General features: G+C 45.7%; 29 protein-coding genes. 11 read left to right on the top strand and 18 right to left on the bottom strand.

The window, feature by feature from the left end; translation table 11 throughout:
* Positions 1–333 precede the first annotated feature (333 nt).
* The 3 genes from RLO19_RS19845 to RLO19_RS19835 form a co-directional block, all read right to left on the bottom strand.
* Positions 334–564, bottom strand: coding sequence for a hypothetical protein (locus RLO19_RS19845; RefSeq protein WP_446359171.1), 231 nt, complete (start codon positions 562–564; stop codon positions 334–336).
* Between the two features lie 332 nt (positions 565–896).
* On the bottom strand, positions 897–1,190 hold the full coding sequence (locus tag RLO19_RS19840; protein WP_446359170.1) for a hypothetical protein: 294 nt from the start codon (positions 1,188–1,190) through the stop codon (positions 897–899).
* Positions 1,191–1,379: 189 nt separating this feature from the next.
* Complete coding sequence (locus tag RLO19_RS19835) at positions 1,380–1,982, bottom strand: thioredoxin family protein (RefSeq protein ID WP_446359169.1); 603 nt, start codon at positions 1,980–1,982, stop codon at positions 1,380–1,382.
* Between the two features lie 71 nt (positions 1,983–2,053).
* On the opposite strand from RLO19_RS19835, the gene RLO19_RS19830 reads away from it, so the two are divergent.
* On the top strand, positions 2,054–2,458 hold the full coding sequence (locus RLO19_RS19830) for an NIL domain-containing protein (protein WP_446338485.1): 405 nt from the start codon (positions 2,054–2,056) through the stop codon (positions 2,456–2,458).
* A gap of 50 nt (positions 2,459–2,508) precedes the next feature.
* On the opposite strand, the gene RLO19_RS19825 is transcribed toward RLO19_RS19830, so the two are convergent.
* The 4 genes from RLO19_RS19825 to RLO19_RS19810 form a co-directional block, all read right to left on the bottom strand.
* Positions 2,509–3,096, bottom strand: a complete 588-nt coding sequence (locus tag RLO19_RS19825) for a hypothetical protein (RefSeq protein ID WP_446359168.1) — start codon at positions 3,094–3,096, stop codon at positions 2,509–2,511.
* Between the two features lie 191 nt (positions 3,097–3,287).
* Positions 3,288–4,091 carry a bifunctional hydroxymethylpyrimidine kinase/phosphomethylpyrimidine kinase gene (gene thiD, locus RLO19_RS19820; RefSeq protein ID WP_446359167.1) on the bottom strand — a complete coding sequence of 268 codons (804 nt, stop codon included), beginning with the start codon at positions 4,089–4,091 and terminating at the stop codon, positions 3,288–3,290.
* Between the two features lie 121 nt (positions 4,092–4,212).
* Entirely contained in the window at positions 4,213–5,484 is a 1,272-nt protein-coding gene (gene ftsZ, locus RLO19_RS19815) for a cell division protein FtsZ (RefSeq protein WP_446359166.1), read from the bottom strand.
* A gap of 190 nt (positions 5,485–5,674) precedes the next feature.
* Positions 5,675–6,517 carry a cell division protein FtsQ/DivIB gene (locus RLO19_RS19810; RefSeq protein ID WP_446359165.1) on the bottom strand — a complete coding sequence of 281 codons (843 nt, stop codon included), beginning with the start codon at positions 6,515–6,517 and terminating at the stop codon, positions 5,675–5,677.
* A 441-nt stretch (positions 6,518–6,958) separates the two neighbouring features.
* On the opposite strand from RLO19_RS19810, the gene RLO19_RS19805 reads away from it, so the two are divergent.
* The 3 genes from RLO19_RS19805 to ctpC all read left to right on the top strand — a co-directional run bounded on the left by RLO19_RS19805 (position 6,959) and on the right by ctpC (position 15,127).
* Positions 6,959–8,293, top strand: a complete 1,335-nt coding sequence (locus RLO19_RS19805; protein WP_446359164.1) for a P-loop NTPase fold protein — start codon at positions 6,959–6,961, stop codon at positions 8,291–8,293.
* A gap of 461 nt (positions 8,294–8,754) precedes the next feature.
* Positions 8,755–13,602, top strand: a complete 4,848-nt coding sequence (locus RLO19_RS19800) for a WD40 domain-containing protein (RefSeq protein WP_446359163.1) — start codon at positions 8,755–8,757, stop codon at positions 13,600–13,602.
* 232 nt (positions 13,603–13,834) lie between these two features.
* Positions 13,835–15,127: a carboxyl-terminal processing protease CtpC gene (gene ctpC / locus RLO19_RS19795; RefSeq protein ID WP_446359162.1), complete on the top strand. Its 1,293-nt coding sequence runs from the start codon at positions 13,835–13,837 to the stop codon at positions 15,125–15,127.
* 3 nt (positions 15,128–15,130) lie between these two features.
* Here ctpC and RLO19_RS19790 read toward each other — a convergent pair whose 3' ends face one another.
* The 4 genes from RLO19_RS19790 to RLO19_RS19775 form a co-directional block, all read right to left on the bottom strand.
* Positions 15,131–15,310: a hypothetical protein gene (locus RLO19_RS19790; protein WP_446359161.1), complete on the bottom strand. Its 180-nt coding sequence runs from the start codon at positions 15,308–15,310 to the stop codon at positions 15,131–15,133.
* A gap of 207 nt (positions 15,311–15,517) precedes the next feature.
* Positions 15,518–16,411, bottom strand: a complete 894-nt coding sequence (locus tag RLO19_RS19785) for a prohibitin family protein (protein WP_446359160.1) — start codon at positions 16,409–16,411, stop codon at positions 15,518–15,520.
* A 314-nt stretch (positions 16,412–16,725) separates the two neighbouring features.
* Complete coding sequence (locus RLO19_RS19780) at positions 16,726–22,026, bottom strand: AAA family ATPase (protein WP_446359159.1); 5,301 nt, start codon at positions 22,024–22,026, stop codon at positions 16,726–16,728.
* A gap of 219 nt (positions 22,027–22,245) precedes the next feature.
* Positions 22,246–24,306, bottom strand: coding sequence for an elongation factor G (locus RLO19_RS19775; RefSeq protein WP_446359158.1), 2,061 nt, complete (start codon positions 24,304–24,306; stop codon positions 22,246–22,248).
* 394 nt (positions 24,307–24,700) lie between these two features.
* On the opposite strand from RLO19_RS19775, the gene RLO19_RS19770 reads away from it, so the two are divergent.
* Together RLO19_RS19770 and RLO19_RS19765 are read left to right on the top strand one after the other, a co-directional pair.
* Positions 24,701–25,681, top strand: coding sequence for a tetratricopeptide repeat protein (locus RLO19_RS19770; protein ID WP_446359157.1), 981 nt, complete (start codon positions 24,701–24,703; stop codon positions 25,679–25,681).
* A 508-nt stretch (positions 25,682–26,189) separates the two neighbouring features.
* Positions 26,190–27,662, top strand: coding sequence for an alpha-amylase (locus RLO19_RS19765; RefSeq protein WP_446359156.1), 1,473 nt, complete (start codon positions 26,190–26,192; stop codon positions 27,660–27,662).
* A 259-nt stretch (positions 27,663–27,921) separates the two neighbouring features.
* Here the strand turns inward: RLO19_RS19765 and RLO19_RS19760 are convergent, their stop codons facing one another.
* Complete coding sequence (locus RLO19_RS19760; RefSeq protein WP_446359155.1) at positions 27,922–28,554, bottom strand: hypothetical protein; 633 nt, start codon at positions 28,552–28,554, stop codon at positions 27,922–27,924.
* 570 nt (positions 28,555–29,124) lie between these two features.
* Here RLO19_RS19760 and RLO19_RS19755 point away from each other — a divergent pair.
* Positions 29,125–29,724, top strand: a complete 600-nt coding sequence (locus RLO19_RS19755) for a DJ-1/PfpI family protein (RefSeq protein WP_446359154.1) — start codon at positions 29,125–29,127, stop codon at positions 29,722–29,724.
* Between the two features lie 150 nt (positions 29,725–29,874).
* Here RLO19_RS19755 and RLO19_RS19750 read toward each other — a convergent pair whose 3' ends face one another.
* Positions 29,875–30,852 (bottom strand): AEC family transporter, encoded by a 978-nt coding sequence (locus RLO19_RS19750; protein ID WP_446359172.1) that lies wholly within the window; start codon positions 30,850–30,852, stop codon positions 29,875–29,877.
* Between the two features lie 138 nt (positions 30,853–30,990).
* On the opposite strand from RLO19_RS19750, the gene RLO19_RS19745 reads away from it, so the two are divergent.
* Positions 30,991–31,890 carry a M15 family metallopeptidase gene (locus tag RLO19_RS19745; RefSeq protein ID WP_446359153.1) on the top strand — a complete coding sequence of 300 codons (900 nt, stop codon included), beginning with the start codon at positions 30,991–30,993 and terminating at the stop codon, positions 31,888–31,890.
* A gap of 62 nt (positions 31,891–31,952) precedes the next feature.
* A complete protein-coding gene (locus RLO19_RS19740; RefSeq protein WP_446359152.1) occupies positions 31,953–32,636 on the top strand; it encodes an ATP-dependent Zn protease in 684 nt (227 codons plus the stop codon).
* A gap of 332 nt (positions 32,637–32,968) precedes the next feature.
* Here RLO19_RS19740 and RLO19_RS19735 read toward each other — a convergent pair whose 3' ends face one another.
* From RLO19_RS19735 to RLO19_RS19720, 4 genes are all read right to left on the bottom strand, one after another.
* The gene (locus tag RLO19_RS19735) at positions 32,969–33,958 is read right to left on the bottom strand and encodes a GGDEF domain-containing protein (protein ID WP_446359151.1); all 990 of its coding nucleotides are present in this window, start codon (positions 33,956–33,958) and stop codon (positions 32,969–32,971) included.
* 431 nt (positions 33,959–34,389) lie between these two features.
* Complete coding sequence (locus RLO19_RS19730; RefSeq protein ID WP_446359150.1) at positions 34,390–35,103, bottom strand: PEP-CTERM sorting domain-containing protein; 714 nt, start codon at positions 35,101–35,103, stop codon at positions 34,390–34,392.
* Positions 35,104–35,538: 435 nt separating this feature from the next.
* On the bottom strand, positions 35,539–36,294 hold the full coding sequence (locus RLO19_RS19725; protein ID WP_446359149.1) for a PEP-CTERM sorting domain-containing protein: 756 nt from the start codon (positions 36,292–36,294) through the stop codon (positions 35,539–35,541).
* A gap of 545 nt (positions 36,295–36,839) precedes the next feature.
* Entirely contained in the window at positions 36,840–38,201 is a 1,362-nt protein-coding gene (locus tag RLO19_RS19720; protein ID WP_446359148.1) for an AAA-like domain-containing protein, read from the bottom strand.
* Positions 38,202–38,936: 735 nt separating this feature from the next.
* Between RLO19_RS19720 and RLO19_RS19715 the strand changes: the two genes are divergently transcribed.
* Positions 38,937–39,299, top strand: a complete 363-nt coding sequence (locus RLO19_RS19715; protein WP_446359147.1) for a response regulator transcription factor — start codon at positions 38,937–38,939, stop codon at positions 39,297–39,299.
* Positions 39,300–39,429: 130 nt separating this feature from the next.
* Entirely contained in the window at positions 39,430–40,293 is an 864-nt protein-coding gene (locus RLO19_RS19710; protein ID WP_446359146.1) for a DUF4388 domain-containing protein, read from the top strand.
* Positions 40,294–40,479: 186 nt separating this feature from the next.
* On the opposite strand, the gene RLO19_RS19705 is transcribed toward RLO19_RS19710, so the two are convergent.
* A complete protein-coding gene (locus RLO19_RS19705) occupies positions 40,480–41,040 on the bottom strand; it encodes a DUF2062 domain-containing protein (RefSeq protein ID WP_446359145.1) in 561 nt (186 codons plus the stop codon).
* Between the last annotated feature and the right edge of the window lie 160 nt (positions 41,041–41,200).

Raw genomic sequence — 41,200 nt, 5'->3', positions numbered from 1 at the left:
CCCCTTTATCAATGGATAATTAATAATTGATAATTGACAATTGATTAATTGGGTCTAAGACCTCTTCGTTTACGAAGAAATTAAAAAAAATTTTCCTTAATTTCAATCCTCTTCTTTTAAGGAGAGGTCATTATCCATTGTCAATTTGTGAAAATCTAGTCCGCGCAGGCGGACTTTGTTTGTGTAGCAGCGATTTCAATCGCCTCCTCTTGCATGGGGTTTCCAAGGCGGATTTGGTATTAAGGGGTGAAAAACCTGACTCCCTACTCAAATGACTTATTCATAGGCACAATAAAAGTTAAAAGCGGAGAGCGTCATTCGTCACAACTAGAGTCAAGATGAAATATTTCGGCTAATTAGGTTAACCGTGTAGTTTAGACTAACCAGGAGCAGGAGTAGAATTGCTACTTTTATCGACATCGGAGCAAAAAACAAGCAAAATACCAGACAAATTAAGGCAGTAAGTACAGCAGCAACTCGTTCTATTTCTTCAGTGACTTTAATGCTAAGGTAGACAGCGATTAAGGCAATCGATAAGGTGATTAACCAAAGTATTAGCGTCATAAAACTATAGAAGAAATAACTCAAGGATATGCCTCATACAAACTCTTATGGCAGCACGACGGAAATCGTTACAGTTTCCGCGATTTCCACTTTCTGCTTTCTGCCTTTTTGTACGATGCCTATCTTGACTTTACCATCTTTACCTTAACATCTAGACCAGCGTTTTTAGGAATCGAACTCACCTGACTAATCGTAACATTAACGACAAAAAAAATATTAGTTTTACAGGGTGACATTGTAACAAAAGAGACAAAACTATTTCTTTTCGGACTTATTACTTGTAACTTCTTAACTTTTAAGAGCGGCTAACTAGGGTTACACAGACTGACACTCTAGGGCACCATGGACATCCATCCCATTACCTTTTTACCTCTTCGGAAAAGTACAGAGTCAGCCAATCCTAAGTAATGGGCTACGAGTAATAGCAAAAAAGATTGACTCATAACCTGATCGAGAAGGTGAGGACAATCGTCAAAGTCTAAACACAGTACTGTAGAACGATTCCAGAGTTCTCGAAATAACTTACAATTTTTGGGTAGAAAAGATATGAGAGAACGGAATCGGCTGAGTGCCGCCTTCTCAAAGTCAGCGCTGGTGTAATTGGCTGGAGAGTGTTGATCTGCCATTTTTATCCTCCTACTAGCCTAGTAGCTCTCCCATATCCAAGATAATGGAGCGAAGCCTATCCTTCCAAAGCTCTGTAAAAAAAACTTTACTTAACAGGGTGGACTAGGGAAGAGACTGTATTTGCTACTGTTCCCCGACGTAGCCTGCTACAATCTCTACATGGCTCTTTTGAGGTCTTCAGTCAAAAACTACTCTTTCACTTGACTCCCATGACTGCGAGGGTCATCTGGGGATGTCTTTGACGATGACACAGGCGCTTTAAATGTAGAGACTTGTCCATCGCCTTGAGTATAGGGTAATGGTAAATTAGCGACCAAGGCTTCTAAGTTCGCCTCCAAAACCGGGCGAGGTTGTTCCCCAATCGTTTGGGCAATGGTTTCGCCTTGGGTGTCTAAAAAAACAAAATGGGGGATACCATCGACTCGATAGTTAAGAATTTCTGGTAACCACTTGCTGTTATCCACATTCAGCATCACAAAATTAACCGAGTCAGTGTACTGTTGTTTCAATTCCCCTAAGTCCTGCGCCATGGCTTGACAACTGGTACACCAGTTAGCATAGAACTCCATGAAGGTGGGCTTGCCATTGCTCAGTGCGACTTCTAGGGGCGTAGATTCCTCAGCTTGGGCGTCAAGAGAAGCCGAACCCGTCTGTGTTTGTAATCCTAAGAATAGAGCAACGCCAAGAATGATGGCGACTAGGGCAATTATAAAATTTCTCAGTCGAGAGCTGAGATTTGCTTTAGGTGTTTGGGGAGATGGAGATCCGGAGTCGGGGGAATTCGCGGTCATATTTAAGGGCAATTTAACCTACAACTGATCAATTTTTATCAAAACGATCCTTTCCATAGGCTAACAAGACCATGAAAAAACGGCTAACTCTAACCTTTCCCAAACGCACCGTTCAAATGCCAGTAACCTACCGACTGGCAAAGGATTTCAATGTCGCCGCCAATATTATCCGCGCCCAAGTCGCACCCAATCAAATCGGTAAACTGGTGGTGGAACTCTCAGGAGATATTGATCAGCTCGATGCTGCCATTGAGTGGATGCGATCGCACGATATTAATGTATCCCTGGTTGACCGTGAAATTATGATTGATGAAACGAGCTGTGTTGATTGTGGGTTGTGTACAGGTGTGTGTCCCACAGAAGCCTTAACCCTCAATCCCGATACCTTTCGACTTAACTTTACGCGATCGCGTTGTATTGTCTGTGAGCAGTGTATCCCAACTTGTCCGGTTCAGGCAATTTCTACTAATCTGTAGTTATTGGTTCATGGTTCATTGGTGATTCAAGGACATTTGACCCATGATAATTAGCGATTGTTCTTTAACAAAGGTCGCACAATCAGAAAACCTGTACCAAATGCGGTGAGTACAATCAGCACGATAGCTAAAATTAAAACCCAGCCATTGACCTCTCTATAGCTCTCAGAAGCGGATGTACGACGGGAACGAGACTCTTGCTGTTCAATCACCAACGTTTCTCTGTAAGGCGATGAAGGGGCTTCCAAGTTATGAGGGGGTGGAACATCAACCCCTACCCTAGAGGGGGCTGATTTAGGGATTGACGGGGTGGGACGAGGTTCTGAGGGAATCGACTGGCGTCGAGGCATTGGGGCGCCAGTGACGGGTGTCAATGAATCCACAACCTGCTGAAGATGTTGGCTCGATTGCAGGACTTTTTCCACTTCTTGGCGCAGTTTTTGGTTTTGTTTGACCAACTGCTGATTTTGACCATTGAGGGAATCCAACATAGCTTGAGCGGCTTGTAACTCAGCCGCCAGTTCCCGGTATACAGAGATTGGCACCGAAGGGCAATAATTATTGGCAGAGGTTGAGGGGGTATAACGATCAGTTGGCGGATTTTGCATAGAAGGATTAATTGGGGAATTAGAATTCATGGGTCTTGCCAAGCCTCTGTAGAGTCATCAGAGTTTTGATTTTATCGAGGAATAGTCGTAACCTATTTCTGATCAACTCCTAGCTCCATAACTGTGGCATTAATTATACGACGCCTATCTTACAATATTCGCCTCTTTAGGCAATGAGTAAACGCTATTTAACCTTAACCCTACTCCCTTGCCCTTTCCGGTCATAAACGGGGCAATACAGCGAAAAAATGCCCCACAGGTCCATATCCTTGACCAATATCGAGAGCGTATTGGAGTGCTGTTGTCACATACTCCTTTGCCAATTGCACGGCGGTGAGTGGGTTTTTCCCCATCGCCAAATTCGCCGCGATCGCACTACTGAGTGTACAGCCTGTACCGTGATTATTCTTTGTCTCAATCCAGGTTGTTTTCAGGGTGTACAACTGGGTTCCATCAAACCAGACATCGACCCCACATAGATTACCCGTCATCCCACCGCCCTTAACCAAGACAGCTTTTGCTCCCAGTTGATAAATACGTTGGGCAGCCCTTCCCATATCATCCAGAGTATGAATGTCCAAACCGCTGAGTAATTGAGCCTCATAACGGTTTGGTGTGACTATTGTTGCCAAAGGAATCAAACCCTCTCGCAAAGACATTACCGCCTGATCATCAATCAATTGGTCTCCTGTGCGGGATACCATCACCGGATCAACCACCAACGGGTCAAGATTTAAACCCTGAACCTGGGAAACCACAGCATTAATAATCTCAGCGTTGAGTAACATTCCCGTTTTGGTCGCCTGAGTACCGATATCACGCACCACCGCCTCAATTTGGGCAACGACGGCGGCGACAGGCATTGCATCCACGCGGTTGACCCCTTGAGTATTCTGGGCGGTGACACAAGTCAAGGCACTCGTTCCATGAACACAGTGAAAAGCAAAGGTTTTCAAATCTGCCTGAATTCCCGCCCCACCTCCGCTATCCGATCCGGCTATTGTCAGCGCTACTGGTACTTGCATGTTTTGACCTTTGACTGAAACCCTTGGGCTCTCGCATTCGCGACGAAAATTGAACTGTAGAACCGAAAAATCTGGGCGCAAATGCGAGAGCCCCTACAGCCGGTGAAAAATGCATGATTTGTTAGCTTCTGGGAAAACGACGCCGTTGCAAAAATTCGGGAATATCTAGCCCCGGTCGGTTTTTTGGTTCGGGTGCGGGGGGGGTGGGTGGATTCGGTTTCGGTGTGATCGGCCGCGTATAACGGGGAATTTCTTTGACAGGTGGGGGCGGTGGCGCTTCACCACTAAAGCCCGTGGCAATCACCGTAATTCTAATCTCACCTTGAAGCCTGTCATCAATCACAGCACCAAAAATAATATTGGCGTTAGGATCAACCACTTCGTAGATTGTTTCTGCCGCGGCATTAACTTCGTGTAACGTCAGATCACTACCACCTGTAATATTAAAGACCACCCCTCTAGCGCCTTCTACTGAAGACTCCAGTAGGGGCGAGGAAATCGCCGCCACAGCCGCTTCTCTAGCGCGGGATTTACCTGAACCCACACCAATTCCCATTAACGCCGAACCTGCGTCTGCCATAACAGCTCGCACGTCAGCAAAATCGACATTCACTAACCCCGGAACGGTGATAATGTCTGAGATTCCCTGCACACCCTGACGCAGGATATCATCAGCCACTCTAAAGGCATCTTGAACCGGTGTTTGTTCAGAAATCACCGACAAGAGCTTATTATTGGGAATCACGATTAGAGTATCGACGCGGCTTTGCAGTGCCGCAATTCCTTCCTCTGCTTGAGAAGTACGGCGGCGTCCCTCAAAGGTGAAGGGACGAGTCACAACGCCCACTGTTAAAGCGCCGAGTTCTTTCGCAATCTCTGCCACAATTGGCGCCGCCCCCGTTCCTGTACCACCGCCCATCCCGGCTGTGATGAAAACTAAATCTGACTCGGCTAAGGCTTGGGCAATTTCATCGCGAGATTCTTCCGCCGCTTTTTGACCAATGGCTGGATTTCCGCCTGCACCGAGTCCCCTTGTCAATTTCTGACCCACCTGCAAGCGTTTGGCGGCGGAGTTTTGGGAGAGGGCTTGAGAATCGGTATTAATCGACCAAAACTCGATCCCAGCCACCTCACTGGCAATCATTCGGTTGACCGCGTTTCCGCCTCCACCACCAACACCAACAACTTTAATTTTGGCAACACTACCTGGCAAAATGTTGTCACTCCTCGTGTCTTCCCTGGGAATCCCCTTGGAATCATAATCATGGGGTTGACCAAACTGCAACCCAGAGTTACTGAAGGGATGGGTATTTTCCACTCCAACTGAAAGATCGGTATTCAGTGTGATAGGAGAGCTTTGATGGACAAGCCCTAGTTTACTATTAAGCGTCATTGCAATAGGTCAGGGTTGATAATCAACTTTATCAGTTATATGTAGCAATCTGAGTCAACTATAGGGTAAGTCGATCGAAAAACCAACGAACACCCCTGTTTGTGGTTAAGACTCTTGAAGGGTACTCTCCTCAAGAGTTGCCAAAATTGGCATAGCTGAATTCTCTTTTATACCACTCTTCCCGCCACGGTTAGTCATGATCAGGTTCAGATGTCTCACTTGGCATCCTCATCTGAATCACCGGACGGTCTGGGTTTTTGAGATCAATATAGGCGATTTGGCTTTGTTGAAGATGAGTGGGTAACTGTCGCATACGATCCAAGACTGCCAGTTGCTCCGCCAACTGGGAACTACCCGATCCTAAGTGAACATTTCCTAACTCGGTTTTCAAGATTAAATTAGCTGGGTTTCGCCAATCAATTTCCAGGACTTTGACGGGAGAATGGTGGATGACCTGATACACTTGCGACCAGTAAGGACGATAGTATTCATTTTGACCCCTTACTTGCAGCGTGGGCAACTCCACATTGGCTTTGAGAGAATGATAGCTACTTTGGGGCATCCAGACACCCCGTTCATCCAAAAAGCCCGGTTCTGAGGTCACCTGAGTTTGCCCCTGTGCAGCTAAAGCTATCCCCTGTGCGATCGCAACGGGCTGGCGCTCTTGCACTTGAATGGTCAATCCTGGGGGTATGAGTTGACGGGTTACTGTCGCTGTTGCAATGGGTGCGGCGCCCTCAAGCACCTCCGCGATCGCTTGGGGTTCCACGCGCAATAGGGACTGAGGATAGGATAAGGGGAGCAGGGAACGAATTGCTTGAGTTGAGAGAAATTCATTGCCCTCAATGTCAATCTGTTCCGGTTGGCGAATCACCCAGTCGGGCAAGGTAATCGCCCAAATCAAACCGCTAGCCATACCGCCAACCATGAGCGATCGCCACAGAGCCTGAAAAAATTTAATTCGGCGTGCGCGTCGTAAATGTTGTCGCCGATTACTGATTTGTGCTTGGGAAACTGATGCAATGTTTGCCATCTACTACCGCTAGAGGTTCCAAATATATCAATGCCACCATCCTACTTTCCCTTGCCAGGAGATTGACATTCTGCCCCACTAACCTTAACGGATGAGGAAATCTTTTCTTCCCTGGTTTCCTTTTCTTGCCGTTGTCATCAAACCGGGCGATGGCTGACCAAGCTGGTTGTGCTGATGCAAGTCGTTGCCATTTAACAGATCACACTATCATGGTGCAATCGTTATTGCAAGCCAGCTTGCTCAGGCGTTATCAAGGTATAAGTGAGACAGGGGGAGAAGATTTTCGAGGGGTCAGTTATTTTGGTGAGGTTTTCCTCACTACTCTAACTGGGGGATCACATCCGGGCTATTGACACTAAGGGGGGGTATTACCCCTACGCATAAGGGTTCAGTCAATGATTTACTCTCTACTTGAATCAGGTGACTTAAGAGTCTTGCTTTATGAAACTGCATCTACCTACTTTTTTCAAAGCCTGTAACCCAGCTAGAACTCTAGTTATGGGCAATCCAGAGGATCGTCAGTACTATATTAATTTTTCCTCCGTGCGGGGCGGCAAAATTATCGAAGCCTTAGGACGAACGATCGCGCGACTTTCACCGGATGAACCCACCTGCCAACTCTTTACTGGGCATATTGGCTGTGGCAAGTCTACCGAATTGTTTCGATTGAAGGCTCAGTTAGAGGAGCAACAATTTCACGTTGTCTATTTCGAGTCGTCTCAAGACTTAGACATGGCAGATGTTGATATTAGCGATATTTTGCTCAGCATCGCTCGGTCGGTGAGTGAAAACCTAGAAGCGATCGGGATTCATCTCCAACCCCGGTACTTTAACAAACTCTTCAACGAGATTAATGAATTCTTACAGACGCCTATCGATGTGGATGTAGCCGCTGAACTTTCCGTGGGCATTGCCAAAATTACGGCTAAAACTAAAGATAGCCCTCAATTGCGCGAACAGCTTAGACAGCACCTAGAGCCTCGCACTCAAGGTATTTTACAGGCGATTAATACCGAAATCATTGAACCTGCGATAAAAAAGCTTAAACAACGCGGGAAACAAGGGTTAGTTGTCATTGTAGACAATTTGGATCGGGTTGATCCCAGGCGGGTTCATGGGGATCGATTGCAGCCTGAATACCTGTTTATCGACCGAGGCTCTCAATTGCGACGTTTAGGGTGTCATCTGGTCTATACCATACCCTTAGCGTTGATGTTCTCTAACGAGTACGAAACCCTCAAGAATCGTTTGGGAGGGGGTGTCGCTCCCAAAGTGTTGCCCATGGTGCCGATCGGGTTTCGAGATGGTCGTGAGTTCCCCCAAGGTATGGCATTACTCCGACAACTCGTTTTAGCCCGTGCCTTTCCCACGGTTTCTCCGGAAGACCGCTTAAGTTTAATCTCAGAGGTTTTTGACAGTCCCGAAACCCTAGACCGCCTCTGTCGGATTAGTGGGGGTCACATCCGCAACTTATTGGGAGTGCTGTATAACTGCCTGCAACAAGAAGATCCACCCTTTTCTCGCGAATGCTTAGAAAGCGTAATTAAGGGATACCGTGACGATCTGGCGTTAGCGGTTGAAGATCCAGAATGGCAGTTACTCTTTCAGGTCGTTCAACAGCAGTTCATTCGAGGTGAAAAAGAGTATCAAACCTTGCTACGCAGCATGTTTGTCTATGAATACCGCGATGACTTGGGTCGCTGGTTTGGAGTCAACCCAGCTTTAGCCGAGACTGCCCGGTTTAAATCTGTCGCCGCCGTGAGCCAGAGCGCTTAGTGTCGGGGTCAAAGGGTGCAGGGGGAGTAGAGACGTTTCGCTGGAACGTCTAAGAGCGGGGGGAGCTGGGGGAGTTAACTCACGCACTATGCCCTATGCGCCAAGCGAAGGGTTAAAACTTCCCCAATCCCAAATCAGTGATCTAAATCACATTTAACATAAAATTTTGTCACGATTTTTATCAGTTGATCTCACTGTTTAATTGAATCAGAACTTGTTAAATTATCTGCGTCTAAGTTGTGATTTTATAAGTGGCTTGAGTGGCTAAATTAATAGTTTTTATATTATCAAAAATAGGATTTAATAAAAAATAAATACTGAAAATAGTCAAGCCGATCCAATTAAGCCAATAGAGGTATCATTGGTTTGTTTTCTGTTTTTTTTCGTCCGTAATTAATTTCCCTTGGTAAAACTATTTTCCTCAATGAGAACCAACTAGGAGTAGTCACATTTTGATAGGAATGAAGGAGCAAGAGAGAGCCGAAGAAATAGTCTTAGCCAATGAGCGTTCATTATCCACCCTCGCTCGGGCAATCACCTTGTCTGAAGGACAATTTGCCCTGATTTTAGTTCGCTGCAACTATCAGTGCTGCAAGCAACCCCTATGGCAGAAACTCCAAGGGCTGACGGGAATTCCCTTGAAACAGTTAGTGCTTCAAGAATCCAGTCAAACCTTATATACCGTTATCCTAGACGCGATCGCGCCAGAGGAGGTATCTGCCTTGCTCGTATTTGGTCTAGAATCCTTAACGGCAATTGATCCGGTCTTAATTTCCACAAATCAGGTACGAGACGAATTTCCTAAAAGTTTTACCTTTCCCATCGTTTTATGGGTCACGGATGAATTACTCCACAAATTAGCTCGATTTGCGCCCGATTTTAAAAGTTGGGCTGCCACCTCGATTAAATTTGAACTAGCAACAGCCGAATTGTTGCACTTATGGGAGCAAACGACAGAGGAACTTTTCACCACCCTTTTAGATAAAAGTGTCGGTGAATTTTTGTCCAATGAGGCACTCAAGTTGGCGCCAGGATGCCAGTGTCGTCAAGAACTCGAATCCGCCTTACGGGATTTGCAGGCGCGTGATGTGAGTCTAGAACCTGCCCACTATGCGACATGGCAATTTATTTTAGCTAGAGATGCCTTTCGCCATGACCTAATTGAAGTTGCCCTTGAGCAGTATCAACGGAGTCTAGACGTTTGGCAACAGATTCAGTGTGCTGTATCCGATGACATCCCTAAACAATCCTTAGAACGGATTGGCATATTGCTATGTCATCTAGGCTGGTGTTATTGTCGTCAAGCTCAATTACACCCCAATCACAAGTATAGAAGTTGGGAGAGAGCCAGAGAATTTTGGCAAGGGGGGATTGACGTCTTTACGACGGCGGGACGCTTGGATTGGGTTGCCCATTTAACCATTCAACTGGGTGAAGTCTTGCAAAATCTGCAAAATTGGGCAGATTTACAAGCGCTGGCACTTCAGTCTTTGGCGCAGTCTCAAACCCAAGACAACGCCGCTCAATTACCGCAAGCTTACGGTTTTTTAGCGGCTGTGGCATTAGAAGAATCCAACTGGGAGGATGCCAAAGTCTTCGCGCAAACGGCGTTAGACATTTTGGAGAATTCCCAATTATTTCAGCCTCAGCATCAGGGATGGTATTTACTCATCCGTGCCAAAGCCCAGCGTCAACTGGGTGAATCGACGGCTGCTATTGCGGATTTAGAGACAGCGTTAACGGTAGAGGGGTTACTCCCCAAAGCTCCCCATCAGTCTCCCCAGCTTTATCTCGACATTCTCCAAGAACTGCGATCGCTCTACTATGATCACCAGAAATACCTACGAGCCTTTGAACTCAAGCAAAAACAGCGCTCCTTAGAACAACAGTATGGCTTTTTTACCTTTCTCGGTGCCGCACCCTTACTTTCTGGACGAGCTGAGCAACAATTATCGCCCCTGGAAATAGCCGCCGCTGGGCGATTGCCTGATGTGAATCGACTCTTGGAACGCCTAAGCCGCAATGATCACAAACTAACCGTGATTCATGGCTCCTCTGGCGTTGGTAAAAGTTCTCTCATTCATGCGGGATTAGTCCCCGCCTTAGCCAGTCGCACGATTAGCGCCAGAGAGGTTATCCCCGTAGTGCAAAAAGTCTATCGTGATTGGCGGGGAGAGTTTTCTCGACAACTCACCCAGGGGTTAGGCTGCACCACTTATCCCTCATCAGATACCGCCTTAGCACCCCAATCGCTGACCCAACTGCCAACCAGTCTAGACCAGTTGCAGCAGGCGGCTGATGGCAATGTCCTGATCGTTCTGATTTTTGATCAGTTTGAAGAATTTTTTTTCGTCTGTACTGACTTAGAACAGCGACGCAAGTTCTATGAATTTTTGGAACATTGCCTCAATCTTCCCTTTGTTAAAGTTATTTTATCCCTGCGAGAAGATTACCTGCATTACCTCCTCGAATGCGAACGCTACACCAATTTGAGTGCCATCAACAACAATATTTTGGATCGGCAACTTCGTTATCACCTGGGTGATCTGTCCCCACAGGAAGCGAAGAATGTCATTTCTACCCTCGCTTCTGGGTCTCAGTTTAAGTTAGACGAAGCCCTAATTGATGCCCTGGTTCAGGATTTAGCCTCACCGACACAAAGCGTGCGACTGATTGAATTACAAGTGGTGGGTATGCAACTACAAGCGGAAAAAATTACCACCCTGGCGCAATACCAAGCCCTAGGCACGAATCCCAAGGCAACCTTAGTCGAACGCTGGCTCATCAGTGCCATTGCCGATTGTGGATCTGAGAACACAGATACGGTTTGGCATGTCTTATTTTCACTGACGGATGACCGAGGGACTCGTCCCCTGAAAACTCAAACCGAGTTGGAATCGGGGACAAAGGATTTGGATATGGGACAAACACCGTCCCCCTCTATTGCCAACTCCCTACCCCCACTTCCCCTAATTCTGGAGATTTTGGTCGGCGCCGGATTGTTATTTCGCCTACCCGATGAACCAGAGGATCGATATCAGCTTGTTCACGATTACTTAGTCGCACCAATCCGCCACCATTACAAAAAACGCCGCAAGCTCACTCTTGTGAAACGGCTACAGAACAGTCAGATGGAACTCTTACGAGTTCGCAAACAGCGACTGGGTGCCATCGCCGTCGGTATGGCGATGGCAGTTCTGGCAGTTACCGCTGGGGGTTTAGGATGGCGGGCTGAGGTGCAACGCCGACGTGCTGAGACTCTGACGTTTAATGCCCAATTGGGTGCGATTAGTGCGTTCTCAGAAGCTCTATTTGCTTCCGGAAAGGAATTTGATGCTCTGCTGGAAGGGCTAAGAGCTGCTAGACAGCTTAAGCACGTTGCTGTACAGGTTGAACCAGATACCCACCTGCAAGTGATTGCCGCCCTCTCCCAAGCCGTAGACTCGGTGACGGAGCGAAATCGTTTAGAAGGACATAGTGATATCGTCTGGGATGTGAGCTTTTCTCCTGATGGAGAAGTGATTGCCTCAGCCAGCCGCGATGGTAGGGTGAAATTATGGCGTCCTGATGGCACTTTGGTCACTACCCTGCAAGGGCATCAAGATAGCGTCACCAGTGTTTCGTTTAGTCCAGATAGCCAGCTCATTGCATCGAGTAGTTGGGATGGTAGGGTGAAATTATGGCGTCGTGATGGCACCCTCGTCCGCACTCTGAGCGGGCATAAGGATTATGTTTACAGCGTTACCTTTAGTCCCAATGGTAAACGCTTAGCCTCCACAGGTGCGGATGGTACGGTGCGACTGTGGCAAGTGGATGGTCAGTTAATCCGTACTATTTCGGCTCACAAAAACGGAGCGCAGTGGGTTGCTTTTAGTCCCAATGGTGAGATCCTGGCTTCAGCCGGAAGTGATCAAACCATCAAATTGTGGACAGAAGATGGTCAACTGTGGAAAACCATCACGGGACACCAGGGTAAGGTTAACAGCGTCGCTTTTAGTCCCGATGGTCAATTGATTGCCTCAGCTAGCGATGATCGCACCGTGAAACTGTGGAATACTCAGGGTAAGCTAATCAAAACCCTATCTCAGCCGGAACGCTGGGTGTTGAACGTGACATTTAGCGCCGACAGCCAGTTGATTGCAGCCGCAAGTGCCGATAATACGGTGAGACTGTGGAATCGCGAGGGGATGTTACTGAAAACTTTTAAAGGACACAGCGATAGAGTAACTGCTGTCAGTTTTAGTCCCACAAAACAGGCACAAGCAACCCCCGTTATTCTTGCCTCTGCCAGCTATGATAAAACCATCAAACTTTGGCAACTTCGTCAACAGTCTCAGTTAGTTTTACGAGGGCATGACGATGATGTGGTAGATGTTACTTTTTCTCCTGATGGAGAATTGATTGCGACGGCGAGTAACGATAAAACTGTCAAAGTTTGGAATCGCCTGGGTCAACTGCTTTCTACTTTAAACGGACATACTGAACGGATTTATAGCGTTAGTTTTAGTCCTGACGGTGAACGCATTGCTTCAGCTAGTCGAGATGGTACGATTCGGCTTTGGAATCGACAGGGACAATTCCTTAAGGTGTTAAATGGTCATCAGGATTGGGTCTTGGATGTTAGTTTTAGTCCTGATTCTCAACAGCTTGCCTCAGCGAGTCGGGATCAAACGGTTAAACTTTGGACAAGGGATGGAGTTTTGATTAAAACATTAAAGGGACATCAATCCCGCGTCAATGGGGTGAGTTTTAGTCCCGATGGTCAGCTATTGGCGTCTGCTAGTGATGACCAAACCGTAAAGTTGTGGACGGTACATGGAGAATTACTGAAAAGCTTAAAGGGTCATAGTAATTGGGTTTTAGATGTCAGCTTCTCCGCAGACTCCGAGTTATTAGCGTCAGCTAGTTATGACAATACGGTAAAAGTCTGGAATCGCCAGGGTAAACTGCAAACTACACTGAAAGGGTCTACTGATAGTGTGGCGCGGGTTCAGTTCAGTCCTAGGGGCAATATTCTCGCCACCACAAGTTGGGATAATCGGGTACAAATCTGGCGGCTGGATGACACTTTAGTGAAAACCTGGGAAGCTGAGGAGGGGCGGGTCACAAGTGTGAGTTGGAGTCCGGATGGTCAAGCCTTGGCTGTTGGCACTGAAGATAATATGGCAATTGTCTGGAATTTAGATTTAGAGAATCTGTTATCCAAAAGTTGTAATTGGCTGCGAGATTATCTCAATCATAATCCAGATGTGAAACAGAGTAATCGTGAGCTTTGTCAACCCATTGCTGGTGAGAATATCACCAAATGATTTATTGATACGATAAACCTTGAGGGGTATACAGTGTAGCGATTTAGTCCAGGCAACTAGGGAGGGATTTCCCAGCACCCATCGGCAGATAAAACTCAATAGCCGTTACATCCGGACGGCAAGCAAGCTAGGATGGATAACAAAGATGTGCAACAGGAGCGTGCTGGCATAGCCTGTGTTAGAGTGAGCGTAATTCCTTTGCAGTCGTTTTCCTCCAGCTTGTGAAAGGATTATGGTAATTACAAAACGTAGCCTCGTCGTTGGGGCGACCGCAGTAGTCTTAACAACGGTTGCAGTTACAGGGGCTGGTCTGCATTTATCTCAAAGTCAGGCTTTTTTTCAGGACAGCCCCAAAGAGTTAGTCGATGAAGTCTGGCAAATTATTGATCGCCAGTATGTGGATGCTACCTTCAATCAGGTGGATTGGCGAGCCGTTCGCCTTGAGTACTTAGAGCGCCCCTATGCTGACAAGCAAGAAGCTTACGAAGCCATTCGGGAAATGCTCAAGCAGCTCGATGATCCCTATACCCGATTTATGGACCCCGAAGAGTTCAAAAACATGCAAATTGATACTTCTGGGGAATTAACGGGTGTGGGGATTCAAATCGCCCAGGATGAAGAGACGAAAAAGTTAATGGTCATTTCGCCAATTGAGGATACGCCAGCGTTTAAGGCGGGTATTCTCGCCAGGGATATAATCCTCAAGATTGATGGTCAGAGTACCGAAGGGATGGATGTTAATGACGCCGTGCAACTGATTCGCGGGAAACCGGGTACTGATGTGACGCTAACTATTCAACGGGATGAGGAGGAAATCGACTATAAAATTACACGGGCGCGGATTGAAATTCATCCAGTACGCTATAGCTATCGGAGTACACCCACGGGTGGGATTGGTTATATTCGCCTGAATCAGTTTAGCGCGATCGCAGCACAGGAAATGCGAGAGGCAATTAAGGATTTAGAGACGCAGGAGGTTGATGGCTACGTCTTGGATTTACGCTCTAATCCGGGCGGATTACTCTACTCCAGCATTGAGATTGCCCGCATGTGGCTGGATAAAGGGAAGATTGTTTCTACGGTGAATCGTCAGGGTAGTTCAAATGAAGAGGTTGCTAGAAATCGATCCCTGACGGATAAACCTTTAGTTGTCCTAGTTGATGGTGGTTCAGCGAGTGCTAGTGAAATTCTTTCGGGTGCTTTGCAGGATAACCAACGAGCAACCTTGGTCGGAACTCAGACCTTTGGCAAAGGCTTGGTACAATCAGTACGCGGACTCGGAGATGGTTCGGGTTTAGCGGTGACTATTGCTAAGTATCTGACGCCCAGTGGTCGTGATATCAATAAGGAAGGGATTCCGCCGGATATTGTCATAGAACTGACTGAGGAACAGCGCAAGGAATTGCAGAAGGATCGGAGTAAAATTGGCACGCCAGACGATCCCCAATATGTCAAAGCTCTAGATGTTCTTAATCAGGCAATTGCCGATCAACCCAATAATAGGGCATCGGTTCAGGCTCGATAGGTACTATCTAGGTTGACATTTTCCCGCCCGAATTAGTCCAACTCGGTGTGCGATCGCGTCTTGTTGAGATTCAAAAGGTCCCCAGCGTTCTGATTCTTCCTCACCTTCGAGTTGAGTGCTCTTAACAATTTCGCATTGTCCATTTTTTTGCTTGACAATGTACCATTTTTGTGTGTCAGACATGGGGACTGAGAACGACAGAATGTGGATAAAAAACAAATAACCATTCACAAATTGACAATGGATAATGAACAATGGATAATGACCTCTCCTTAAAAGAAGAGGATTTAAATTAAGGAAAATCTTTTTTAATTTCTTCGTAAACGAAGAGGTCTTAGACCCAATTAATCAATTGTCAATTATCAATTATTAATTATCCATTGATAACGATCACGGACTTTGAGCCGAATCAAGCTGGAACATCACTGGCGCTTCCCCTGATTCACCGCCCATAATCACGACTTTAGCATTGTTGGAACTCGCCAGTTTTTCCATTGCTTCAATTTCCTTTAACCTGAGAAATTGCTGATTAAGAGCCTGAGAGATAAGCTTTTGAGCATCTGCTGTCCCTCTTGCTTCAATACGTTTGCGTTCTGCCTCTTGACGCTCTTTTTCTAAGGTAAATTTCATTTGCTGGCTTTCTTGCTCTGTAGCCAGCTTCTGCTGTACAGCCGCTTGCAGCGTTTCTGGCAATTTAACTTCTCTCAACAGAGCCTGATCAACCACAAAACCTAGGGGAGTCAACTGTTCACTGATCCGTTGACGAAGCTGATTGGCAACCTCTTGGCGTTTCGACGAGTAAATGGCTTCGGCTGGATAGCTAGCGGTTGTTTCCCGCACCAGGGAACGAAATCGGGAAATGATAATGTCCGTTTCCTCTGTGCCAATCGTTTTATACACATCGGCGGCTTTGTTAGGCTCTAGTCTGTACTGAAGAGAGACATCGATGTTAAACGCTAATCCTTCCTGGGATGTCGCTTCGATGGTTTCCTTGATATCTTGCAGTCGCGTGGAAAACTCTTCAACCTCAGCGAATGGGTTAACTAAATGCACACCCGGATTCAGGGGACGTTGAGAGACTTGTCCGAATAATTCGACTACACCAACATTCCCCGCTGGGATAATAATCAGAGTTCTGAAAACGGAGGCAATCACAGCAATGACGCCAACGAGTAATGCTACGGCTCGCACGGTTAAGCTTGTCCGTTTATCGGGAATTTTGGCACTCGTCAAAAAGACGAGGATTGCCACAAGGGTGGTTAAGAGTGAAGCAATAAATGACATAAGCGTTTTTAAGGAATGGTTTCGTCAGTTTCTCTGTATTGAACAGCCGTCACTGGCGAGTTTATACCGATCACTGAGGCTTCAGGTTTGAATTCTACGCAGAAGATCTATTTTGGTTATAAAAATTAATATACAAGACCTTTCACGGGAAGTCTCTTGCGCTAACGACAGTCGGGGCGGGTTTAGCCAGATTTGGGTGCAACCGAAAAGATAATCGTCAAACCCGCCCCTACAAACCTGCCCGGCTTCCAGACGTGCCATGGAGACGTGCCATGGAGACGTGCCATGGCACGTCTCTACATGGCTCCCCTAGCTTACTCCAAGGGATTGGTTCTGATCTGGATTTGACAGCGTTCGAGATAACTTTGGGCGGCGCGATCGCTAGAATGATAGTCTAGGCATTTTTGAAATAAATCGGCGGCTTCGGCAAAAGAACCGAAATGATACAACATCACGGCTTTTTCAAATGTCTCTTTTGTGACAAGTTTGGCGTCTCGGAGTTCAGGAGGATCGGCGGAAAATACTTCAAATAAACCCACGGCTTTGGCTTTGCCTTTGGCTTTCACTTGTTCGATAAAGCGAAAGTCATAGTCTAAGGGATTATTTAACCGCCCCAAGGTTTGATGGGTGATTAAAAACGAAATCCCGTAGATTTTGGTTAACCCTTCTACCCGCGCGGAAAGGTTCACTGCATCGCCAATCGCCGTTCCATCCATGCGCCCCAATCCGCCAACGGTTCCTAACATTAACAATCCCGTATGTAACCCAATACCAATCCGTAAGGGTTTCCGATTTCGTTGTTGTCGAATTTGATTATATTGATTTAAGGCTTCCAGCATAGCAATTCCGCCTTGAACCGCATCATCAGCCAAATTAGGAAACAATGCCATAATCGCATCACCAATATATTTATCGATAAATCCGCCATGGTTTTGAATTTGTGGTTCCATATAACTGAGATACTCGTTAATAAACGCAAAATTTTCCGCTGGCGTCATCTGTTCAGAAATTGTGGTAAAGTCCCGAATATCAGCGAATAAAACTGTCATTTCCCGTTCAACTTGATCCCCTATTTTGACATCAACAATGCTCGCTTTGTCTAAAAAGCTGAGAAACTGAGCCGGGATGAACCGCTCATAGGCGGAATTTAAGGTGGTGATATTGTCATAGAGTTTGGCATTTTCTAAGGAAATAGCCGCTTGGGTGGCGAGGGTTCGTAACAGTGCCATGCGCTGTTGGGTAAAGGCTCCGGTTGTTAGGTTATTTTCCAGATAGATAATCCCTTGGAGTCTGCCTTGATTAATTAACGGCGTGCAGGCGATAGATAAACACTGATACTGTTGAATATAGGGATCGTTGGTGAAGTTATCTTCACGAGTCGCATCATTTAACACCACTGTTTTGCAAGTGCGGGCGACATAATGGACAATTTTTGAGGAGAGCCGTTCAAACTGCTCCAGAGGAATCGATTGCAGTACGGGAATGTCCTGTAAATCAGCTTCTTTGGTGGCTTCCACAAGTAACCCATTGCTACTGGGTAAAATCAAGATACCCCGTTGCGCTCCAGCGTTTTCAACCAGAATATTCATTAAATTTGCCAGCAATTTATCTAAAACTATCTCGCTGGAAATCGCATTGGTTGATTTGACAGTTGTGGCTAAATCTAACAGTTCACCCTTCGTCGAGTCGCTGGTTGTGTAAGTATTCAATGTTTTTGAGATAGACAGTTGATCTGTTTGCGATCGCAACAATTTCGGGTATTTGGCTTCTAACACCTCAACTTTCCGCTTCGCCCCCCAAATTGTATATCCATAATGAGCATTTTTGAGATAGATTTGAGCAAATTCCGGCTTGCTTTCCCCTAGCCAAAATCGAGCAGCTAGTTCATTGGCTAAGGCTTCATTTTGAATAAACTTGTTTACTCGGGCAGATTCAATGGCACGATCGTACAACCGCATCGCTTCTATCTCATGTCCCGAAATCCGTGACATTTCGGCGGCGATTAACAGATATTTATGCAGGAAGTTTTCGGGACAATTATCCGCCCAATTTTTTAGTTGCTGTTGATTTCGCTCTAACTGCTGCCAATACTGTTTCTTTGTGTCCTCAGTTGCCTCTGGATAAAGGGATTTCAGAATTAAGGAATAGTAAAAATTATATTCAGCCCCTTGGAAATGACCTAACACAAAATCGATAAAATTGCCAGCCTCTAAAATCGCGGCGAAAGCCATCTCAAACTCCTCATAGAGATACAATAGTTGAGCTTTAAAAATACTAAACGTACACAGCCAAGCCCAACTATTGTTAGTGCGACAGGTTTCTAAATAGCCACATTCATTAAACTCGTCGTTGTGAAACTCTAGGTGACTCTGAGTCAGTCCCAACAAATTCAATAAAGCTAGGTGAAATCCCACCATGCCATCAATTGCCCACTGATTTTTTGTCTTTTGCAAAAACTGCAAATAATTGGGCAAAAGTTCCAGAATTTCTTCCAGATTTACCCCTTGATAAAACAAGTAACGCAACTGATGTTCTAAGGCATAGCCAGAGTGGCGTAATTCACCCGATGACAACCCCGCTTGATAGGCATCATCAAAAATCTGTTTGGCTAAATTTAGTGGCTTCACCCAATGATTTAAATGACCCGCCAAAACCAAACAAGCGGCACATTTTTGAAACGGACTGTTGAATCGCTCACTCAAGTTTACCGCCAAACAACCAAACTCATATCCTGATTGATAATCCCCTAAAACCGAACCCAAGATAATGCCATACGTCACATAACCTTTTGCCGATTCGGGAATATTGCCATAGCACAGAGAAATATTGACCATTTTAACCACAATAACAGGGTAGAGTTCCTGATTTGAAAAATAAGCAGGAGGGTCAATATTGATCAACAATTGCAATGCCATTTTATGTTCAGGACTCGTAATTTCGGGTTCTGATAACAATGAAGCAATCTCGCGATCGCCTAAGTTTTGTTTGGCTTGTTCAACTTCCACATCCAGCGCCGCTTTTAGCTTATTTTTGGGTAGATAAACTCCTAACAACGCCAAGGCTTGCCGTCCGGTTTCAATCGCCTCTGCGTATCGTGCCATCAGCGTGTATTGAATACTGAGCTGTTTATAAATTTCTCCTTTGTCTAATACCGATTTAACTTGATTCAGGGTATACTTTAGCAGGTTTTCTGATTTATCTAAATGACCGTTAAAATATTCAATTAAACTGCGTTCTTTATATAACTCCAAAACCAAATCATAGTGACTTAACCATGCTTCATCCGTTAACCCTTCCATTGCCACGACTAAATAGTCCCTAGCTGCCCCATAAGCGGTGGCATTTTTGGCTTGTTTTCCGGCTAACAGGTTTAACTTGACTAACTCTAACCGTTCGGCTTTATCAGTGATCAGCAACCGACCTGCATTCAATCGATCGACGATTTCAAAGAGTTTTTCGGTTCGTTCTTGGCTAGAAAGCTTTTCCAACAACAGCCGACCAATTCTCAAATTAAGTTCTTTTTTTTGATGGTCAGTAATTAACGAATAGGCAGCTTGTTGAATCCGATCATGTCCAAATTTATAGGACTGAATCAGCAAATTTTCATCGGCTTCGGATAAGGAAAAAATAAAGCCATGTTCTAGGGCGACTTTTAATAAGTCAAAAATATCTTGAGGCGATTTTTCCTCAACCCAGGTAAGCAGTCTTAAGTCAAACTCTGCACCACAACAAGCCGCTAGGGATAAAATCTGTTGGCTAGAGGAAGGTAGTTTTTTCAGTTTCCCCACCATTAGTTCTACCACGTTATCTGTAAACCCTGTTCGTTCAATCGCCGCCAAATCCCATTGCCAACGTCGCTGTTGCCGATTAAACTGTAGAAACTTCTCGCTGTATAATGTTTGCAAGAATTCATTCACAAAGAATGGATTACCTCCCGTTTTTTGCCAAACTAAACGGGCTAACTTGTGAAGCTGTGGCGGCGGATGCTGGAGGGTGTCGTGAATTAAACAACTGATTTGCTCGAAGGACAGGGGATTTAAGCAAATAGTCTGAATCCCGTTACCCTTAATTTGCTGGAGTTTTTGCAAGGAAATTGCCAAGGGATGACTGACGGAGACTTCATTATCTCGATAGGCTCCCAAGAGTAAAAGATAGTGGGTTTCACCGTCGATTAAAATTCGTTCCATCAGTTTTAAGGTTGCTAAATCCGCCCATTGGAGGTCATCCAAGAAAATGGTTAACGGATGCTTGACACTGCAAAACGTGCGGATAAAGTTGCTAAACACCAAATTGAAACGGTTTTGGGATTCGTTGACGCCTAATAGGGGAACAGGTGGTTGTTGACCGATAATGAGTTCGACTTCGGGAATAACATCAATAATAATTTGCCCATTTTTTCCCAACGCCTGCAATAGTTTTTCTCGCCAAACTTGCAATTGATCCTCGGTTTCTCCTAGTAATTGCTCAATCAACCGACGAAACGCCGTCACAATTGCCGAATAGGGAATAGTGCGTTGAAATTGGTCAAATTTCCCGGAAATAAAATAACCTCGACGGGCGGTAATTGGTTTATACAGTTCTTGAACTAAGGAGGATTTACCGATACCTGAATACCCAGTTACTAGCATCAATTCAACATTTTCTGTCGCACATACTCGTTCATAAGCCGCCAATAATGTGGCGATTTCGGCGTTTCGTCCGTAGAGTTTTTGGGGAATTTGAAAGCGCTCAGAGCTATCCTGTTGACCGAGAGGAAAAGAATCAATAGTCTGGGTTTCTGTTAATTGTTTTAGGCAGGTTTCTAAATCCGCTTTTAATCCATCAGCACTTTGATAGCGATCTTCAGCATTTTTCGCCATCAACTTGAGCACGATATCGGCAATTACGGGTGGAATTGGTTCGCCCTTTTCTGTCTCTTGATGGGATAGCGACGGTGGAGTTTTGGCGATATGACAATGGACTAATTCTAGGGGATCGGTACTAGCAAAGGGCAATTGACCCGTTAGCATTTCATGGAAGGTGACGCCCAAGGAATAAAAATCGGTGCGATAATCTAATCCCCGATTCATTCTCCCCGTTTGTTCTGGAGAGATATAAGCCAGGGTGCCTTCTAACACATTAGGATTTTTTAGGGTAGGATTTTCTCGACTCAGTTGGGTGGCAATGCCAAAGTCAATAATTTTTAGGGCTTGGGTTTCGGGATTAAAAACAATATTCGCGGGATTAATATCTTTGTGAATGATATGTTGAGCGTGAATTTGGGCTAAACTATTGGTAATCGCAATTGCCAGGACGAGAAACTCCTGTAGGGAAAGGGGTTGACGCTGTTTCAGCCAATGTTGGAGAGAAAGTCCACCAAAATCCTCTAGTGCGATCGCGTAACTGCGTCCCCATTCTTCTAGACTATAGGCTTTAACGATACCGGGAGACTTTAATTGGCAGGTGAGATAATATTCTTGTTTATAGCGTCGAATTTGCTCAGTGGTGGGATAGTCTCGGTTAAGAAATTTGAGGATGACGGGTTGGCGATCGCAAATCCGTCGAGCGCGATACACTTGAGAGTTCTCGCTACCATGAATTTGCCTGAACTCTTCGTATCCAGCCAGAGAAACCATGCCATGTATGACTAGAGGGGAATTGTGAACTACTCAAGCTTACTTCGTAGAAGCCTGAGCTTCTGACTTCACTGGGGATTGCGTCAGCTTAGACTTTACCGATGTGCGCCCACTCATGGTGAATGAGTGTTTGATACTCGTCAATGAGTGTTTGATACTCGTCAATGAGTCATGAGTCAACAGCCTAGACGTGCCAACGGAACGTCTCTACAATCCGGGCTAGCCGTTGCCATTCCCATTCCCTGTAGTCGCCAGGACATTATCAGCTAACTTACCCGGAACTTCCTGGAGATGATCATAATCCCAGTTAAAGAAGCCAATCCCCAAGGTAAGCGATCGCAACTCGATGATAAAGTCATGCATCTCCGCCTGAGGCAAATACCCAGAAATACGATCCCATCCATTCCAACCCGAAACCGGTTCATAGTTGAGAATTTGTCCCCGACGCCCAGATATCAGTTGCAGCGCTTTCGATGTAAATTCCGTTGGCGCAGATACCTGAATTGTCATAATCGGTTCTAATAAAACCGGATTACACTTAGGCATTCCTTCCGTCATTGCCACTCGTGCGGCTTGTTTAAACGCCTGTTCTGAACTATCAACGGAATGATAAGACCCATTGGTTAAGGTGACTTCTACATCGACAACCGGGAATCCCAAAGGACCTTGGGACAAATACTCCCGCACCCCCGTCTCAACACCTGGAATATACTGTTTCGGGACTACACCACCGACAATCGTTTCCGAGAAGCTAAAGCCTTCACCGCGCTCCATGGGCTTAATATCCAGGTACACATCCCCAAATTGCCCATGACCCCCACTTTGGTGTTTATATCGCCCATGGGATGAGGTGGATTTACGAATCGTTTCTTTGTAAGGAATCCGAGGGAGATGAGTATTCATCGGCAAATTATATTTGCGCCGCAGTCGGTCTAATGCCACTTGCAGGTGAATTTCACCTTGTCCCCAGAGGATAATTTCATGGGTATCCTCATGTTGTTCCCAAGCTAATGAGGGATCTTCTTCTAAAAGCTTCGTCAGCGCCCCACTGAGCTTAACTTCATCTTTGCGCTGTTCGGCAGTAATCGCTAAGCCATAGACGGGTTTCATTGCTGGGGCTTTCGGTAATTCTTTTGCCCCCTTCTCGTCTGTACTCAGGGTGTCGCCGGTGTGAATCCCCTCTAATCGTCCGATCGCGACAATATCACCTGCCTTTGCCTCTGGGGTAGACTGTTGTTGCTGACCAAAGATATGGTATAGTCCACCAGCCCGAACCCCATTGAGAACCGCACCATCGGTGAGTTGACCTGCCCAAACCCGTGCTAGAGAAAGTTTGCCTCCTTGGGGGGTGTAATAGGTTTTCAGTACCTGCGCTACCGTTGCGCCACCTTTACCCGTCAATCCCCGACGAAGAGCCGTGGCTTCTGGGGCTGGGGCTTCCCGTAATAGGGCATCAATCAGGTGGCGCACCCCATAATCTTGTTCGGCGACACCCATAAAGACAGGCACAATTAAATCTGCCCCTAATTCCATTTTCAAATCCTTGACAATTTCCTCTTGGGGCGGTTCAATTTCCTCTAAGAGTTCTTCGAGTAAGTGGTCATCAAAATCTGCCAACGCTTCCAGCATTTCTTCCCGTGCGGCGTGTTCGGCGTCTTTGAGGGAGTCGGGCAGGGGTATGGGGTCTGCTGGAGCGCCTGTATGATAATGAAAAGCTTGTTCTGTGACTAAATCAATAAACCCGATTAGCTGTTCTCCTTTGCCAATCGGGTACTGATGGGGAATCAGCGGGCGGGAGGATACTCCTTTCAAGGCGTCTAAAATCTGGCGATAGGGTAAACCGCAGGCTCCCCCGTCACAGGAGAGTTGATCGATTTTGTTGACAAAGACGAGGTGGGGGATTTTCCAGTCATCTAGAAACTTGAACAAGGGGGCGAGCATCAGCACGCGATCGCTGGTTGGTTCACAGACGACAACAGCGGCATCGACACCCATCAGAGCATTATAGGTTTCTATTGCAAACTCAATCGAACCCGGACAGTCAATCCAGTTAAAGCGAATGCCCTGGTATTCGGTACTGGCGACATTAATCTCCACCGTCATTGTGCGATCGCGTGCTTCGGCGATCGCATCCCCTACCGTGTTTCCATCTTTGATGCTTCCTTTGCGAGATGTTGCCCCAGTAACGAACAACAAACTTTCTAACAGGCTGGTTTTACCACTCAAATAAGGACCTACAATTGCCACATTACGGATGGCGGTTACAGCGTTTTGGTTCATAATTTTCCCCAGGACTAACGGTAATCAGGTGATCAGTTAAGGGAGTGAAGTCTTGTCTGCTCTCTCAATTCAGCGATTGGTTCACCTCTTAATCTGCCCATCTGTGGCATTTATCGTTTGGCTGAGCAGATGATCAACTCTCTGTTTATCAAATTAGCGCGTTCTGTCCTCAATTTGATAATTCTGGCGAGGTTGGGTCAGGAAAATTACCGTTAAAGTTAAGTAACATTGCTAGATATCAATGAGTGCTAATTTTTATAGCCATATCTGTTGCCATAAGGTATAATTCATAAGGTCAGTAGATTTAACATTTTTTTAACATTTTTGGATAATGGTAGCTGAATGGGGAAACCAGAAAAGCCGGAGGAAAGGTTTCAAATCCTTGAGGCTTAACGTGAGCTTACTGTTGCTGAGTATTAGCATTGATCCAGTTGCGGCTCATCCTTCCCTAGCATCAGAGCAGGTGGGCAGAGTTTCCCTGAACCCAGACGCGCCATGGCACGTCTCTACATACAAGCCTGCACCCCTATTCCAGACACAAGCCGCTTATGATCTGGCTCAATCTATCCCTCCCCTGAAGCCAACCCAACCTGCTGCACTAGAACAGCTAAACCAGGGACTTGCGTTAATTCAGCAAGGGAATGTAACCCAAGCGATCGCAGCATTTCGTCAAGCGGCACAACTCAACCCCCAGCTTGCCCCAGCGCACTATAATTTAGGATTAGCCTTGCGTCAAGCCGGACAGTTACAAGCAGCCGCCGATGCGTTTTACCAGGCGACTCAGATCGCTCCCAACTTTGCTCTAGCTTACGCGAATTTAGGCGCGGCGTTGTTAGAAGGGAAGAATTTGCCCCAAGCACGGGATGCTTTGAGACGAGCAATTGAACTTGATCCGGAGTTGGGGGTCGCCCACTATAATTATGGGTTAGTGCTATCTGAATTGGGAGAATATGAAGTTGCGATCGCGGCGTTCCAGAAAGCGATGCAGTTGAGCCGCAATGCACCAGAACCCACTTATCATTTAGGACTGGTTTATTTGCGACAGGGACAGCTTGATCAGGCTAAAGCCGCATTTGAGCAAGCCATCAAAATCAGCCCCCAATACCCAGAAGCTTACTATAATCTAGGGTCAATTTTATTTGAACAGGGAGATTTAGATGGAGCGCTAGAAGCCTTCCGCCAATCTGCGGAAAGTAACTCTAACTATGCCAATGCTTATTATGGGGCAGGTTTAGTCTTTCTGCGCCAAAATCGATTAAGCGATGCCCAGCAAGTTCTAGAATATGCTAGAGACCTTTATCAGGCTCAAGGTAACGCTCAGTGGGCAGCCTCTGCCGAACAACTGTTGGTGCAAACTCGCGATCTTAACCGTTAGCTAGGGCTTGCAGCACCTTATTCAACAAACCCTAATTAATTCTCTATCGCTGATATTTTATTAGATGAACAGGTCAAAGCGGCAGGTAAACGAGAAATTGATTTAGCTACTCATCCTCTTTTTCATAAGATAAATTAAACCGTCCTGAAGAGATTAATGGCACGCTGCAACCTCAGGAAGTGAAGCGCTTTACCATTTCGCGAGCCAATCCGAATTCGATGCAATTGGGCAACAGTTCTGGTATTATTAGCTTAATCAATTCTGCTGGACAGGAGGTGGCAATGGTTAGTTATAGTCGTGCGAGTTCCGGTGAAGTGATTCGGTTTGGATCATAAAGGATTGTAGGGGAAAGTCGAGCTTTTTTGTCGGGGCTGGTTTCATTCTTATCCTGTCTTGTTTACCCCGATTAGACTAAACCCGCCCCGATTGGTTCCAGACACGCCACGGCAAATCTGGAACATTGTTCTTCCATCTCATACGCTTCAACGACAAAAAAAAGAGGATTAAAATGTCAATCAACGGCACAATGATGCAATTTTTCCACTGGTATATTGATCCCGATCTCATCCTGTGGAATGACGTTAAAAACAAGGCACAAGAATTAGCCGATGCTGGATTTACAGCGTTGTGGCTACCTCCAGCCTATAAGGGAATGGGAGGAACCTATGATGTCGGCTATGCCGTGTATGATATGTATGATCTGGGGGAATTTAATCAACATGGTACAGTTCGCACCAAATACGGGACTCGTGAGCAATATTTAGCCGCTATAAACGCCTTACACGAATCGGGGATACAAGCCTATGGAGATACTGTTCTGAATCATCGCATGGGAGGTGATGGGACAGAGATTGTTCGCGCTACCCCTTTTAATGAATATGACCGGCTTCATCCTAAAGGATGGACAAGGGATATCAGCGCCTATTCCCATTTTAAGTTTCCGGGTCGTCAGGGTAAATATTCTAATTTTGAATGGCATTGGTGGCACTTTGATGCTGTTGATTACGACGATTACACCAAAGAATCCAATACGATTTATCTATTTGACGGTAAAGTATTTGATGATTATGTGGCATTAGAAAAAGGGAACTTTGCCTATTTAATGGGATGTGATCTTGATTTCCAGAGTCAAGACGTGCGCGATGAAGTAACTCGTTGGGGCAAATGGTATCTCGATACCACAGGCGCTGATGGTTTCCGTCTTGATGCGATTAAACATATTTCATCCTGGTTTTTCCCCCAATGGCTGGATGAGATGAGGTATCATAGGGACCAAGATTTATTTGTTGTGGGTGAATATTGGTACAACAATATCGACACCCTGCACTGGTATATTAATGCCGTTAATGGCAAAATGTCGGTATTTGATGTGCCACTCCACTACAACTTCTATTACGCTAGCCGCTCCGGTGGACATTTCGATATGGGGACTATCCTCAACGGCACTTTGATGCAGCAACGTCCCACCCATGCGGTTACGTTTGTGGAAAACCATGATTCGCAACCGTTACAGGCATTAGAATCGCCAGTAGAACCCTGGTTTAAACCTTTAGCTTATGCGATAATTTTATTGCGCCGCGAGGGTTATCCTTGTGTGTTCTATGCTGATTATTACGGTGCAGAATATGAGGATTATGGCAAAGATGGTAATCGTTATAAGATTTTCCTTCCGTCTTACCGTTGGATAATTGACAAACTCCTCTATGCTCGGAAACATTATGCTTACGGGGATCAATACGATTACTTTGATCACTACAATACAATTGGTTGGACTCGCTTAGGGGATCACGCCCATCCCAAAGCCATGGCGGTGATTATGAGTGATAGTGTTCCCGGTTATAAGTGGATGGAAGTGGGTAAACCCAATGCCAAGTTCTATGATTTAACCGAACATGTGAAGGAACCCATTTACACCAATGAATGGGGTTGGGCAGAGTTTCGTTGTAAAGGCGGTTCTGTTTCCGTGTGGCTTCAAGAATAGCGACAGCCCTCACGCCTGTGCCCCTCCCCTCTCCATCCCCCCCTTTCAAAGGGGGGCAAGGGGGGATGGAGAGGGGAGCAAGAGTGGTAGTATGTTTGAGTAATTTGACGATGCCTGCCCCCAGCCACTTCATTCGCATTGCTGGAAATCCTTCTTATACCGAGTTGCAGTCTAACGTAAAATTTAACGAACCACTGCAGGCACAGAGAACGCAGAGGCAAGAGAAATAGGTAGTTATACGTTTGAATGCAACTTAGTATTAATCCCTATCAGGTATTGAAAGAGTTTCGCCATTGGCTGCGCCGTTGGTAGTATCTCCTGTCCGATTGGGACTGTTCGGGTTAGTGGGAGTATTGGTGGTATCTCCTGTGCGATTGGGACTGTTCGGGTTATTGCGACTGTTCGGGTTAGTGGGAGTATTGGTGGTATCTCCTCTCCGATTGGGACTGTTGGGGTTATTGGGAGTAGTGGTGGTATCTCCTGTGCGATTGGGACTGTTCGAGTTATTGGGACTGTTGGGGTTATTGGGAGTAGTGGTGGTATCTCCTGTGCGATTGGGACTGTTGGGGTTATTGGGAGTAGTGCTATCTGGGGCTGTATCTGTACTTGGCACACCTCTAGCGTCATCTACTCTAGCGTCATCTACTCTTGAATCCACACTTGGCAAACCGTTAGGGTTTTGATCTGCTGAATTCGCCCCACAGATGCTTTCGAGATTGAGGGTTACCCCTTGCGGAGTTTCCATATAACACACTAAGGCGTCGGCTAGTGAATTGGGCACAACTGGGTAACCCAACCTTTGTGCTACAGGACGGCTAAAGACAACCTGAGGAGCGGCAAAAATTAAGGCGGCACTAGAGAAGATTAAGGTGAAACTAAAGGGCTTGTTCATGGCAGTTTGAGAAGAGTTTTAGAGGACTACTATCTAAGGTTAAAGATTGATGGTGATAAAAATCTACCTCCTTAAGAAATATTCCTTAAGGTATTAAAACGAAAGTGAAAATCCGGTCTAGTTTCCTTTTGAAAAGGTCAGGGTTTGGATGACTTGCAGTGGGAGTACCTATGGGAATTGAACCTTTTTTATTTTTTCTTTCCCTTTCTCCCACTTTTTTAAAGGGAGCGAATTAGGTTGGTGGAAATAAACCACACTATATTAAGTTCTGTCAATAGTCCTCAAACCCTTACATAAGACATAAGACTATCCCGACCGTAAACTTTAATTAGCTGTAGTAGGGTGGGCATTGCCCACCTATCCCGTCAAGGTGTTTTTCTTTCTGACAGAAAATTCAACTTGACTAACTTTTTGCATTCAGACCCTCTATGGTTTACTTTTAGTCTGGAGATGGGATGCGATCGCACGCCGCAACAAGCCACCCTCTCGGCGGAGTATCTTCAACGCTACGATTAAGGATAATCATCACTAGAGGTGATCGCGTTGACGTTTATCGAGGATTAAAAAACCATGAGTGGAAAAAAGATTTTAATGATCGTTGGTGATTTCGTCGAAGACTACGAAGTGATGGTGCCGTTTCAGGCATTGCAAATGGTGGGACATACAGTTGATGCCGTTTGTCCTGATAAAAAGGCTGGAGACAGCGTAAAAACGGCAGTTCACGATTTTGAAGGGGATCAAACCTATAGTGAAAAACCGGGTCACAATTTCGCGTTGAATGCTACATTCAGTGATGTGGTAGCCGCCGATTATGATGCATTGGTGATTCCTGGTGGACGCGCCCCCGAATATATTCGCTTAAATGAGAGGGTTCTAGAAATAACCCGCCACTTTGCCCAAGCTGATAAACCCATCGCGGCTATTTGTCACGGATTGCAGGTTTTAGCCGCCGCCGATGTTCTAGAAGGGAAAAGCTGTACCGCTTATCCAGCTTGTGGACCTGATGTGAAGTTGGCAGGAGGATTATATACCCACATTCCGCCTAATGAAGCGATGGTGGATGGCAATTTAGTCACTGCACCGGCGTGGCCCGCGCACCCGGCTTGGTTAGCCGAATTTCTGAAATTGTTGGGGACAAAAATTGAACATCAAGAAATGGCGGCGGTTTAACTTAGGATGAATGGCACTGACTTAAGACTGGTGGGCAATGCCTACGGTATATCAAGGGTTTTGGCGATCCGCAAAGGCTTATGTCAGTGCTATTGAACTTAGGATCATAATAGCAGAGCCTCCTCGATGACATTCTCAGCCTTCTTGAGGCTAAGCCCCAAATAAGAGTAACCAAATCGGTAAGGTGAGTAAAAGTCCTGTAGAACCAACCGCCAGTGCTGTCACAGTTAACTCGCGATCGAGTTGATAAACTTCGGCGATGACTAAAGTGGCAAAAGCTGGCGGCATTGCCATTTGCAGGACGATCGCTAATTGCGGCTTACCAACTATGCCAAACTGCGGTAGCACCATCCCTAATACCAAAGGAATCAGCAGCATTTTAATGCCCAGACTCACCCCAGCTTGTCTAACTTTGCGCCAAGACGCCAACTGACTCAAACGCATACCAATCAGAATTAGTGAAAGCGCGATCGCACTCCAGGCAAATCCGGTCATTCCCTCCTCCAGCCATCCTGGTAATGGAACCTGACGCAACGCTAATCCTATGCCCAAACTCCACAATGCCGGATTAATCACGAGCGATCGCACTAACTGCCCCTGACTCTTATTAACCCGACCAAAACGTGCTGCCAATACTACACCTAAACCATACGCCCCGAGTAAACTGCCCAGCAAGTCATAAAATAGCGCCCAACCAAAATAGTTTTCTCCCAATAAGGTTAGATTAATCGGAAACCCCAAATAGCCTGTATTTCCCACCATCGACGCCAGCAAGAAACTCCCTTGGGTGGGTTTATTCCATGCATGGGGATTATCATTTGTCAAGCCTTTTTCGGCGACAAACTGACCCCCACCCCCCTTCATCCAAAACCAAGCCAAGAGAGCGCCCAATAAAATCGCCACCCAAGCTGCGATCGGGGCAATCCAAATCTTTCCCGATAGATCCGCCCCCCGTAGAAACGTAATAATACTGATAGGAACCCCAATCCAGAACAGAAATTGACCAATAAAGGTTGGTATCCACTGGGGCATCAAACGTCCCAACACCCATCCGAGTACCACACCACCCCCTAGCTGGAGGTAAAGTTGGAACAGGGGTTGTAGACGCTCTGGATCTAGACTGAGCATTAGAGGATGATTAAACAGACAACGGTTTTGATAATAAGCCAGTCTCTCAGAAAACAAATTGGCACAGACTACAGTAAGTGAAGTTGCCAACCTACAGAGAATGAAATTGGCTTGATTAATACGCTCAGGAGTGGAGTTTTGAATACCCCCGATTTTCCAGGAAAACCCGCCAACTTATCCGAATCAACAGACGAGGATATTCCCGTAGCGGTGCGGGATACACCCGACACCCGACGGCGATCGCACCTGTCACCGTTTCTGATTATCATGGCAGTATTAGGAGGCGGCGCGATCGTTTTGGGGCTAATCCTATCCTCGTCCACCTCTCAATCCCCCCAAAGGGTTACCTCTTCCCCACAACCCACCACAACGGATACCTCCACCCCAGCTAATCCAGAAGAGAGTGACAACGACGTCGATAATCTTTTGGGACACCTCCCCTACGAAGAAGCCCCCCTATCCGAACTCGAACCCATTACCTCAGATGGTCGCATTAAACTACGAGAAGCGGCGGCAAAGAAATTTAAAGCGATGAGGGCAGCCGCTCAAGCCGATGGTGTGATATTAGTACCAATATCCGGCTATCGTACATCCGAACAACAGGAGCATTTGTTTTTTGACATCAAGGCGCAAAGGGGACAAGTCGCAACAAAACGGGCTGAAGTGAGTGCGCCTCCTGGTTACAGCGAACATCACACGGGTTATGCCGTCGATATTGGCGATGGTAGAACACCCGCCACAAATCTGAACACCAATTTTGAGAATACGGCGGCTTTTAAGTGGCTGGAAAAGAATGCCGCTTACTATAGCTTTGAGTTATCCTTTCCCCAAGGTAATCCCCAAGGTGTGAGTTATGAACCGTGGCACTGGCGCTTTGTTGGCGATCCTGATAGTTTAGAAACTTTCTACAAAGCTCAAAATTTGGATCTTCCTGATTCGGAACCGTCTCCTTCTCCCTCAGAACCAGAGGATGAATCGAGTACAAAGGAACAGGAAACAAGGAACAGGGAACAGGGAACAGGGAACAGGGATCTGTAGTGATTAGAAATTAATTGCAAAATTCATAATCAACCTTCAACAACGCACTTTTATATCAACTTATGCAGCAGACCACTCTCAATGTAATTGCCATTGGCATTTTCGGAATGACCCTTTCCGCCCTCCTGAGTCCAATTTTTAATATTCCACCAGCTATTCCAGCTTTGGCAACATTTGGAATTTTAGGATTGGCTACGGTAGACACTCTCAGCTTTCAAGGTAAAGGTGCAACGGTACTATTAGATTGGCTGGCAAGGAGGCGTAGTGAGTATCGCGATCGCATTGTGCACCATGAAGCGGGTCATTTCCTTGTGGCTTACCTTTTGGGGATTCCGATCACGGGTTATACGCTGACAGCTTGGGAAGCCCTAAAGCAGGGACAACCGGGTTTAGGTGGCGTGCAATTTGATACTGAGCAACTCTCGCCGAATCCACTTGCCATTGGCGAAATGCGATTGACTCTGGATCGATTCTGTACCGTCTGGATGGCAGGAATTGCCGCAGAAACTCTAGTTTACGGTGAAGCGGAGGGAGGAATTGACGATTGCCAAAAATTAAAAGAGGCATTGACATTATTTAAACGTCCTGCTGGCGAATTGACCACCAAACAGCGCTGGGCGATGCTCCAAGCTCAAACTATGTTACAGGACAATTGGAAGGCTTACGAAGCCCTCGTTAAAGCTATGGCAGAACGGACATGCGTAGGCGACTGCTACCGTTTGATTCAAGAGCATTACCACAGTTAAACAGGAAGGGTACAGGGGAAGCTGGGGGAGCTGGGGGAGCTGGGGGAGCTGGGGAAGCTGGGGAAGCTGGGGAAGAAAAATTAGTAAGCTGTTCGGCATTTAAACTTTAATATCAATAATGGCGCAATCCTTGTAGTGCGAGCATCTTGCTCGCTACTCATACCCAATTTAAATGCATTACAGCTTAGGGGCGGGTTTAGTCACATTTAAGTGTGGTCTAGAAAGGATAATAGTGAAACCCGCCCCTACACACAACCGTACCTTTGAGCAAAGGGAAGGGTCAAAACTCAACACTCAAAATTCAGACGTAACATGCTACGTCTGGTACATTATTAATAAAGTGTGTCGTCACTGTAAAGCACTTGGTTGAGTCCTTTGGCTTTGGCACGCAAAAGGTTATGGTCAGCGCGTTTGACGAGGCTTTCGCCTTTGTGGTCATCTGAAGCCTTGAGACAAGCAATGCCAACGCTAATCGTAATCTCGATCGCGATCGTACCATCTACATTAAACGGTTGCTCGTTGATCAGGTATCGCAGGCGCTTGGCAACGATTTGAGCTTCCTCGCCGTTGGTTTGATTGAGAACCACTAAAAACTCTTCGCCGCCATAGCGAAACAAAGTATCCTGTAGGCGCAGATTATGCTGGAGTCGGGTTGAGAGCAACTGCAAAAGGCGATCGCCTACTTGATGTCCATAAGTATCATTCACGGATTTGAAATGATCCACATCCATCATAATCACGCTTAAGTCAGTGATGTAGGTGCGGGCATTTTGAATTTGCCGGGGTAACTCCCATTCCATTGCCCGACGATTATTAAGTTCCGTTAAGGGATCAGCCAGAGCCAGGGTTGAGAGCACATCATTGGTTTGCAGCAGTTTTTGATAGAACTTCACACTGCGCCATCCGGCTAGGATATGGGCTTTCAGGAGCCGATATTCTGCCAACGTGCTGCCTGGATCTCCTGTTGGGGCGCAGGTTAAGGGTAGGTAAGCATCTGCACCGCCTTCTAGGGCTTCAGCACAAATAATTTGCTCCCGACGTGGATCGGGTTTACCTTCACTCAAGGGATAAGACGGGTCATTAATTAAAATGCAATAGGTCCAGCTTAACTGCAGCTGTTCTTTAACCTGCTTACAGAGATCCAAACTACCGTTCTGAGTTGCCTGTACGATTAAAATGGCGTATTGTCTAGCTTGAACCTTACTCAGAGCATCCTCCGGATTGGCAGACGCTTCCACCTTGCCAGACGTGATCGTGCGAATCTGGTCAAGGAACGTCTTAAGGAATTGTGAATTTCCCACGATTAATACAGAAGCGTCCATTTTGGGATGTAGCTCGACAAGAGCTGAGACATTTACCCTGTGCACCTGATGTTAAAACGTTTTATACCAGAATTTGAAGCTTTGGCAGGGATTTCCCCTCTCTATCCAGAGTAGACTCTTTTTTGGGCTAAGAACAGTGGTAGATGTGCTGTAGGCAGAAACTTACGCCGATCCTCTTGAGGGTTGCTACCCTGCTTTGGATGCGATCAAGAGTTCGAGTATAACTCATTTGCCCTGACTTCTACACTAACTTATCGTGCCTTGGAGCCTTCTGCCTTGGAGCCTTGTCTCCACCAATAGTGTAAGTATTCAACCGGACATGATATAACCCCACCCAAATCAACGATTTAGATGGGGGTAAAGATGGCAAAACCTCAGTCAGTGAAATACCTTCTGAGGAACCTTTGTTGGGAACACACTGAGTTAGGAGATTATTTCTTTTGTTTGAGTTGCTTCAAGATTGAACCGACACCCAGGGAACCAATAGCGAGCAAGCCACCGATTGTACCGGGTTCAGGAACCTCTGTCTGATCATAGGTCTGAACGATTGATGAAATTTCCGCAGAACCACCCGCTTCGGCTTCAACCCGAATCTCTTTGGTAATGTTCAATTTCTTGTATGGGGTAGCTAGGTCAAAATCTTCGCCTTCTAGTGCTGGATCTTGTAGGTCTGATCCTCCTTCATAAGGATTAGACACCATTAGTTCGGCAACAATCGCACCATCGACTCTAGCCGTCTCCTTGACACTGGCTTTTCCATTCCCTGCAAAAGCTCCGTTAAATGCCAGATTAATGGAGTTAATCGCCTTGGTGGGATCTAATACTTCTACATCAAAGCTAATTAAGGCTTGCAGGAACTCGGTTTCTGGTGAAGCAAAATTAGTTACAGAAAAAGGTCCTTGGATATCAATTCCAAAGGGACTGTTTTCAATGGTATTGATCTTAATTTCTTCACAACTGTTAGGAACCAGCAGTCCCGGACCAGACGTCGAGAGTGCACACTGAAAGTTACTGAATCTTTGATTTCCGACATCCAGAAAGCCGTTGCCAATCTCTCCCAATGTGATCGCCTGAGCTGGAGCGGCTAGAGTGCCTACCACTGTGACGCCTGTAACTGCCGCTGCTATTGCCCATTTATGTATCATATTATATCTCCCTAACTTAACTGGACGACTGTGAATGGCGAAGGTTTTTTAGAAGAGGTTAATCTTCTTCTCTATATTTCTCTCTCTTTAAAGATACCTTATATAAACTGGGCTGTCATTCCCTCTACAGTAAAGTTTTGGTGAATTTACGGCTTGATTAAGATAAAGTTTTGGTAAACCTTGAGGTAGGCTACAAAATTAATTGGCATACCTTTGGTACAAAGGTTTCGAGCGATCATTTGCTAAAAAGCGATCCTCCTTGATATTCAGTCGCAAAGGAAGATCGCTTGCTCTCAAGCCGTGATCAGGGCTTGGCTGATAAGAGATGAGTCCCCGTCTCCAGGAATTCTAAAAAAAATCGGGTAAGTGCTGAGTCGTACTATACCCTCTATGTTTAGCCGTACCACCCGATTGATGGGTGAATATCGCTTTGGCTTAGTTTTTGTCGTTGTCAGAGGGAAAGAAAGAAGTAAACCCACTGAATTGACGGTTGCGCTTGAACATGAAGCCAGCTCCTAAGGCACCTAACACAAGTAATCCGCTTACCGTTCCTGGTTCGGGTACATCAACTGTGTAGTTCTGTCCAATCAATGAAATCTCCGCTGAACTCCCTGGACCGGCTTGAAGCAAGATATCTTTGGTTATAGTTAATTTTGAAACAGGGTACAGCAGATCAAAGTCTCCGGCTTCAAATGCAGGATCTTGTAAGTCTGTGCCTGCACCTGAATTGGTAACCTTGAGTTGCCCAATGATGTTACCGCTCATATCACGAGCCGTCTCGGTTACACTAGCTCGCGCTAATCCCTCAAATGCTCCGTTAAAGGCAAGCTCAATATTGCTGATGTCGCTTCCATTCTTTGACTCTACATCAAAGGTGATTAAGGCATCAATGAAAGCTACTCCTGTGTTTCCTAGATTGGTGGCGGAGAAGGGTCCTTGGATTTCCAGGTTAAAGGAAGGATTTGTGTGGTTTATCTTAATTTCGTCGCAACTGTTGGGAACTAGAAATGAGTTACCGAGATTGGATTTTGCTATGCTGCACTGAAAGTTGCTGTAGGTGAAATGGTCCGTCATGAAGGTGCCACCCCCTGACCAAATTTCTCCCAAGGTGATTGCCTGAGCGGGAGCGGCGAAAGTTCCGACTAATGTTGCGCCTGTAGCGGCGGCTGCGATTGCCCATCTGTTCATCATACTTAAACTCCTCGATAGATAACTGCGTCTAGTGTGTATCTTTCGCTTTAGGTTTTTTCTCTGCCTAAGCTAACTTCATATTACTCAAGCTTTCTGAAAGTATCCATAAAGTTACGATGAACTTTCTGTAAACTTTTCATGAAGTTCCGTCCAGGTGGGCAAGACATCCTGCTATAGGGGGATTTCTTGGGATTAACGCTCCCTGGGGGTTAGAGATTTTTAATATTACACAAGTGAATGCACGCTTTGTGCGTGGACGATGTATTTAGGATAACAAAATTTTGTCAGTAGGGGTTTGGTTACCAAACCCCTACACCCCACCAAATCCCTACACCCCCATTCTCCAAATCAAGAATATATTCCGCTTCCTTCCCCTCGTAGGGGAGGCGTCGGGAGGGGTCTTTTCACGGGAAGTCTAGAAACCTGAGTTGGGGCGGGTTTAGTCACATCTGTTGTGCAACCAAAAAGATAGTCGTGAAACCCGCCCCTACAGAGGCGCCACATAACGTGAAAAGTCAGGTCGGGAGGGGTCTTTCACCAATATCCTACAAGTCTCCTATCGCCACACGATCGCGAAAATACTCCTCATACAACTGACAGCTTACCACCATGCGATCGCGAACCCAACGCACTAACCCGAAACTGTGCAGCTTCAACATCTCGATTGGATCAAGTTCTACCGCATCATTTGCCTTAAGCACCTGTTGATAAGCCACCGCTAAATCTGGATACTGGCGCAGCCTCCATAAATGGCGATGGAGGTGATTCCCATAAATTCCTGTATCTGTCGCTACAGTTTCTAATAATGATTTTAAACTCACCTGATGCTTGACCATTTCATAGAACATCAAACGCACCAAATAGGGAAACCCCCCCAAAAGTCGCATCAGCTGATCCAGTTCCTGGGATGATAAATAGAGTTGATGACGCTTTGCCAACTCGTAGACTTGTTCACGAGTAAACGGGGGTAACTGAATCCCTAACCCCACCGTCAACAGGGATTGATGGGGATGAAACGAAAGATAACCCTCTGTCGAATGAACTAGCACCAAACGCAGTTTTGAAAAGACGGGGATATCTTTAGTATCGTCTTGCCAGGAGTGTAATAATGCTAGAAAGTCTCCCGCGATCGCAGGATACTGCAAAACTTGATTCACTTCATCAATAGCTAATACTAAGGGGCGATCGCTGTGGCTGAGTAAGTAATCCTGGAAATAAAGCGTGCAGCTAATCAAACAGCCCATTTCTTCATCCCAATACTCATCCAGTTTCGGTTCTAATCCAAGTTGTCGTGTCACATTGACACAAAACCAGCGCAAAAATTTCGCGATCGCGCTGAACACTGGACTCTCCGCCTGATGTAAGCTTAATCGTACCGTCCGATAGTTCTGCTTTTGTGCATCAGCGAGAATTCTTGCCATTAACGAGGTTTTTCCCATCTGCTGGGAACCTTGTAAACGCAGGATGGTGGCGGGTTGGCGGATTTGCTGATAGCAGTCTGATTCTAGGGGCGATCGCTTAATATAATAGATAGATTTCAACGCAACTTGTCCCTCTGGTACTTCTAAGGGGACAACCTGCCTAGGTTCCAGCGACTTAGCCGTTGCCAAACCCTTACCATTAAACAGTTTTCGTTCTAGTACCGAGCGAAAATTCGTCTTATTAACTTTTTCCCCACAGGCTTTTGAGAGTAAACGCCATAACTTCGGCGCGACGCCTTGCTTAATATAATTGGCAGAATAACCATTTTCCAGAGAAATCTGATCATACGTCTTAGGTTCATCCTGCCATGATGCCCACAAAATAGCTTTTTGAATATAACTCAGCGAATGACCGGTCTTGGCAACCAGGAATGTATCTATACATTCCAATACCTGATCAATTGGGCGATGTCCCTGTGTAATCATCGTACACCTTCTCAGCTTGCAGCGCAGCTACTCGCTATCCTCTCAGTTCAGGGTATGTCACGCCTTGTCAATTCATAAAAGTTCACTAAATTAGACGAAGTTGACTCCCTAAAGTTATCATTTTAATCTATTGACAATTCTAACTTATTGTGTGTTAAACGAGAAGCGCCGAGGCTTAGCAGTTGATATTCCCTAACTAAGTTATCAATTTTATATATTGACAAATCTATAAAATTAAACATGTTTTTCATAATCCAACATTCCGTTTAGTTTGTCAACCCTCTTATTTAAAGAGTTTGTAAATTTTTGGGGACAGCAATTAAAGATTAGATAAAGCTTCCCCTTTCATCAGCACAAAGCTGATGTCAAATTTATATATTGTTGATAGAGGTTAAATTTGGCATCATAATAAGTATAGATGGGTAGGTTATTAAACGCCATAAAATTTATTACTCAGTTTAATGAGGATGAGCTGGAAAAGAGGTCGCTGGTATTGATCCGCATTCTTGGCTAAAGCTATTAACCAAAAATCGCTGCTTATTTGAGTGATTGTAATGCGTCGTAACTGAATCGGTCACAGTGCTGAACAGGCGTATAATAATTCAAGGATTTAACCGGAAAGTTAGGGATTTCTCTTGTAAAACTAACAGATATAAGTTGGTCTAATAAAGAGTAACTTGTCTGGTCGAGTTTCCGGAATCATTAACCCTGATTTAGAAAATGGATTTAGATATTATGAAAATCCTTGTCGTCGAAGATAACCTAGACTTTGCCGAAGCTTTATTTGAATGTCTCACGTTTGAAGGCTATGTCGTTGATGTAGTTACAAATGGCGAATTGGCGTGGGAAAGGGCAATAGGAACCGACTACAACTTGATACTTTCTGATATCGAACTTCCCCAACTTGATGGGATAAGTCTGTGTAAAAAATTGCGTTGGTACGGCTATCGTCTGCCTATATTCCTAATGACAGGTTTAGCACCAGATTTACCGACCATCTCGACTAATGAAGCCAAGGCTAATGCTTATTTTTTCAAACCGTTCAATTTCCAAGAATTGTTAGAGCAGATTCGATCAACTGTACCTGTTCCTAGGTAAAGAATCTTAGGGGGTGGATGTTTGCTAAGCTGCCAATAACCGCTCAACGAAATCAAAAGTTATGTACAGACAAGAAAATTCGCTCTTTTAAAGAGTTTAAACTCAATCCTTAAAATACCTTTCAATTATCATGTGCATCACAGGTTCTCTTGCTGATTTTTCTCTACCGCAAGTTTTTTGGTTACTTGAAACCGGACATCAAAGCGGTTTGCTAACTTTGCATCCTGACGATACGGAGCAAACGTCCTCAAATAAAGCGTATTATATTTGGGTGTATCGGGGAAACCTTGTCGGGATGGCAAATTTGTTAGATGATCAAGGTTTAGTCTCTTTGATTGCCCAACGGCGCTGGCTAAAGGATAGCTGTCCATCCAGTCTCTTTGCTAAACTGAGTCGGTTATGTCCCCAGCATCAACCTTTGGGTTCTTATCTTAAAAAACAGGGAATTTTAACCAACCAGCAACTCAAGTGGCTATTCCAAGCTCAAGTTCTCCAGCCAATTTATGATGCATTTAAACTCAAATCAGGTCATTTTAGGTTTGAGCATAATGTACCACTACCGACAATAGAAATGACAGGTTTGAGTATATCGGCGACACTAGCAACATTAATCGGACTCAGAAATTTGCCGAGTTGGGATGCTTTGGCTGATCAGTTACCTGCTCCGGATATGGGCTTAACCAGTGTGGTGAATGTTAAACCTGATTATCCGTTAAATGACCTAGAGTGGCAAGTTTGGACTTATACTGATTGCATGGTGTCTCTCCAATCGATCGCCCAATACCTACAACTTCCTCTGAAAACGGTACAGCAGATTGCTTTTCGCTTAATTGCGATTGGTTTAGCCGAAGAGATTTTTCTAGAGGTAGAGGATAACTTTACCCCAACTGTTGAGTCTCCATCGGCAGGGTTACACAAAGACTCCTATCGGGAAACCGTCAGTTATTCATTTCTGCAAAATTTACTGGGATTTTTAGTCCCTAAAGCCTCTTAGATGTTTGGTGTAGGGGGAGCAGGGGGAGCAGGGGGAGCAATGATACATTTTCCCTGATAGCGGTGCAAGGGTATGAAAGGGTTTTACCCTATTTCCTTGAAGATGATCCAATGTCTATGCTACTCAAAGCCTTGATAGATAAGGGTTTTGCCGTTGTGCAGCAAGCCCTAATTAATATAATGGTTTTTAGCGATGACTTTGGCGACGTGAGCGATAAGAGGCGCGAACCCGCCGCACCATTATCAATCCTAGGAAATAACTACTAATCGCACCAACCATTCCCACTGTAAAGCAGCCGACAAATAACGTCCCGATAATCTCAGATCCTAATTCTTTGAACTCCTGCCAAGATCCTAGGCTAATATCGGTTAAGCCATTTTCCTGGAGTAGCCATTGACCGACATGGAAGTTAAATGCATAAATCGGCACATACGTCAAGGGATTACTCACCCAAGTACCAGCCGCCGCGATAATCTTATTTCCGCGAAAGATAAGGGCTAGACATATACCTAAAATGGTTTGTAGCCCAAATAGGGGAAACAATCCCGCAAACACACCACAGGCTAAGCCGCGTGCGATCACTTCTGGGGGTCCAGAGAGACGAATTAAGCGCCAGTAATAGTATTGTATGCGGCGCCGGAAACTGGGTCTGATATAGCGGTTGCGATTGGGGGAAGGACAAATGGGTTCAGGCTTTACCTCTAATGATGAACGTTGGGGGCGAGTTTGCAAGGAATTTCTAGACATACAGGCTAGAGAATCTACTGTTACGTCATAAGCGATGGTGAAAGCCCTCGTGATTTATCCGAGGGATGAAACCGAGCAATGTGTTTAGTTTAGCAACTTTAGTTGCTTTTCTTTCTAATCTTAGGTATAATAATAATATGAGAAACAGAGTTTGTAGGTG

It is taken from the genome of Coleofasciculus sp. G2-EDA-02 (assembly GCF_040226375.1).
Lineage (GTDB): Bacteria > Cyanobacteriota > Cyanobacteriia > Cyanobacteriales > Coleofasciculaceae > Coleofasciculus.
Note: the sequence above shows the minus strand (reverse complement) of the source record. Positions and strands in the feature narration are given on the sequence as shown.

What these genes read in the sequence shown, in the direction of transcription:
- RLO19_RS19725 (WP_446359149.1), bottom strand. Translation starts at nt 36,294, where the DNA reads ATGATGAACAGATGGGCAATCGCAGCCGCCGCTACAGGCGCAACATTA.
- RLO19_RS19720 (WP_446359148.1), bottom strand. Translation starts at nt 38,201, where the DNA reads ATGATTACACAGGGACATCGCCCAATTGATCAGGTATTGGAATGTATA.
- RLO19_RS19730 (WP_446359150.1), bottom strand. Translation starts at nt 35,103, where the DNA reads ATGATACATAAATGGGCAATAGCAGCGGCAGTTACAGGCGTCACAGTG.
- RLO19_RS19765 (WP_446359156.1), top strand. Translation starts at nt 26,190, where the DNA reads ATGTCAATCAACGGCACAATGATGCAATTTTTCCACTGGTATATTGAT.
- RLO19_RS19835 (WP_446359169.1), bottom strand. Translation starts at nt 1,982, where the DNA reads ATGACCGCGAATTCCCCCGACTCCGGATCTCCATCTCCCCAAACACCT.
- RLO19_RS19805 (WP_446359164.1), top strand. Translation starts at nt 6,959, where the DNA reads ATGAAACTGCATCTACCTACTTTTTTCAAAGCCTGTAACCCAGCTAGA.
- ftsZ (WP_446359166.1), bottom strand. Translation starts at nt 5,484, where the DNA reads ATGACGCTTAATAGTAAACTAGGGCTTGTCCATCAAAGCTCTCCTATC.
- RLO19_RS19830 (WP_446338485.1), top strand. Translation starts at nt 2,054, where the DNA reads ATGAAAAAACGGCTAACTCTAACCTTTCCCAAACGCACCGTTCAAATG.
- RLO19_RS19785 (WP_446359160.1), bottom strand. Translation starts at nt 16,411, where the DNA reads ATGTCATTTATTGCTTCACTCTTAACCACCCTTGTGGCAATCCTCGTC.
- RLO19_RS19705 (WP_446359145.1), bottom strand. Translation starts at nt 41,040, where the DNA reads ATGTCTAGAAATTCCTTGCAAACTCGCCCCCAACGTTCATCATTAGAG.
- RLO19_RS19790 (WP_446359161.1), bottom strand. Translation starts at nt 15,310, where the DNA reads ATGTCTGACACACAAAAATGGTACATTGTCAAGCAAAAAAATGGACAA.
- RLO19_RS19740 (WP_446359152.1), top strand. Translation starts at nt 31,953, where the DNA reads ATGCAGCAGACCACTCTCAATGTAATTGCCATTGGCATTTTCGGAATG.
- RLO19_RS19775 (WP_446359158.1), bottom strand. Translation starts at nt 24,306, where the DNA reads ATGAACCAAAACGCTGTAACCGCCATCCGTAATGTGGCAATTGTAGGT.
- RLO19_RS19810 (WP_446359165.1), bottom strand. Translation starts at nt 6,517, where the DNA reads ATGGCAAACATTGCATCAGTTTCCCAAGCACAAATCAGTAATCGGCGA.
- thiD (WP_446359167.1), bottom strand. Translation starts at nt 4,091, where the DNA reads ATGCAAGTACCAGTAGCGCTGACAATAGCCGGATCGGATAGCGGAGGT.
- RLO19_RS19710 (WP_446359146.1), top strand. Translation starts at nt 39,430, where the DNA reads ATGTGCATCACAGGTTCTCTTGCTGATTTTTCTCTACCGCAAGTTTTT.
- RLO19_RS19715 (WP_446359147.1), top strand. Translation starts at nt 38,937, where the DNA reads ATGAAAATCCTTGTCGTCGAAGATAACCTAGACTTTGCCGAAGCTTTA.
- ctpC (WP_446359162.1), top strand. Translation starts at nt 13,835, where the DNA reads ATGGTAATTACAAAACGTAGCCTCGTCGTTGGGGCGACCGCAGTAGTC.
- RLO19_RS19735 (WP_446359151.1), bottom strand. Translation starts at nt 33,958, where the DNA reads ATGGACGCTTCTGTATTAATCGTGGGAAATTCACAATTCCTTAAGACG.
- RLO19_RS19845 (WP_446359171.1), bottom strand. Translation starts at nt 564, where the DNA reads ATGACGCTAATACTTTGGTTAATCACCTTATCGATTGCCTTAATCGCT.
- RLO19_RS19755 (WP_446359154.1), top strand. Translation starts at nt 29,125, where the DNA reads ATGAGTGGAAAAAAGATTTTAATGATCGTTGGTGATTTCGTCGAAGAC.
- RLO19_RS19825 (WP_446359168.1), bottom strand. Translation starts at nt 3,096, where the DNA reads ATGAATTCTAATTCCCCAATTAATCCTTCTATGCAAAATCCGCCAACT.
- RLO19_RS19760 (WP_446359155.1), bottom strand. Translation starts at nt 28,554, where the DNA reads ATGAACAAGCCCTTTAGTTTCACCTTAATCTTCTCTAGTGCCGCCTTA.
- RLO19_RS19780 (WP_446359159.1), bottom strand. Translation starts at nt 22,026, where the DNA reads ATGGTTTCTCTGGCTGGATACGAAGAGTTCAGGCAAATTCATGGTAGC.
- RLO19_RS19750 (WP_446359172.1), bottom strand. Translation starts at nt 30,852, where the DNA reads ATGCTCAGTCTAGATCCAGAGCGTCTACAACCCCTGTTCCAACTTTAC.
- RLO19_RS19800 (WP_446359163.1), top strand. Translation starts at nt 8,755, where the DNA reads ATGAAGGAGCAAGAGAGAGCCGAAGAAATAGTCTTAGCCAATGAGCGT.
- RLO19_RS19840 (WP_446359170.1), bottom strand. Translation starts at nt 1,190, where the DNA reads ATGGCAGATCAACACTCTCCAGCCAATTACACCAGCGCTGACTTTGAG.